This window comes from Methylomonas sp. Kb3 (genome assembly GCF_002834115.1).
Lineage (GTDB): Bacteria > Pseudomonadota > Gammaproteobacteria > Methylococcales > Methylomonadaceae > Methylomonas > Methylomonas defluvii.
Map to the genome: position 1 here is coordinate 1 of NZ_PIZT01000010.1, position 57,671 is coordinate 57,671.

A 57,671-nucleotide genomic window follows, 5' to 3' on the forward strand; every position below is an offset into this window, starting at 1 on the left:
GCATCTGGTTCAACCAATCAATGCGGCTTGCGGGAGCGATAAAATCAACAGCCTGTTAAACCATCGCGTAAAGTCTTTGATACCTTAATCTGCAAGGAGTGGCCGAATATCCAGCGCATTCTGGCTTCGCTGGCACAAAAGGACGTTACTCAAGCGACCATCGTGCGTAAACTCGCCAGTTATAAGCGGCAAAACCAGACCAAGAAGGCACTATGGGAATTGGACAATATTTATCGGTCACTTCATATTCTTGATTCCATCGATGCCCCAATACTCAGGCAGCGCATTCAGAAGGCGCTTAATCGCGGCGAGGCGTATCACCGTATGCGACGAGCGATTTCCTATGTCAATGGCGGTAAATTCCGGGTAAAAACCGAAGCGGAGCAGCAAATCTGGAACGATTGTTCCCGACTTATTGCCAACGCCATCATCCACTACAACACGCTAATCTTGTCGCGGGTGTATGAGCAAAAACTGGCTGCCGGCGACCAGGATGCTATCGAGATCATCAAAGGCACGTCGCCCGTCGCCTGGCAAAATGTGAATCTGATCGGTAAGTTTGAATTTACGGAAGAAAATGCCAAGGTTGACATCGAGGCGTTGGCCGCACGATATAACGACCCTGATTTTTGGCGAAAGTCTGTTGAGGGTTATAGCGATGCTTAATATTAGGTGTTGCTAATTTTTACCTTTTCGAGGGGATGGGCAAAAATAGCCAATAACGGCGGCGGCCGATTTTGCCGGGCGTTTTTGCCGCCAGCGTCGGCATGGCGCGGATAATATAGCTTGTCAAACCGGCTACCGGGCGGTTTGATGGTCTCCGCCGCCGCGATGATGTCATCCAGCGGACAAAGCTGTCTTTGACTAGCCGGCGGCGCTTGGATTCGAATCTGCTCGGCATTCAGCACGTCCTGTAATTCCTCGTAAAACACCAGAATGCCGCCGGTAAAACCCACCACCGCCAATACCGCGCCCACGAACAATCCCAGGTATAAATGCACCCGCAACCAGATTTGCCGCCGGGATTTCAGCCGTCGTAAGCGTGCCGATGTCAAAATTCAACCTTGACCGAACCTAAAAAAGTCCGCGGCATGCCCGGTTGCGAGCCGAAACTGCGGGTTTCCCAGATCGAGGCCGAGTAATAGCGTTTATCAAGCAGGTTATCGACATTAAATTGCAGGCTGATTTTGGACGGTCCGGCGTTGAAGGCGTACCCCAGGGCGGCGTCGACGCGAGCGTATCCGGGCAGTTGAAAGCTGTTGGCGCAGTCGCCCTGGCGCTCGCCGGCCAGATAAACCCCGGCGCCCGTCCACAAGCCTTGCCAGCCGAGGCCGGCGAAATCGTACTTAGACCACAGGCTGGCGGCTTGCTCGGGCACATTGGCGAACTGCTTACCCTGAATGTCCGTGACGTCCTTGGTGAACATCGTCCTGGTAAACGAATAGCTAGCGATCAGGCTCCAGAACTCGGTAATGCGTCCAGATACATCCAATTCGATACCCTGGCTGCGGCCCTCGCCGACCAGCACGTTGAAGCCCTGCGCCGCCAACGCGGCATCGGCGGCTGAGTGGCTGATGTTCTTCTTGGTCAGCTCGTAGTAAGTCAGGCCGGCATTCAACTTGCCGTCCCACCACTCGCCCTTGACGCCGGCTTCCCAACCCTCGGACATTTCCGGGCGGCGTTGACTGCCCGGCACCAGCCGGCTGGTGTTGGCGGCATTCATGGCTTTGACGTAGTTGGTGTAAAGCGAGAGCCAGTTCAATGGCCGGTAGAGCAGACCTACCCGTGGACTGAATTCGCCGTCGTCGGTGACATCCGCGCCGTCGCTACTGCTGTGGGCTTGGTCGTAACGAGTGCCGAACAATAGATGCCAATCCTCGGCGATAGTGACTTGATCCTGAATGTACAAGCCCCACCAAGAGGTACGACTGGTCGATACCGGGCTGGAGGCTTCCGCCGCCAGATTGATGCCGGGCCGGTCGTAGGTAATCGGCTGAAAAATATTGATGGGTGATGGGAAACTGGTGCCGCAGGTGTCGCACAGGAAATAACTGCTGTTGGTGCGGCCGTCGGTCTTATAAAGATCGCCGCCGACGGTCAGGGTATGTTCCAGGCCGAACGTTTTGAAGTTGCCGGTGAGATTGACAATACCTTGGATGCTGTCCTCGTTGTAGTCGTAGTCGCTGTAGAACAGGGAGGCGTCGCCGGTGGCTTCGTCCAGGGTATTGATGAAAGTGCCCGCCGAGAATTGGTGTTCGTAGTTGTAGCCGACCTTGGCGTTCAGTTTCCATTTATCGGAAAAAGCATGGCTAAGGCTCAGGCCACCGTAAAGCAGACTGGAATCGCCATCGTCGGTAGCTCGCTCGCCTATGAAGCGGCTAATTGGCAGGTTAGCCGGTCGATTGCCGACGGCCGGAACGCCGAAGGTGGTGGGGCCGTTGACGTCGTGGTAGCGAAAATCCAGATCGAGTTGGGTGCGGGGCGAAATTTTCCAGGTCAGCGATGGGGCGATGAAACCGCGTTCCTTGTTGACGACGTCGATATAAGAATTGCTGCTTAAGTACTCCATGTTTACCCGGTACAACAAGCTGCCGTCCTTAGTTATCCGGCCTGTGGCGTCGGCCAGGGTGCGGTAGAGATCGAACGAGCCGAATTGTTGTTGCAGAGAATAGTAAGGCTTGTCGAGAGGGCGTTTGCTGACATAATTGATCAACCCGCCGGGTTCTATGCGGCCGTACAATGCGCCGGCCGGACCTTTCAACACCTCCACCCGGTCGATCATCGCGAGGGAATGCGATTGCGCCAAGTCGCGGAGGCCGTCGATATACTGGCGGCTGTCGGTGGCAAAGCCGCGTAAATAAGCGGTGTCGTAAACATATTCTTCACCACGCGAATCAAAATAGCCGCTGACGTTGCGCAAGGCATCGCCGACCCGGATGGCTTGCTGGTCGTCGAGAACCGCTTTGGGAATCACCTGAATCGATAACGGCGTATCCATGATCGGCGTGTCGGTTTTAGTCGCCGAGCTGGCAATGGTCCGGTTATAGAAAGGATTTTGCGGGTCGTCGTCGGCATAGCCGGCTTTACCGGCCACGGTCACCGGCGGTAGAGTGGTGGCTGTTTGCGGTTCGGTAATTGCTTTCTTCTCCAACATTACATTGCCGGGACCGGTAAGCCGGTAACCAATGCCGGTACCTTGCAATAGTTTGTCGAGCGCCTGTTGCGGCGAAAAATGGCCGTTCACCGCACTGGAACGTGCATTTTGGGCAATTTCCGCCGGAAAACCGACTTGCCAATCACTAGCGGCAATGAAGGCGTTCAATGCGTCGGTCAAGGCTTGGGCCGGGATGTTGAAGGTTCGCGTGGCGCCGGGAGTATCGGTTTGGCCGGTCTCGGCGGCATAAACTGGTAGCGGCCGAATAGCCGGCAAAGCCAAAGCGATTGCCATGGCGAGTTTGCGTAATGCGGCGGGTGGGATGGGTGGTAGCCGATACATGAATACTCCTGGTCTGTGAACTGAATAGTCAGTGCAAAAAAGCACATGGCTACCGAGACGTTTCAGAAAACGGAATACACAGTTAGTTAAGCGATATTTTTATCGGCAAGCTTAGCGTCGCCTAATACGCAGGTAATTGAGCTGAGGTTTGAAGCGGCGTGCAGCCGGAGTGGCAAACGGTTGGCGAGGTTTTGGACTTAGCTTTTCAACACCGTCAGATAAGGCGAGATATTGATGGTTTTGGCTCCCGCAATGTCCGCTAGGGTTCGGATCAGGGCTGCGGTATCTTCCAGTTTGTAATTTCCGGTTATCCGGGTGTTTGCCAATTTGGCGTCGGCGATGACGATGGCGCCGGGATGGTAGCGATCCAGTTCCGTTATCACGTCTGCCAAGGTTCGATCTTGAAAGATCAGGCGGCCTTTTAGCCAAGCAAAGGTTTTACCGGTATCTATGTTGCTGATTTCCGCAACGCTGTGGGCATCGATCTCGGTGTGCTGGCCTGCGCTTAATTGTCGGTTTTGGCCTTGTTCGGCGCTACAAATCACTAGGCCGCTTTCGACATTCACTTGGGTAGTATCGCCGGTTTTGACGCTGAAGCGGGTGCCTACCACGCGCACTGTTCCCTGTTCTGTCGTCACAATAAACGGTCGGCTTTTGTCGGCATTCACCTCAAAATACGCTTCGCCGCTTAATAAGGTTACGCCGCGCTGTTGACCGGCGTAATCCAGTTTTATCGCGCTGTCGGTATTAAGCACAAGCGCGGAACCGTCTGCCAGTATTACTCGGCGCTGTTCGCCGGTGGCGGTGGTAATGTCTGCTTGCCAGCGTTGCAACCAATCTGTTGAAGCCAGGAACCAGCCGCTGATTAAGGTAATGCTGGCGGCAGCAGCCCAGCGCCGAATGGTCGATTTACGCTGTGCGGGCGGCCGAAGTGGGATGCTGGCGTATTGGCTTAGGGCGGCGTTCAATGCCGGCGATTGCCAGAGTTGTACTACTTTGTCGTAAGCGGTTTGATGCGTGGGGTCGGCGGCTAACCAGCAGGCAAACTCGGCTTGATCGGTCGCACCGGTTTTATGGTCTTGTAAGCGGGCAAACCAGGCAAGTGCTTGATCTTGGACATTACCCAGCGATGGAACTTCCTGATCAAAACGTAAAGGCATGGCGGTTGGTGGGTTAGGTAATGGGGCGAATTTTATCAGTATTGGTGCTGTGTTCAGGAAAATCAGTATGGCCTAAGGTTACGGCTAGTCTTGCCGGCTGGCTAATAAATGAGTCAGAGCTGCCTGTACATTCTTCTCTACCGCGCTACGCGATATGCCGTAATAGGTGGCGATCCGCTCGTAATTCCAATGGTGAAATTTGTGCAACACCAGAATTTGCCTGCGCCGTTCGGGTAATTGCTCAAGCGCTGCCAGCATCAATGCCAGTTCTTGTTGATCGGACGCTTGCTGCTCGGGCGTCGGGGTATCGTCCGGCAAATTGTCCAGCAGCGATATATCTTCGTCCGTATCGGCCGTTTTTGAGTCGTCGGCGCGTTGGCGAATACGCTCTTTACGCAGATGATCCAGTGCCAGGTTTTTTGCGATTTGGTACAGAAACGGCCGCGGGTAACTGATGTCTTGGATTTCCAGGGCGTGCAGCATTTTTATGTAAGCTTCATGCGCCAAGTCTTCGGCGGTTTGCGGGCAGCCGACGATGCCGAAAATAGTGTGAATCAACGAATCGCGATGGCTCAAAAATAAATCGTCGATGTTGAAGGTGAGGCTGTTCATGGCGAAGACGTGTTTGGCGTGCTTGGAACCCGATAGAGCCGATTTACAGCAATATTTGAACCAATAAACAAGTGTGTTGATTTTGAAAGACAAAATCACATGGCACCCGGCGGCAGGGTATGGCATATGCCGTTTTAATAGGTGAAATGCCTGATTTATTTGCAATCAGAGTGGACGGGAGATGTGTGCTGGAAGTGCCTACAACTACACACTTTTTCTGCGAAAACTGCTAGTCTTATCACCTCGATTAAGCGGGTGGGGCCGAGCTTGGAACAGGATATAACAACAGATCTGCGGGTGTTGGAAAGTCATTTGGACGGTATGCTCAACCGCGTCCAACACAACAGCTTGACCTTGAAGCGATTGCAAAGCTTTGAAATGCGTTTACTGGGGCTTAGTTCGTTGGCGGAGATGATCGAGTTCATTCTCGGTGAAGCCAAGGCCCTGTTCCAGTTGGACGTAATCAGCTTGTGTTTGATCGACCCTAAAAACGAAATCGCCGGTTACCTGGAAGTGGATAATTATAATTATCGGGACCGGGAAGGGCTGTTTTTAGCAAGTAGCGAATGGCAATTGCGGCATAGTTTTGGTCTGTCCGACCAGCCGTTTCTGGGGAGCTATCAAACCACGATTTGCGAGAAGTTTTTCTCCGAATCCAATCAACAAAAACCGGCGTCGGTAGTCATTGCGCCGCTGATTCGCCGGGATCGGTATTTGGGCTCGTTGAATCTGGGCAGTTATCACAACGAGCGTTTCATGCAAGGTATGGCGACCGATTTTGTCGAGCACATCGCCTCGGTCATCAGTATTTGCCTGGAAAACAATCTTAATGTCGAAACCATGCGGCGCACCAGTTTGGTCGATCCCTTGACCGGCGTGAACAATCGGCGGTTTTTGGAGCAGCGTATAGAGGAAGAGCTGGATCGCAGCCAACGCAATCGCGAACCTTTGTCCTGCCTATTTCTGGATATTGATTTTTTCAAGCGCATCAACGACGGTTTTGGACACCAGGCCGGGGATCATGTACTGGCTGTGGTGGCCGGTATCATCAAGAAATTGCTGCGCAATAACGATGTGCTGGCGCGTTACGGCGGGGAAGAGTTTGTGGCCTTGCTGTCGCAATCCGATGAAAGTACGGCCTCGGAAATTGCCGAGCGGATTCGTTTGAGTATTGCTAATTTGCAGGTGGAGTATGGCGACCAAGCCATCCCGGTGACTATTTCGATTGGTGTGGCGACTTACCAGCCTAACCGGGCGCAGAAAAAGCTTGTCGCCGAGATTGCGTTGCAATTGGTGCAAACCGCCGATGCTGCCTTGTACGAAGCCAAACGTAAAGGCAGAAACCGTATTGAGAATGGCGGGCTGGTGTTAGTAACCGAGCCTGCTTAGTGGTAACCGTTGGGATTGTTTTTCTGCCAGCGCCAGGTGTCGGTCATCATTTGTTTTAAATCCCGCTCGGCTTTCCAACCAATTTTTGCTTCGGCCAGGCTGGGATCAGCGTAGCAGGCCGCGACATCGCCGGCTCTGCGTGGTGCGATTTTGTAGGGTACCGCTTGGCCCGTCACCTCAATGAAGGTATTGACCATTTCCAATACGCTGTAGCCGTTGCCGGTTCCTAAATTAACCGCATCGCAAATAGCGGTATCGGCCGATTTACCGAGCAGGTATTGCAAGGCTTTGATATGACCTTGTGCCAGATCAACTACGTGGATGTAATCGCGGACGCCGGTGCCGTCCTTGGTGGGGTAGTCGTTGCCGAACACCGACAGGACCGGTAATTTGCCGATGGCAACTTGCGATAAAAACGGCATCAAATTATTGGGGATGCCGTTGGGATCTTCACCGATCAAACCGCTGCTGTGCGCGCCGATGGGGTTGAAATAGCGCAGTATTGCAAATTGCCAGGGCTGGCTGTTGCCGTTCAGGCTGTCGGCATTGCTGACATCGCGCAGGATCTCCTCGATAAACAGTTTGGTACGGCCGTAAGGATTGGTGGCTTGCAGCGGGAAGCTTTCCAGAATCGGTACGCTATGCGGATCGCCGTAAACCGTCGCCGACGAGCTGAATACCAATCTTTTCACTGCAAACTCGTCCATCGTTTCCAGTAACACTTGGGTGCCGTAGATGTTGTTGCGGTAATAGCTCAGGGGTTGCTGGCAGGATTCGCCGACGGCTTTCAGGCCGGCGAAATGAACCACCGCATCGATTTTATGTGCTTTAAAAATCTCGCGTAGCGCGGCTTGGTCGGTAATGTCGGCTTGATAGAAACCGGGTTTATGTCCGGTAATGGTTTCGATACGTTTCAGCGATTCGATTTTGCTGTTACTCAGGTTATCGACAACGATGACCTCGAAACCGTTATTCAGCAGTTCTACGCAGGTATGGCTGCCGATATAGCCGGCGCCGCCCGTCACTAAGATGGTGTGTTTCATCGTTGTAATTCCTGGTTAGCGCTCTAAGATGTCCAGTCCGGCTTCATCGGATACGACGCGCGGAATAGTGGATTCGGGGTCGCGGCGCAGGCCGGCAAAATCGAACAAGCTGGTATCGGCCATTTGCGACGGCGCGATATTTTGCAAACTGGCGAAAATCGTCTCGATGCGGCCGGGGAATTGTTTATCCCAAGCGTTGAGCATTTGTTTCATCGCCTTGCGCTGCAGGTTTTCTTGCGAGCCGCATAAATTGCAAGGAATGATCGGAAACTGTTTGAAAGCCGCGAAGCGGTTGATGTCTTTTTCCCGGCAATATGCTAACGGACGTATGACGATGTTTTGCTTATCGTCACTCAGCAGCTTCGGCGGCATGGCTTTCAGTTTGCCAGCGTAGAACATGTTCAGAAAAAAGGTTTCGATGATGTCGTCACGGTGATGGCCGAGGGCGATCTTAGTGATCTTATGTTCCTTGGCAAATCCGTACAGCGTGCCGCGGCGTAGCCTTGAACACAGACTACACGTCGTTTGTCCTTCCGGGATGATGCGTTTGACGATGCTGTAAGTGTCGTGCTCGATAATGTGGTAAGGCACGCCTATCGATTGTAGATATTCCGGCAGCACGTGTTCCGGAAAGCCTGGCTGCTTCTGATCCAGATTGACGGCAATAATCTCAAAATTGATTGGCGCGGTTTTCTGCAAGTTCAGCAGAATGTCCAGCATGGTGTAAGAATCTTTGCCGCCGGACAGACACACCATGACCTTATCATCGGGCTCTATCATGTTGAAATCGGCGATGGCTTCGCCAACGCAACGTCTCAGGCGTTTTTGCAGCTTGTTAAACTGGGTACGGGATTTGTGTTCTGGATCGGACATGGGTGCAGGGAAGGGCGGCTGAACCAAAGTTGCAGCCGCGCCAAAGTTAGCCGTTATAGCGTTGGAAAATCAGCGTGGCGTTGGTCCCGCCAAAGCCGAAGCTGTTGGACATAATGGTGTTCAGCGTGACGTTATCCCGATATTCTCTAACGATAGGAATGCCGGCCGCGCCTGGATCGAGTTGGTTGATATTGGCGGAGGCACTCAAGAAGTTTTCTTGCATCATCAGCAAGGAATAAATGGCTTCGTTGACGCCGGCCGCACCCAAGGCATGTCCGGTCAGGGATTTAGTCGAGCTGACCGCCGGCACGTTTTCTGCACCGAACACCTCGCGCATCGCTTCCAATTCTCGGGTGTCACCCACCGGGGTGCTGGTGCCGTGCGCATTGATGTAGTCTATTTTATCGGTGACGGTAGCCATTGCCTGCTGCATGCAGCGCACTGCGCCTTCGCCGGAGGGTTGTACCATGTCGTAGCCGTCAGATGTGGCGCCGTAGCCGACCAGTTCGGCGTAGATTTTGGCGCCGCGGGCTTTGGCGTGTTCCAATTCTTCGATGACTAACACGCCGCCGCCGCCGGAAATGACGAAGCCGTCGCGGGTTTCGTCGTAGGGACGAGAGGCCGTTTCTGGCGTGTCGTTATATTTTGAGGACAAGGCGCCCATCGCGTCGAACATCACCGACATGGTCCAGTGCAGTTCTTCACCGCCGCCGGCGAACACAACGTCTTGTTTGCCTAATTGAATCAATTCCATGGCGTGGCCGATGCAGTGGGCACTGGTGGCGCAAGCGGAGCTGATGGAGTAATTGACGCCTTTGATTTTAAAGGGCGTGGCCAAGCAGGCCGTGTTGGTGCTGGACATGGCGCGCGTCACCATGTAGGGTCCGACCTTTTTTACACCTTTGGAACGCAGAATGTCGGCGGAATCGACCAGATTGGACGTTGACGGCCCGCCGGAGCCCATCACTAAGCCGGTGCGGATATTGGACACTTGCGACTCTTCCAGGCCGGAGTCGGCAATAGCCTGTTCCATAGCCAGGTAGTTGTATGCGGCACCGTCGCCCATAAAGCGTTTAACTTTACGGTCTATCGCTTCATCCAGATCAATATTAACCGGGCCGTGTACATGGCTGCGAAAGCCCATTTCGGCATAGACCGGTGCGTGAACGATACCGGAACGGCCGGCGCGTAAAGAATCAACCACTTCGTCCCGGTTGTTGCCGATGCTGGAAACTATCCCTAAACCTGTTACAACGACGCGCTTCATGATGGTTTCCTTAGAAATCTTGGGTGGAAGTGAATAAACCGACTCGTAAATCGGTCGCCTCGTAGATTTGTTTGCCATCGACTTCCATCGTCGCATCGGCGATGCCCATGACCAATTTGCGTAGAATCACACGCTTCAAGTCGATTTTATAAGTCACTTTTTTGGCTGTCGGCAGCACTTGGCCGGTGAATTTAACTTCGCCGCAACCCAGCGCGCGGCCTTTGCCAGGGCCGCCTAGCCAGCATAAATAAAAACCGACCAATTGCCACATCGCGTCCAAACCTAGACAGCCTGGCATGACCGGGTCGCCTTGAAAGTGGCAATCAAAAAACCATAATTCGGGGGTAATATCCAGCTCGGCGATGATTTCGCCTTTGCCGTATTTGCCGCCTTCATCGGAAATATGGACGATGCGGTCCATCATCAGCATATTGGGAAGCGGTAGCTGCGCGTTGGTCGGACCGTATAATTCACCTCGGCCGGACATTAATAATTCTTCGCGCGTGAAACTGTGCTGCTTCTCCATCTTGATTTTTACCTGGTTGGTGGGTTCAAAAACTGCGGCATTATCTAATAATCGGCTTAAAAAATCAGCTCAATTTTTAGCCGGGCATGACCTCGCGCATTAGATCGTCGATCTTTAAGCTGTCGCGTTGCAGCCGCTGTTGGTAGATCAAGCTATACATTAACACCGATGCAACATACCCCCGAGTCTCCTTGTAAGGGATGTTTTCAATCCAGATGTCGGCCGGCAAAGCTCGGTTTTCCGGTAGCCAGCGCTTCACTTTATTGGCGCCGGCGTTATAGGCGGCCGTGGCTAGTGCGACGTGGCCATTGAATTGGCGCAAGAGTTTTTTGAAATAAAACGCGCCGTATTTGACGTTGAGTTCCGGCTTAAACAGGCTGTAATCGCTATCCCAACTATCGCGCAATTCGGCGGCAATTTGCCGGCCGGTGTTAGGCATAATCTGCATCAAACCTTTAGCGCCAGCCGGCGAGTCGGCAAATTCATCGAACGCACTTTCCTGGCGGATCAATCCCAAAATTAAACCCGGATCCAATTGTTGTGCGGCAGCGTTACTTTGGATGGGCTGGATATATATCAGCGGAAAGCGCAAATTGACGTCGTCCCATTGATTAGCCTTGGCTATAGTGGCAATCGCCAAAGCCGGACAATTGGCTTGTTGGGCCAGTTTTGCAGCGACGGGTAGCTGGCGACTGTCAAGTTTGGCGATTGCGTACCACCATTGGCGTTTGGCTTCCGGTTTTCTGTCGATAGCGAGTAGCTCGGAAAATACCTGGAAATCGGGTCGATTTTGTAAAGTCTCGAGGTCGCTGCTTGATACCGTCAAAGGTCTGTCCACCAGTTCAATGGCTTGCCTTAATCTGCCGGCAGCCAGAAAACCGTAAAAACTGCGATTTTTTGCCAACTGTAGAAACAAGGCATTGGCTGCTGCGCTCTGGCCGGTTTCCGCCAAGCCGCGGGCTTGCCAGTACTGCCATTTTTCCTGAGATTTTTCGTCGTCGTTAAGGCCGGTAATCGCCACAGCGACGTCTTGCCAGTTCTGCATATTCAATGCGGCTCTAACTCGCCATTCCCGGGCCGATTCGTCGCTGTTTTCCAGTTGCGACAAGCGGGCGTAAGCGCGGCTGTCGTGTTTTAAGGCCAAGGCGATAGCGATGCGTTTTTCGATAAAAGCGGCGGTTGCCGGCGTAATGGCGATTTGCGATTTATGACTGTCCCAAGTCGTCATGGCCGTTTCGACATTGGTTTCCAGCCAGCGGTCAATCGCATGGGCAAACAGTTCTCCGGCTTGCTCAGGGTTCTCGCGCCAGCCTGTATCAGCAATAACGGTTTCCGGCTGTCGGTGCAGTTTTAACCAAGTATTGGCCTGCTTGAGTTCCGCGTCGCTGAAAAATCGGGTCAAGTAGCTGGCCAGGCTTTGATTGTCGCGCTTGAGGGCGGCGTGAAATCGTTGGTTGATCAGTTCCTTATTGAAATACGGCGATGATTTATAAGCTTCGAACAGGACATCGCAATTATCCGGTTGCGATTTACCGCTTAACCATAAAGCGCGGGCTTGATTGAAGGCTTCCAAGGCTTGGCCGGTTTGCAATTGAGCCAGGCCAGCGTAGCATTGCAGCTCGGGATCGTCACTGCCTTGATAATTATTCAACAGCACTAGCCACTGCTGCTTTTTACCCAAAGCCAGCAACCACTTTTGCCGCAGCCCGGCCGCGTAACGGCTGGCGGCGTGCTCGTTTAAAAACTGCTTGATGTCGGCGTCGGCGTCCAAATGATTTTTTAACCATTGGTATTGCAGATAAGGATATAGCGGGTAGCCTTTTAGGTTTGAAGCCAGCGCGAAATATTCGGCATCGCGATTCTGGTCAAGTGCTTGCTCGGCACGCAAAAATAGCTGACGTTGGCTGGCCAAAGAGATTTCATCCGCCTGGGCACTGTTCGGTAAAACGCCGGTCAGAGCGGCAAGCAGTAAAAAACACGGGATAACATGCATATCAATTTCCACGACAGCCGAGACTAAACCCTATGCAAGAAGTTTTTGCAAAGTGGGTCGGACCATTATAATCGTTAAACTTCATCGAATTTGTTTCATTACCTTGAAAACCTCACAGCGCGCGGCGCAAGCCGAATATTCCTGGCAGTATATTTACAGCATCGCTAAGCAGCATAAAAAACAACTGATCAACGGGCATTTGGTCGCCATCTTGGCAACGGTTGCCAGCGTACCGGTACCCTTATTGATGCCTTTATTGGTAGACGAGGTTTTGCTGAACCATCCGGGCGTGGTGCTGAATAGCCTCAATCCGTGGCTGCCCGGCGAGTGGCAGCAACCTGCCATTTACATTGCCGTTATTTTGCTGCTGAGCTTGCTGTTGCGCTTGTTTGCCTTGGTGCTAAACATTATGCAGACTCGGCAGTTTTCCAATATTGCCAAGGATGTGATTTTTCGCATTCGCGAAAGTTTGGTGAAACATTTGCAACACATCTCGATGTCCGAGTATGAAAGCCTGGGCAGCGGTACGGTCAGTTCGCACATGGTGACCGACCTCGATACGCTGGATAATTTTATCGGCACCACGATCAGTAAATTATTGGTGGCAGTTCTGACCGTGTTAGGTACCGCTTTAATTCTGCTGTGGATGCACTGGCAATTGGGTTTATTCATTATCTTTTTGAACCCGCTGGTCATTTATCTGGCTCGGGCTGTTGGTTCCAGGGTGAAGGAACTGAAGGCTAACGAAAACAAAGCCTACGCGATATTCCAGCAAGCTTTGAGCGAAACGCTGGAGGCGATTCATCAAATCCGCGCCAGCAACCGCGAGGAGCACTATTGCCGGCAGTTGATCGGCAGCGCACTGGCGGTTAAAAACCACTCGACCATCTATGCCTGGAAAAGCGATGCGACGGTGCGTTTGAGCTTTTTGACCTTTCTATTTGGCTTCGATATTTTCCGCGCCACCGCGATGCTGATGGTGCTGTATTCCAATCTGACCATAGGCGAAATGCTGGCGGTATTCGGTTATCTGTGGTTCATGATGGCGCCGGTGCAGGAGATATTAAGCATTCAGCAGTCTTTTTATGCCGCCAAAGCCGCGTTGGCCCGCGTCAACCAGCTGACCCTGTTGCAGCGCGAACCGTATTATCCGCATTTGCAAAACCCGTTTATCGGGCGTAAAACCGTGTCGGTCAGCGTCAAGAATTTGCATTTTAGTTACAAGGACGAACCGGTACTGAACGGTATTAATCTGACTATACCGGCCGGTGAGAAAATTGCCCTGGTCGGCGCCAGCGGCGGTGGCAAGTCGACGCTGGCGCAAACTTTGATCGGTTTATATCCGCCGGGCGGCGGCATGATTTATTTCGACGGCGTGCCGCTGAACCGGATAGGTTTGGATGTGGTGCGCGAACATGTCGCGACCGTTTTACAGCATCCCGCTTTGCTAAACGATACGATACGCGCCAATCTGACCTTGGGCCGGGAGATTGCCGATGCTGAATTGTGGCGAGCTTTGGAGATTGCGCAAATGAAGTCGACCGTGGAAGAACAGCCGCAGGGTTTGGACACCGTGGTGGGCAGACAGGGTATGCGCTTATCCGGCGGCCAACGGCAACGGCTGGCCATCGCCCGGATGATAGTCAGCCAGCCGGCAGTGGTGATTCTCGACGAAGCCACATCGGCGCTGGACAGCGAAACCGAGTATAAACTGCACCAAGCCTTGAGCACCTTTCTGGAAGGCCGTACTACCATCATCATTGCGCATAGGCTCAGTGCGGTGAAACAGGCCGATCATGTGTATGTCTTTGAACAAGGCCAGATTTGCGAACAAGGCAAACACGATTCCTTGATTCAACAAAACGGCTTGTACGCCAAACTTTACGGTGATTATCAATAGTGTCGGAATTATACGATTTACACAGTCATTCCACCGCGTCCGACGGCGCGTTGTCGCCCACCGAACTGGTGTTGCGTGCTCAACAGCAGGGGGTTACTGCGCTGGCTTTGACCGACCACGATACAACTGCCGGCTTACAAGAAGCGACCGAAGCCGCCGCGCAAGCCGGCATCCGCTTGATTCCCGGCATCGAACTGTCGGCTAGTTTCGAAAGTCATTGTCTGCACATCGTAGGTTTAAATATCGATCCGCAGCATCCGGGATTACTCGAAGGTATTGCCAAGCAACAATCGATCCGCGACCAGCGCGCGCAAAAAATTGCCGAAAAACTGGCGAAGAAGGGCATAGCCGACGCCTATCCCACGTTAAGGCAAATCGCCGGTAACGGCGAAATCACCCGCCTGCATTTTGCCGATTTTCTGGTCAATCAAGGTGTGGTCGAAACTCAGCAGGATGCCTTTGACCGCTATTTGAGCAAGGGTAAGCCGGCTTATGTGCCGACGGTTTGGGCCGGTCTGGCCGATTGTGTCGGCTGGATTCGGGCCGCCGGCGGTGTGGCGGTGTTGGCGCATCCCTTGCGTTACAAACTCAGCAGCAAATGGATTAACAAAGCATTGGTGGCATTCAAGGCGGCAGGCGGGCAGGGCATAGAAGTGGTGACGGGTCGGGCCAGCGTCGATGATATCCGCTTAAGTTATTTGCATGCCAGCAAACATCAATTGCATGCATCGATGGGCTCGGATTTTCATGCGCCGGGCAATCAATGGCTGGAGCTGGGGCGTCTGGCGGCCTTGCCGGACGGCGCGGCGCCGGTTTGGCAGTTATTTTAACCAGGCGTAAACAACCGGGCGAATTCGTCGGCGGGCAAGGGTTGATTCCAATAAAAACCCTGCGCTTTGCGGCAGCCGAGTTGATGCAGTTGCTCGGCTTGCTCCTTGGTTTCCACGCCTTCGGCCAAGGTCAGTAGGCCCAGCGTATCGCCCAATTGCAAGATGGCTTTGACGATAGCGGTGTCTTCGGCTTTGCCTGAGGTTAAATCCCGGATAAATGATTGATCGATTTTTAGTTTGTTCACCGCAAAGCGCTTCAAATAACTCAGTGAGGAATAACCGGTGCCGAAATCGTCGATGGCAAAGCTGACGCCCAAGGCGCGCAACTGGGCAATCGTATTGATGACGGCATTGGTATCGAACATCAGGACCGATTCGGTTAACTCCAGCTCTAAATAATGCGGTTCCAGTCCTGATTCCGCCAATGCGCTTTGCACCGACTCCAATAAGTTGCCGCGCTTGAACTGTAGGGCCGAGATGTTGACGGTAACCAGCAGTTTCATACCGGCGTCATGCCAAAGCTTGTTTTGCTTGCAGGCTTCACGTAACACCCAGTCGCCTATCGGGACGATCATGCCGTTGTCCTCGGCGATAGGAATGAACTTGGCCGGCGGGATCATCGGGCTGTTTTCCGGTTGCCAGCGCAGCAAGGCTTCCGCACCGATCACCGTATTGTTGTGTATGGAATATTGCGGCTGATAATGCAAGCGAAGTTCTTTGCGCTTCAAAGCCATGCGCAGGCCGTTCTCGATATTCATCCGCTCGATAGACGCCAGGTTCATATCGTTGGAAAAGAAGCGGAAGGTATTGCGGCCTTCGTTTTTCGCCGAATACATCGCCGTGTCGGCTTTGTTGAGTAAACCGTGAAAATTCAGGCCGTCATTGGGATACAAACTGACGCCTATGCTGAAGGAGGTGCAAAGCGTGACACCTTCAATGACAAAGGGTTGTGTCAGTTGATCGAGAATTTTCAGCACAATTTGCGTGATTGCGTCGATGTCGGGAATGTCGGTGAGGATAATGATGAATTCATCGCCGCCTTGCCGGCAAACCGTATCCACCTCGCGCACGCATTGCACCAGACGCTCCGCGATGCCTTGCAGTAAGCGGTCGCCGACGTCGTGTCCCATCGTATCGTTAATATTCTTAAAATGATCCAGGTCCAGAAACAGCAAACCGACCAGCGTGTTGTTACGCACGGCATGGGCCATGGCCTGGTCAAAGCGGTCGCGCAACAAGGTGCGATTGGGCAGGTTGGTGAGCGGATCGTGACGTGCCAGATATTCGATTTGGGCTTCGGCGGCCTTGCGCTCGGTAATGTCCGAAAAAATGCCGATGTAATGGCTGATCACGCCGTGGGTGTTGTACATCGCGGAAATACCCAGCCATGCGGGATAGGTCTCGCCGTTCTTGCGGGTATCCCAAATTTCGCCTTGCCAGTAGCCGTTTTCGCGCAAGGCCTGCCAGATACGTTGATAGTGGTTGAGGTCAAGATGACGCGCATCGAGAATGGAGGGCGTTTGCTGTAGCACCTCTTCGGCTCTGTAACCGGTAATCGTCGTGTAGGCCTGATTGCTGGACACGATGCGGGTATCCGGATCGCACAGGAAAATGGCCTCGCCGCTGTTTTCGAACACTTTGGCCAGCAAATTCAGGCGTTCGGCTGCCGTTTTACTGTCGGTGATGTCGGTGTGGGTGCCCAGCATGCGCACCGGCTGATTGTTGGCGTCGCGCTCGACGATACTGCCTATCGATAATATCCATTTCCAGCTATCGTCGGCGCAACGCTGCCGGTATTCCAGGCGATATTCTGCCAGTTCCCCGGCGATGTACTGCCGGTAGGCGTCGGAAACGCGCTGCCGGTCATCGGGATGCAAGCGCATGATCCAGCTGTCGATAGTGGCGTCGAAATCGGCTGGGTTGTAGCCGAGCATGCTGGCATATTCGGCGTTGATGATCATGGCCCCGGTTTGCGGATTGATGTCATAAAAACCTTGTTTGGCTGCCTGCATGGATAGCCGCAAGCGTTCCTCGCTATCGGCAAGGGCTTGCTGCGTGCTGCGCATTTCGGTGATGTCGTGCGCCAGGCCGTTCACCGCAACCACTCGGCCATGGTCGTCGAACATGGGCGACTCATTGAGGCTGAGTACACGCAGGCTGCCATCCTTGCTGCGTACTTCCACTTCGTAGTTCGGTGGTTTGATGCCTGCCAGGCATTGCTCGGTGTAGGTCCTGGCAAGCCGATTGATCGGGTTGTTGGTCGTTATATCGAAGCAGTCGCAATGTAGTTCGTCGGGTTTGTAGCCGAGGATATGCTCCACCGAAGGACCTAGATAAGTAAAAATACGCTCGGTATTGTGAGAATACAGGAAGTATTCGTTACCGATGCTTTCCACCAAATCCCGAAAGCGTTGCTCGCTTTGCTTGAGTAGCGTTTGTTGCTCTATAAGACGTTGTGTAGTGCGGTGCGAGCGCAGCACATAGCTGATGCGATGCGGCAACAGCGGCCATTGGATGGGTTTGCCGATAAAGTCGGTAGCCCCCAGCCGAAAGGCGTCTTCCACCGCTTGCGTATCCTCGATAGCCGTCATCATGACAATCGGCACCGATTTGTCGCTGGCGGCACGCATGCCTTGTAAACAACTGAAACCATCCATCTCCGGCATCATCACGTCCAGCAGAACCAAATCCGGCTCGGCGGCGATAAATTGTTCCAATCCGGTCCGGCCGTTGTCGGTTTCGATCAGTTCGTAGCCGTCGGCTTGCAAGATTTGCCTGACCAGCAGACGGACCATCGGATCGTCGTCGACTAACAGGATGCGTGGCTTGACGGACATGTCAGACTTTGTCGGCTAACAAGCGTTGCGCATTGAATGCACGGACAAATGCGGCAAATTCATTGGCGGGCATGGGCTTGTTGTACAAAAAGCCTTGCACTACCTCGCAACCGCTATCCAGCAGGAAGTTGGCTTGATCTTCATTCTCCACGCCCTCCGCGACCACTTCCAGGGACAGCGCGTCGGCCAAAGCCAATATTGCCGCGGTAATCGCCATGTCGTCTTCATTGTGCGGAAGATCGCGGACAAAGCAATGATCGACTTTCAATTCCGAGATAGGCAGTTTTTTCAAATAAGACAAGGATGAATAACCGGTGCCGAAATCGTCAATACTGATTTTGACGCCCAGGGCTTGTAATTCCCGCAAGGTCACTAAAGCGTCGTCGATATGGTCGAGCAAGATGGTTTCGGTCAGTTCCAGCTTGAGGTAGCGAGGTTCCAAGCCGATGCTGGTCAATACGTCGCGGACGTGATTACCAAAGCCGTATTGTCGGAATTGAGTCGCCGATACGTTCACTGCCATGATCAGCCCTTGGCTCAGTCCTGACTGTTGCCATTCCAAGGTTTGCCGGCTGGCATTTTCCAGCACCCAATCGCTGATTTGGGCAATCAGGCCGGAATCTTCGGCAATGGGAATAAATTGCGACGGGCCGATCAAACCCAGTTCCGGGTGCTGCCAGCGAATCAAGGCTTCGCAGCCGACGACTTGCTGGCGGCGGATATTAATTTTGGCTTGATAGTAAAGCTGCAATTCATGGCGTTCTATGGCGCGGCGCAGGCTGTTTTCCATCGCCAGTTTATGAAACGCGGCAACATTCAGCGATTTACTGAAAAACTGATAATTATTATGGCCGTGTTCGCTGGCATGGTTCATCGCAAACTCGCCGTTTTTGATGAAGCTGTCTTCATCCTGACCGTCGCCCGGATAGACGGCGATACCGATATTGATACCCAGAAACAGTTCGGTGTTCTCCACCGTAAAAGCGTGCTGCATCACCTGAAAAATCCGCTTAGCCACTTTGACGCTATCGCGCGTGTCCTCGATACGATTCAGCAACACGGTAAATTCGTTACCGCCCAGCCGGGAGACCGTCATGTCCGCCAAATCGTAATCGGCGTTGATGGAAATGTAGTCGCAATCCCGCACTTCGGCGAGCAAGCGCTCGGCGAACAATTTCAACACCTGGTCGCCGATTTTGGGGCCCAGGGTTTCGTTGATGCGTTTGAAACGATCAATACTGATAAATAAAGTGGAAATGACCGTACCGTAGCGTGTGCAATAGGCCATTGCTTGCGCCAGAACTTCCTTGAACAGCGTCCGGTTGGGCAGGCCGGTTAGCGGGTCGTAGTAAGATAAAAGCCTTACCCGTTCTTCTATGTGCCGGCGTTCGGTAATATCTTGCAGCGTACCGTGAATATGGCTTACCTGCCCATCGGCGATCACGGGTTTGCCTTGAATATGAATCACTTGGTTGGCGCCATCGCGACGAGTAATCGATAATTCCAGGCGAAAACTGCGTCGGTTTTTGACGCAAAGATCAATGGCTTGTTGCAGTTTGCCGACTTCCGATGGCTGCATGGATTTGTATAAGTCGCGGCATTTATGTTCGAACGATGAGCGATTCGTGCCGAGGATATTAAAGACTTCTTCCGACCATTGCATGTTGTCGTCGGCAATAGACCAGTACCAACTGCCCAGTTGCGCTATTTTTTGCGCTTGGCGCAGTGCCGCTTCGCTTCGGGCCAGTTCTTCTAACGTGGCGACCGAGCGCAGCAAGTAACGTAAGCGGTGCGGTAAGGTCGGCCAATTGAGCGGTTTGGAGATAAAGTCGGTCGCGCCCAATTGAAAGGCGCGATTGACCGATTCCAGGTCGTCCATGCCGGTCAGCATCACGACGGGCAGCAGGCTGTTGCCGGGCATGTTTTTGATGGCTTGTAGGCAGTCGAAGCCGTTAAGGTCCGGCAACATGACATCCAGCAATACCAGGTTGGGCCGTTCGCTGGCTGCTAATGCCAAGCCTTGCTTGCCGCTAGCCGCGCAAATGACATCAAACGCTTCTCTTTGCAGAATTTCTTGCAACATCAGACGCACCATATCGTCGTCGTCAATCGCTAAAATCAGGCTGCGGGCAGGTAATCGTTGCATTATGAGGGTTTGAGTTGCGAAAGCCGCTGGAGAATTTCTTTATATTCTGTTTGCAGGCTTTCGGCAACCCGGCTATCGAATTGCAAAGTGTTGTGCCGCGCTGCATGTTCAAGCGCACGGGCCAGTTCCGACAGGTTTAGTGCGCCGATGTTGGCCGCGGCCGATTTTAGACTATGCGCGGCATGCCGCACTGTTTCCGTATTGCGCTCCAACAGGCCGGAGCGGAGTGTGGCGATATGTTGCTCGGCATTTGTCCTAAACAAGGCCAAGACGTCGTCGACCAGCGCGCTGCCACCAATTTCCCGCAAGGTATTCAGTGCGGCCGGGTCTAGAGTAGCGGCAGTGGCTTTGATCTCGGGAGCGGCTGTATTGAGGGCGGTTGTGGGCAGCGGGGCTGCCAACGCCTGGGTTTTGTCTTGCAAGGTTTTTTGTAAAAACGGTTTACTAAGATAATCATCCATGCCGGCCTGCAAACAGCGTTCGCGATCACCTTCCATAGCGTTGGCGGTGAGGGCGATAATGGGGATTCGAGGCAAATTGCGGCTGCTTTCCCGATTGCGGATGTATTGGGTTGCCGTGTAACCGTCCATGACCGGCATCATGCAATCCATCAGTATGAGATCGACCGGCTCACGGTCGATAATATCCAGCACTTCCCGGCCGTTATTCGCCAGCGACAGGGTGTAGCCCAACTGGCGCAACATGGCGCTGCAAACTTTCTGGTTGACCGGATTGTCTTCGGCCAGCAGGATTCGAATGGCGCCGGCAGCAGAAGCCGGCGCACTGAACGATTGCGGTTTTTGCGACATCAGCCCGAGCAGCGCATCGTGCAGGGTGCGTCTGTGCAGGGGCTTGTGAAGGTACAGATCGCAGGCGCTGCCGCGAATTTTGGCTAATACGTCCTCGTCGTTGCTGGACGTAATGATGACGATGCGGATATTGGCAAATCGCCGGTCTATACGAATCCGTTGGGTTAATTCGACGCCGTTCATGCCCAGCATTTTCATGTCCAGCACGGCAATATCGAAGAACAGGCCCAAGTGTGCCGACTGATCGAGAATTTCCAAGGCGTGAGCGCCATTTTTGGCGACGCGGGTAAACATGCCAAAAACAGTCAAATGATTTTCCAGGATTTTTGCATTGGTGGCATTATCTTCAACCAATAAGACCTGCTTGCCTTGCAGATCGTTGCCCGGCAAGCTTGCAGGCAGGGCTTGGCTAGCTTGGCGGAGCGGGATATGCAGGGTAAATACCGAGCCGCTGTTCGCACGGCTTTGCACTTGGATATTGCCGCCCATCAATTCGCTTAGTTCCTTGCTGATGGCCAATCCCAGACCGGTGCCGCCGTATTTGCGGGTGGTGGAGCCGTCGGCTTGACTAAAAGATTTGAATAGCCTCGCTTGAGTGTCCGGGCCGATGCCGATGCCGGTGTCGCTAATACAAAACTCCAGGCACATGCCATCAGCGGATGGGCAGCGATCCGATTCGGCCACATTCACTTGCATTTTCACCGAGCCGGCTTCGGTAAATTTGATGGCGTTGGATAACAAGTTGGTGAGTATTTGCCGTAAGCGATAAGGATCGCCTCTGACGTCGCGCGGCACCCGCTTATCGACGGTGCACACCAGTTCAATGTTTTTGCTGCTGGCGCGTTCGAAGAACAAGGCAGCGAGTTGGTCGGTAAGATTGATCAAATTAAAATCGATTTCTTCCAATTCCAGCTTGCCCGCTTCGATTTTGGAAAAGTCCAGAATGTCGTTGATTACGGTCAACAGTGAATCGGCGGAACTGAACACGGTTTCGGCGTATTGGCGTTGCGTGGTGTCCAGGTCGGTGCCCAACAGCAATTCGGTCATGCCCAGCACGCCGTTCATGGGGGTGCGGATTTCGTGGCTCATGGTTGCCAGGAATTGCGACTTGGCGATATTGGCGGCTTGGGCATCGACGACGGCCTGACGCAGGTCGGCGGTGCGCAGATCGACTTGTTTTTCCAGGTTGCCACGCTGATTTTCCAGTTCGGCATCGCGTTGTTGTACCCGCTCGATCATCTGGTTGAAGCTTCTTACCAGTTGGCCGATTTCATCTTCGCCTTCACCTTGGGCGCGCACCATGTAGTTGTTGTCCCTGGATACCTGTTTGGCCAGGGACGACAGCCTGATTAGCGGCGCGGCAATCGATTCCGCGAGGCGCCGGCCGAAAAAAACCGCCAGAATAAACGACACCACCATCACCAAAAAAATTTGGCCCAGACTGATAATCACCATACGCCACATGGGCTTTAAGTCGAGCTGCAAGCGTAAGGTGCCGATCACGTCGCCGTTATCGTCGGGTAAGGGGTTTAATATGACTTGGCTCAATATCCGCAAACCCTGGTTGCGTTGTTGTTGTTCCGCATCGCTCAAGGTGGCGGGGAAACTGTCCGGTGCAGCCTTGGCCGGGTAATGGGCGAAAATTTCGCCGTCATTTTTGTAGAGTTGCGCGGAGATGACTTCGGATTTGCCGCGTAAGGTGGCCAGAATCTCGGTGCCGGTTTTGGTGTCGCCAAACAGCAGTGCAGCGTTGGCATTAAAGCCGATCATTTTGCCGAGCGAACGCACCTCCATTGACAGTTCGCGCCGCTCCTGCCAGATATGCGTCATGCTGGTAATTAACAAGGTAAACAGCAGAGCCAATGCCAAAGTGATGGCTTGCAAGCGTTGCAGCTTGTAGGTCATCGGCAGATTGGCCAGTTTGTCGCGAATCATGGGTGGCGTCGAGATGTCATCTGCATGCGGGTTTATTTACCGGCCAAAATGTTTTTAGCCAGTTTCAGCAGCTGGGCGCTGATGCGCGTGTTGCCGGCGTTGGCGGTTTCCAAGTTAATTTCGAAGCTGAGCCGGTTGCCGTCCTGGATCAAACCTATGGTGCCGCCCTGGTTGATAAACCCGGCTTTGTCGCTGACGCTGACTACCGGCGAGCCTTTTAATTCGCGGGCGTAATCGCCCGGATTATCGGCGGTATCGATAAAGATCAGATGGCAGGATTTTATATCTTTGGCTGATATATTGCGGACGATATCCAAGGGCTTGCCGTTCACCGTTTTGCCTTCCAACATCAATAAATGGTCGCCGAAATCGGTATGACTGCTCAGGCACAAGGTATAACGATTCGGTGCGGTTGCAGGCTCGGGCCATTCGATAAACTTAAAGAAATTGTATAAAAATGCCACTTTTACCGCTGCTTCGCTGGCCGCTTCGGCGTGGCATAGATGGCCGCTAAACAGCAAAGGCAGCAACAGCATTTTGCTGACTAGCGTGATGGCTGTGAATCTTGGTTTTTCCGGGGCGCACAGGTACGACGCATCGCAACTGCGATTTCGGCACAATCTTGCATAGCGATGGCGCAAGATTCGACTCATGTTCGACACCGGTTCTTCGCTGTATGCATAGTGTCCGGCCGCTTAGAAGTCCCAGCGCAAGGTGCCGTATACCTCGCGTTGCACGGCAGTGGCGGTGGAAAACATATCCGAGCCGTATTCGAAATGACTGCTGTTCAGCAAATTCCGGCCCACCAACGCCAGTTCCACGCCCGCGCCCAAGTCCCATCCCAAACGCGCATCCAGGTCTTGATAGGCTCTGGATTGCGCGCCGTTAAGGCCGGTTGCATCCGAATAACGCCAGTTCAGATCCAGCTTGAGTTGCGGGGAGAATTGGTACATAGACCAGAGCATGGCTTTATGGGCCGGGTAGCTGTCTCCGGAGATCAGCGTGGTGTTGGCAGGTGCCAGCGGAGACAGGCGGAAGCGTTCTTCTTCGTGGCTATAAGTGGCGCGCAGTTTCCAATTTTCAGTCGCTTGCCAATCGACACTGATTTCCCCGCCGTAGACTTGTACATGGCCGTAGTTGTTGTAATCCAGCGTCTGCAACATATAGCCGGCGAAGCGTTGGGTATTGGGGGTCAAGCTGGCGTAATCGTCGTAGCTGTAATGATACAAGGCTACATCAGTACTGAGTTGGCGACTCAGTTGGCCGCGCCAGCCCAGTTCGAAGCCGAGCATTTTTTCGGCGGTCAAGTCGGGGTTGCCGGTTAGGTTGCGCAGCACAGGCACAGTATTGCCACGTATCGTGTATGGCTGGGGTTGCAAGCCGTAGGAAATATTTTGCTCGACCCAATTGGGCGTGCGCACCGAGCGGGATACCGAGCCCCAAAACGAATGTTGGTCGTCGGGCGTCCACAGCAAGCGTGCGTTGGGTTGCACTTCGAATTGCGTGACCGGGTTGTGCTCCAGCTTGCTGCCCAAGGTCAAATGCCAACGATCAGGCACCAAGGTAATATCGTCCTGCCCAAACAGGCTGTAGATACGGTCGGTGCGATTGTTGGCGCTCATGGAGATTTGCGCGCTGTCCTCAAAATTATTCAGATTGAAACGCACGCCGCTGCCCCACACCAACATGTGGCTATCGTTCAGCTTGTAGTTATGCTGAAAATCGACATCGATATTGTCGATTTGATATTCCGAATTCAAGTAAGGCGATTTCCGGCTGTGCCTGTCCCAATACATGCGTAACACGGTATTCGAGTCCGAGCTTTGATGTTGTTCCCAGCGTGCTTGGATGTAATGGCCGGAGAACAATTGGTCCGTCGGTAATTCCCGAGAAAAGGGCGGCGCCAGCACCGGCGTCTGTTGGGATGTTAATGATGGGAAGTATTGCAGTGCGCCATTGCTCTCGCCGAGGAATGCATCGCCTTGCAAACTGAGTTTGTTGGTAAAGTCGATGGCTTTGTCGTAACGAAAACCGATTTTGCTCATCTCGCCTTCATCGCCGGCCTTAGCGCTGCTGCCCAGGGTTTTTGAGTCGCCGTAGTTAGTGTGGCGGCCGTAGACTTTTAGATAGGCGTCGCCGCCCAAATCGGCGCCATAGCGCAGACCGCCGCCGTAGCGTTGGCTGCCGACATGACTGGATAGCAAACCGCCTTGCGTGTCTTTGGCTGATTTAGTGATGATGTTGATGACGCCGTTGACCGCATTGGCGCCCCACAAGCTGGCGCCGGGGCCGCGGATGACCTCGATGCGTTCGATGTCTTCCATCATCACATCTTGTTGATCCCACCACACCCCGGAAAACAGCGGGTTATACACGCTGCGGCCGTCCACTAACACCAACAATTTATTGACAAACTGACTGCTGAAGCCGCGCATCGATACGGCCCATTTGTTGCCGTCCACTTTAGCCACGTGCATGCCCGGCACCACCCGCAAGGCTTCCGGGATGGTTGTAGCCCCGGTTCGGCGGATTTCTTCGTTGCTCAATACAAACAGGGCGGCGGGAACGTGTTTAATGTCTGTGGGTACCTTCATTACCGAGGTCACATCGAGATTCATCAATTGCTCGACGCTGAGGCCGGTCAAATCCGGTAAATTATCGCGTTCAGGCTCTTGATTGGCGGCGTGCGAGGTGGATTGTCCCAAACACAAAAGCGCTCCCAGGCCGATAGCCCAAGATTTTCGTCGATGAAACGCCTTTTTCATATGATCGGCCCTTTTTTAAAACGTCAACTGTAGTTTCAAACGAAATTCCCTGCCGTTCATCTGTAACAGGTCGAAGCGGTCGCTGTTGATCAGCATTTCATAGTGGCTGTCGAACAGGTTATAAACCCCAAAGGATACATCCAGGCCACGCATCAATCGATCCGTGCTCACATTCAGATTGACCAGATTGTAGGCATCGGCTTTGCCGCTCTGAAATGTCTTGCGGTCGCCGATGTAAATATTTTCGATGCCGAGCCGGACAAAATCGTCGAACAAAGGCTCAGCATAGTGTAATTTGAAAATATTTTGCGGCGAACCGTAAGCCCACACTCCTTGTCTGGCTTCGTTGGTAAACAAGCTGTAGGTGTAAGATGCCTTGAACATTCTGCCGCTGTCCCAGCGTTTTTCCGCTTCCCATTCCGCACCGTAGGCGTGGTATTTTCCAACATTGTCCAGCAGCGCCGTATCGGGGTTGGCTTTTAATAACTCGGTGATGTCGTTGTAAAACAAGGAAACCAGCAGTTTCAGCCCGGCATGGGAATGCCATTCGGCAATCGCTTCGTAGCTTCTGATTTGCTCTTCTCTAAGCTCGGGGCTGACGCCGTAATAGTAGTTGTTGTAATCCAGGTTCCAGGCATGCGGAGCGCGAAATGTCGAGCTGTACAGCAGCTTGAAGGTGGTACTCTCCAAAGGGTTCCATATCAAGCCCAGACGCGGATTGAGTTGCAGGCGTTTGAGCATGTGGGTCTGATCCAGGCGCAGGCCGGCGCTGAAAACCAGATTGTCCAGTAACTGGATGTCGTCTTGAGCGTAGAGTTCGACGCGGTGGCCGCTGAGGTCGCTATCCTGATAAATCTGATAAGGGTCGGTAACATAGCCGAATTGGCGCTGGGTTTGGTCGTATTGATATTCCAAGCCGAAAAGTAGTCTATGTCCGTCGAATACGCTAGTCGTGAGTTGTGCTTCGCCGCCCCACCAGCGGCCGCTGGTTTGGTCGTGATAAACGTAATTACCGAAGTCATTAAACGGGTCCTCGGCCATGTAATCGTAGCCCTGATAAAAACCCTTAGCCATGAACGAGGTCTTCGCGTTCAAGGCTTTTTCATATTTCAGATTGGTGAAAAATTGTCTGTCGTAAGTATGCGAGGTGGGATCGTTGAAAACGGCACCGAAAGCCGCGGTCGGCACCCGCTTGTAACGATCAACAAAACCGCCGCTAAGGGTGAATTCTTCGAATTGCATGCGCCCGAACAAGCGGTCCGCGCGTTCGGTATCCAAGTTATGCGCGATACCGTTGTTGGTACTTGGGTCGTCGAAAGCCGGGAAATATAAATCTTCCACGCCCTGGGTATCGAAATGCGATGCCGACACCAGCACATCGGCGCCATTATCGAATTGCTTGCCGACACTGACGCGGCCTTTGTAGGTGTCAAAACTACCTACTTCACCGGCTATTTGCGCCCCGTTCAAGGCTTTGCCTTTTTTGGTGACCACGTTGATCAAGCCCAAAAACGCATTGGCGCCGTAAATGGTGGAGCCGGAACCGGGAATAAATTCGATACGTTCCACCAAGTCCATGTCCAGCATGAATTCCTGGCCGATATTGCCGGAGTCGAAGATGTTTTCGTTCATGCGCTGGCCGTCGATCATGAACAGCACTCGGGAATTGTAGTCGCCGGACTGAATAAAGCCGCGCACGCCGACAAAGCTATAGTTGCGATCATTGCTGGTGAACAAACCGCGCATGCTGTTCAGCGCGTCCGCCAGCGTGCGCCAGCCGAAAGTGCGTATGTCGTTTGCCGTTAAAATCGAAACCGAGCTGGGGGCTTGACTGGCTTTTTGACCCAGCCTGGAAGCGCTGATGATTTCCACATTCAGCAATTGCTCAATGGACAGTTCAGTTAAATCTTCCGATGCCTTGCCGGCCGCTTGCGCGGTAGCCAAAGGCATCAACAGCATACCTAGGACGATCAGCGCGCGCATTGAAAGTCTTGTCTAGTGGGGAGCGGGGACATGGATAATGATAAGACTCGGCTTAGTGCGCACAAACTGTCGATTAACGCGATATATAAAAACGATTATTTTACAATAGATTATTGTCGTTCAAGCTAGTTAGATTTTAATTCTGGTGTTTTTAGGCAGGGATTGGTTGGAGATGCTGGAAAAGGCCGACGTATCGTTTTGAGATAGTCTGATTGGTTTTGTTTGGGTGAACGCCATCGTTCTCCCGGGGTCGCATGGCAACGACAACCCTATTAGCTGAGGTCAGATCACCCTTTCGGCGCGTGTAATTTCGATGTTGGTAGCCGTGTCGCTGTTGACGAGGATGCCGGTGAGGTCGTTACTAATGCTTTTCGGAAAACAGGTGTTTCCTCCTACTTACGTTAAGGCCTTGCAAGGCAAGGCCTGGAATTTCTTGGCATGACAGCAATATTGCTATCAAGCCGGACAACCTTCCATTTTGTATATGAAGTAACCTTGGCGATTGATCGTGTCAATCACATTAGCCGGTGCTTGTTGAGTATGGCAAAACCGACATTCTTTGCTGGAGACTACCGCATCGCTTTCACCAATTGAAGATAGCCACTGTTTGGCATACTGAATGGCTTGCTCACTGTCCTTGCTGGCGGTAAATACATCAAAGTGCATGACGTGGTTGTCGTGTGCTTTTACATAGGTATCGTAAACGTGGATTTCCATCAAAAACTCCCGGATGAATAAAGTAAAAATTGCTCGATGCCATTAACAAAATGGCCAGATAAAAAACGTCCAATGCGGTTTTTCGGTTCGGCGTTGGTCAGGCATTCCCTGAATGTTTGGTGTTCGGAATTCTTTGACAACGTCATGAGAAAGATGCCGAGATGACGGATTTACATCCGTCATCGGCAGAGATCCGCAAAAAACGTTCCCCTTGGGGTGAAAACGCTTCAACGGATTCGGTAAAATTCTATAACAATATCGAATCGATATAAAAAAGGTTTTTCAATATCCCGATTTCAGGCATGCATTCATACCATCGCGAATGCAGTAACTGTCCATGCTCGCTGATGATATGCCTCAATATCGCCAATAATTGCGGAACTGGATGTACCTATACATGCGGCGCGTATGGTCGTCGAATGACTAGCGGCTTTACTGGAACTGGAACTGAAACCGCAGCGCGACTTGAAACCGACTAATTGACGTAAAACAGCTGTTCGATAGCTAACGATGTTGGGTTTTTAAGACAGTTCTGGATCCCTATCCGTCCAAATTAAATCGAACCGGCTCGTCATAAATCTCCGATATTTTACGTGGCGGAGCGTCATAGTGCGCCGCACTTCGATACCGGCCGTTTAGTAATCGGGTACGCCGATTAGCAGCTAACGCGAGGAAATTGGCTTTGACGACCTGGAACGACAGTTTAGGATGCGGCATTTGCGGGTATCGTCGCTGGGGACGTGTTCAATTTTGTTAAATTGCATAAGCCCATATCGTCGGCCAAGCGATTGTAGCCGCTGAGCAACGCCTTGATCGATGCGCTGACGATGTTGGCGTCCATGCCGACGCCATAGGTCGTGGTCCCGGTCGCTGCCGCCAGTTCGACAAAGGCGCAGGCCTGGGCATCGCCGCCGCTGCCGACCGAGCGTTCTTCGTAACTGCGTACCGATACTGCGCCGCCGAGGCCATGCAAAGCCTGGACGGCGGCGGCTATCGGGCCGTTACCGACGCCGGTTAATGTGTGCGGTTCGCCGTCCGATTCGATTTGCAGTTGTATGCCTTGACCTTGCGCGTGCTCGAATAAATGATGGTCCCGGTAACGCAAAGGCTTTGCCGAATCCAGATAGGTCCGGGCAAACAATTGCCACAACGCTTCCGAACCGATTTCGCCGCCGTGGCGGTCGGCGTGTTGTTGAACCACCCGCGAGAACTCGATCTGCAAACGGCGCGGCAGCACCACGCCGTAATGGCTTTCCAGCAAGTGGGCGATGCCACCCTTGCCGGATTGGCTGTTGATGCGGATCACCGCGTCGTAACCGCGGCCGACGTCGGCTGGATCAAACGGCAGGTACGGCACGTTCCAGACGCTATCGGGTTGCCGGGCGGCAAAGCCTTTCTTGATGGCGTCCTGGTGTGAGCCGGAAAACGCGGTGAACACCAACTCGCCGGCATAGGGTTGGCGCGGCGGCACGCTCAAGCCGGTGCACGCCTCGAAATCGCCCACCACCTTCTGGATGTCTGAAAAATCCAAGCCCGGCGCCACACCCTGGGTGTACAGATTCAAGGCCAGCGTCACCAAGTCCACGTTGCCGGTGCGTTCGCCGTTGCCGAACAAGCAACCCTCGACGCGCTCGGCGCCGGCCATCAACGCCAGTTCGGCGGCGGCTACCGCGGTGCCGCGGTCGTTGTGCGGATGCACGCTGAGGATGACGCTGTCGCGGCGGGCGATATGGCGGTGCATCCATTCGATCTGGTCGGCGTAGACGTTCGGCGTCGCCGTTTCCACCGACGACGGTAAATTCAGAATGATCTTGTTCTCAGGCGTTGCGTCCCAGGCGGCGATGACCGCATCGCAAAACTCGACGGCGAAATCCGGCTCGGTGGCGGTGAAGGTTTCCAGGCTGTATTGCAAGCGCCAATGGGTGTGCGGCTGGTCGGCGGTCAATTGTTTGACCAAGCGCACCGCATCGACGGCCATCGCCAACACCTCGGCCCGGCTCATGCCCAACACCAGTTCGCGAAACGGTTGGGAGGTGGCGTTGACGATATGGACGATGGCCGAGCGCGCGCCGTGCAAGGCTTCTACGGTTTTGCGCAACAACGGTTCGCGGGCGTGGCTGAGCACTTCGATGGTTACGTCGTCGGGGATCAACGCCTGGTCTATCAAGCGGCGCACGAAGTCGAAATCGGTTTGCGAGGCCGACGGAAACGCCACTTCGATTTCCTTGAAACCGATGCCGCACAAGGTGCGAAACAGGCGCAGCTTGCGTTCGGCGTTCATCGGCTCGAACAAGGCTTGGTTGCCGTCGCGCAAGTCGGTGCTCATCCAGATCGGCGCTTGGCTGATCGTGCGATTGGGCCATTGGCGGTCGGCAAGCGCTATCGGCGGAAACGGGCGGTATTTGTGGGAAGGGTCGGTCAACATGGCTTTTAACTCCTCAAAACGGTAGCCGATAGGATAGGCTAAACTCTCCGCCACTCGATTGCGTTTATGCGATTTAAAAGGCTGAATGTTGATAGAATATTGCTGTAAATATCGATAATGTTTTATTTTATTGTTTTGTTAAATGAATAGCGGGCATTTTATGGAACTGGATCGATACGACCGGCAAATCTTGAACATCCTGCAAACCGACGGCCGCATCAGCAACCAGGAATTGGCCGACCGCATCGGCCTGTCGCCGTCGCCGTGTTTGCGGCGGGTGAGGGCGTTGGAGGAGGGCGGGCTGATCGTCGGCTACCGGGCGCTGCTGGATGCCAAAGCCTTGGGACTGACGCTGATGGCCTTGATCCATATTTCGATGGACCAACACACGCCGGAACGCTTCAGCACTTTCGAAGCGGCGGTCGCCGGCATTCCGGAAGTCCTGGAATGCCTGCTGATCACCGGCCAAACCGCCGATTATCAGCTCAAGGTTGTGGTCAAGGACTTGGATGCCTACCAGGAACTGCTGCTGAAGCGCATCACCGGCATTGCCGGCGTCAGCGGGGTGCATACCAGCTTTGTGTTGCGGCGGGTGGTGGATAAGACGGCGTTTTCGGTTGGGGAGGGGCTTTGACTATTCAGAACGGGTAGGCCGCTTCGTATAAACTGCGCCTAAACACGGCGACTGACAGCGGACCAGCCGTCTACACTTCGATAACTTTCAAGCAATTTTCCTACCGTTAGGCTTTCGCATGGTACCAACCTCAATCAGCGGCAACAAAAAGTATTCGCCCCGGCCGTTACGCCCGTGGGTGGTAGGGGCGCAAGTAGCAGCCGAAATTATGAATCCGGCCGTATTTAACATGGTTACACCGTTAGGACTGAGCCTGTCGAAGCCTGATTTGGCGCGTCCTTCGACAACTCCAGGGCGAATGGTAATAGCCAGGCGTTTTAAGAATGAAAGCTAAGGTCTGGGCCGCGTTGTTGGCCGTTTATCTGGTGTGGGGATCAACTTATTTGATGATCCGCTTTGTCGTCGAGACGCTGCCGCCATTTTTGTCGGCCGGATTGCGTTTCCTGGTGTCCGGCGCTATTTTGCTGGCCTGGCGGCGTCTGGCCGGCGATGCCGCACCGACTTTTCGGCAGTGGCGTTCGGCCGCTGTTGTCGGTATTTTGTTATTGCTCGGCGGCAACGGCTTGGTTTGTTGGGCAGAACAAACCGTCCCATCCGGCGTCGCCGCGCTGATCATCGGCGCGGTGCCGATGTTTCTGGTAATGGCCGACGCACTCAGACCTAACGGCACCAGACCGACGCTGCGCGTACTGGTCGGATTGGTCATCGGCTTCATGGGGATTTATTTGTTGGTCGGTCCGACGGCGTTTTCAGACGGTATCCCGGTAAATCTGTCCGGTGTGGCGGCGCTATTGCTCGCCAGTTTGCTTTGGGCCTTAGGTTCAATCTACAGCAAAACTGCGGATTTGCCGAAGACGGCACTGATGACAACCGGCGCGGAAATGCTGACCGGCGGCTTTGCCTTGTTGCTGGTCAGTGCGCTAAGCGAACAATGGGATGTTTTCAACCTGGCTCAGGTATCGGTTAACTCCTGGTTGGCCTTGGCGTATCTGATCGTGTTTGGCTCGATGATCGGTTTCGCCTCCTACGCCTGGTTGCTGCAAAACGCGCCGATCCCGTTGGTAGCCACCTACGCCTACGTCAATCCGCTGGTGGCGGTGTTTTTAGGCAGCTGGTTCGCGAACGAACCGCTCACGCCGCGCGTTCTGAGTGCGGCGGCGATCATCATCGGGGCTATCGTATTCATGAACAGCGCGCGCGGCTCACGGGCCAAGCCGGCAGCGGCGCGAGGAGCGAGCAAATGACGGATCTCACTTTTTAAGTCCTGGAGCGGAAGCAAACGCCGAAATGCATCCAGGCTGTTTTCCGATAAATCAATAGTATTCCGGGCACGCTTGGGTTTTGCTTTATGACGGTTTGGATTTGGCTAAGCTTGCAAGTAATCCAAGCAGGTCGATGATTTTTAGAAATGGCCCCGCCTCTTTGTATGGCATGCGAAAATCAACGTCATTATTAAGCCGTGCCAAGCGATCTATTATTGCTTGCCATTACTTTTCCCTGACATTCCACACCTAGCTTTGCCATGAAAATACTGGCTTTATCCGGCAGCTTACGGGCTGTGTCCATCAATTCCGCCGTGCTGAGGGTCGTAAAACAGTTGGCACCGGCTTCGATTGAAGTCGGTCTGTTTTCCGGGCTTGGCGACTTGCCCTTATACAATCCGGATTTGGAAAACGCGCCGCCGGCCGTTGCCCTGCAATTACGCAACGAAGTGGCCTCGGCGGATGCCTTGCTGATCGCCAGCCCGGAATATGCCCACGGCGTCACCGGCACCATCAAAAATGCGCTGGATTGGTTGGTGGCATTCGAGGGCTTTGTGGACAAACCGGTGGTGGTATTGAATGCATCGCCACGCGCCCATCACGCCGATGCCGCGCTCCGGGAAACCTTGGTCACCATGTCGGCCACGCTGATCGAAGTCGCCTCGATCGCCTTGCCGCTGCCGAGCGCCAACATTGGCGGAGCGGAGCTGTTGGCGATGCCGGAAATCGTTTCACTACTGACCGGCGTATTAACCAAAATCCAACGCAGGGTAAAGCTGTTACCGGATATGAAGTCCTTCCTGGGCTGCAGTGTTTATATCGACAGCCAACATCCGGCTATCGTCGCTCAAGCCGCCAAGTTGGCGGAGGGCTGCGCCGATGAGGAAGCCATCGCCAAACGCTGTTTCGAGTTCGTGCGCGACGAAATCAAACATAGTTGGGACTACCGGCTGAACCCAGTGACCTGCAAAGCCTCAGAGGTGTTGATCCACGGCACCGGCTACTGTTACGCCAAAAGCCATTTGCTGGCGGCACTGCTGCGCGCCAACGGCATCCCGGCCGCGCTGTGTTACCAACGCTTGACGCTAGACGGCGACCAGCCGCCTTATTGCCTGCACGGTTTGAACGCGGTTTACCTGCCGCAACACGGTTGGTACCGGATCGATGCGCGCGGCAATAAGCCCGGTGTGAACGCGGACTTTTGCCCGCCGCTGGAGAAATTGGCGTTTCCGATTGTGAATTCCTTTGAACAAGACTTGCCCGACATCCATGCGGAACCTCTAACGGCCGTCATTAAAGCCTTAACCGAACACCAAACCGTCGAGCAGGTTTATCAAAACTTGCCGGACGTTGCCGCTACCGAGCAATGACGACAAACTCGCCGTTGATCATCCGTACCGCCTTAGCGACCGATGCCGAATGCGTCAGCCAACTGATTGGCAGTGTTGCCAACCGTTGTACGATTTCCCCAACGGGCGACGGTGCCGAGTTATTTTATTCGAGCATCAGCCCGCAAGCGATTGGCAGCTACATCGCCGACGCTAATTTCCTTTATCTCGTCGGTTTGCTAAACGGTAAGCTGGCCGGTGTGGTTGCAGTTCGCGATGCCCGGCATCTGTTTCATTTGTTTGTGGCGCCTGACTGCCAATACCAAGGTATCGGCACGGCATTGGCGTTGCGCGCCATCAACTTATCGTTGGCCGCATGCCCGTCGGAGACCTTCACGGTGAATGCCTCGCTGCCCTCTGTGCCGTTTTATGTTCGGTTGGGCTTTCAGCCGCTGGGGCCTAAGATAGAGGACAAAGGCGTGGCATTTGTGCCCATGCAATTGCCAAGCTCAGCGCTAAACGCCGCATCGTGGCGATGATAGCCATTTCTCTACCGGATGGCCCGTCCTGCCGCGGACTGCTGTAATATTTCACGATTTGCCGGCGGTTTTGTCCTTGGCTTTCTCCGCCGGTTTTGCTTGGGCTTCCACGACACTTACCGTTTCGCCTTCCACTAACAGATCGGAGGGGCTGGCGACCAAAGTATCGCTGGCGGAGATGCCTTCCAAGATTTCCAGTTCGCGGCCAAAGTCTCGGCCCAGTTTTACCGGGCGAAACGCCACACGACGTTCCGCATCGACCACTACCACATGCGGGCCAGCTTGATCGATCACCAACACATTAGCCGGCACCACCAAGGGACTGGATATGGCGGCGGCGTTGATCGAGATCTCCACGTAGGAGCCGGGCAGTAACTTGCCGTCTTTGTTGGGCAGGATAATGTCCACCTGCCGGGAACGATTGACCGGGTCTAGCGCGCCGGCGACATGATCAACATGGGCGTTCACCGGTTTACTTTGCGAATCGAGGACTTTTACCGAGACTTCCTGGCCGGCCTTGATGTCGTCCGCATAGACTTGCGGCACCCAAACCGTCAACCGCAACGGTTCGGTTTGGGTTAACGCGAATAACTCCTGGCTGCCGGCGACGATCAAGCTGCCGACATCAACCGCTCGCCGAGTAATCACGCCGGAAAACGGCGCGACGATGCGCCGATAGCCTTCGATATTTTCCAAGCGTTTGACATTGGCTTGCGCGGCTGAGAAGTCGGCTTCGGCTTGTAGGAAAGCGCTGCGTTTTTCGTCAAATTCCTGTTGGGTGCCGCTGTCGGTGCCGTTCAACTGCGTCCAGCGTTGCAGGGTGGTGCGGGTCAGCTCCAGCCGGGCTTTGACCTGGGACAGCGCGGCGCGCGCTTGCGCCAGTTCTTGCTCTAGCTCGGGTACGTCGATGACCGCCAGCAGATCGCCTTTTTTAACCTGATCGCCTATGGTTTTGTGCCAGGCGCTTAAGTAGCCGTTGCTGCGCGCATAGAGTTGGGTTTCCGTGTTGCCGCGTAAACTGGCGGGTAATACCAGTTTGCGGGTCGCCTCGCCAGGCCTTGAATGCGCGGCGATGACGCTGCGCTGTTGGCTGGCCGCCGTTTGCGCCTGCAAAGTTTCCGCTTGTTGCAGGTTCTGTGTCAGGCGCCAGGCACCGGCCAGCAGGAGCAATAACAATAGCCCCAAACCCAGCCGTTTTACTACCAGCAGGGTGCGGTGCGAATGGTCGGTGGACGGTCGCGCAAAGGGTGATGAAGGGATGCTATTCATAGGATTTTAGGGAGTTACAAAGCTTGTGCGATGCGAAAGGCGGTGCGCCAGCCAGCGGTGGGTGCCGGCAAACACCAACGGTACGAACAGTAAAGTAGACACGGTGGCAAAGGCCAGGCCGCCTATCACCGCGCGGCCCAGCGGTGCGTTTTGTTCGGCGCCTTCGCCCCAGCCGACGGCCATCGGCAACATGCCGACGATCATCGCAAAGGCAGTCATCAACACCGGTCTCAGCCGGGTAGCCGCTGCTTCCAGCGCGGCCGTTACCGGCGGTACACCTTCTGCCAGACGGGTGCGAGCAAACGACACCAATAAAATGCTATTGGCGGTGACCACGCCCATGGCCATGATGCTGCCGGTCAAAGCCGGGATGCTCAGGGTGGTGCCGGTCAAAAACAAGGTCCAGGCGATGCCGGCCAGCGCGGCGGGCAGGGCGCTAACGATAATCAGCGGGTCCAGCCAGGATTGAAAATTGACTACCAGCAACAGATACAGCATTACGATAGCTACGGCCAAGCCGGCGCCCAAGCCGGTAAACGAACTTTTCAGGGTTTCGATCTGGCCGCGCACGCTCAAATCGACGCCGCGCGGCAAATGGCTGCGGCTGTCGGCAACCAGCGTTTCGATTTCCCGACTCACCGAACCCAAATCGCGCCCTTCCACGCTGGCGTAAATATCGAACACGTTATTGGCGTTGTAATGCGTCACCGCGACGGGTAACACGGTGCGTTTCAATTTGACTAGATTGCCCAGCAATTGCGGTTGGCCGTTACCGCCGCCCACCGGCGTGCGCATCAAGGCATCCAGATTATCCAAATCCAACGGATTACCCATCACGCCGATATTCACCGAGTTACCGTTAGCCGGATTCAGCCAGAACGACGGCGCGGTCTGCATGCTGCCGCTCAGGGTCAGCAACAGGTTTTGCGCCAGATCGCGGGCGGATAAACCCAGTTGCTGCAATTGCTGGCGATTCATTTCCAAATCCAATGCCGGCCGGTTCATGCGCTGGTAAATATGTGCATCGACGATGCCGGGGATTTGCCGCAAGCGATTTTGCAAGGCGATCACCTGCGGCATCACCTCGTCCGGCTTGCCGCCGATGAACTGGATGTCGATAGGCGCCGGTACACCGAACTTCAGGGTCTGGCTAACCTGGTCGGCAGGCTGGAAGAAAAACTCCAGACCGGGGAATTGTTTGGGTAATTCCGCGCGCAGGCGCTTGATATAGTCGGCACCGGGCGCATGATCGCCGGGACGCAGTGAAATCATGATCTCGGTGTCGGCGGTTTCCACGGTGCCGGAATTGCCGAACAAGGTGTTACGGGTGCTGTAGGGGCCGCCGATGATGTCCAACAAATCGGCGATCTCTTCGGCGGGAATAATGCCGCGAATGACTTTTTCCACCGCATCGATGTGTTGCGGCATTTCCTCGATGCGGGTGCCGGACGGCGCCCGGACGTGCAGACGAATCTGCCCGGCGTCCACCGCCGGAAACAAATCTTCTCCCAATAGCGGCACCAAACCCAGCGATGCCAGGCAAAAGCCTAAAATCGCCGAGCTGTAACGCAAACGGTGTTTCAGCAAATGGCTGGCCAGGATCAGATAGTGGCCGCGAAACTGTTCGAAGCCGCGCTCGAAGGCGTGATGCAGGCGTTGAAAACCTCTTGCCAGTGCGTTGGTCGGCGGCGCATCGGTATGGCCGTGATGGCCGGACATGACATACATCACCAGCGTCGGCACCAAGGTCCGCGATAACACATAAGAGGCCAACATCGCGAACACCACCGCTTCCGCCATCGGCACAAACAGGCTACGGGCCACGCCGGACAGGAAAAACATCGGTACGAACACGATGCAGATGCAAAGCGTGGAGACCAGCGCCGGCATCGCGATTTCCGCGGCTCCGTCCAGGATGGCTTGATGGGGGTTCTTGCCCAGCAGCATTTGCCGCTCGATGTTTTCGATTTCCACGGTGGCGTCGTCCACCAAAATCCCCACCGCCAAGGCCAGGCCACCCATCGTCATTAGATTGATGGTTTCGCCGACAAGATACAAGGCAATTAGCGAGCACATGATAGACAACGGTATCGATACCGCGATGATGCAGGTGGTGCGCCAGTTGCCCAGAAACAGCAAGATCATTGCGGCGGTTAAGCCGGCGGCGATCAATGCTTCGTGCAGCACGTTGCCGATGGCGGCTTTCACGAACAGCGATTGGTCGAACATTAGCCGCATGTTGATGCCATCCGGCATCAGGTCGAGCATTTTCGGAATGGTTTGGCGGACGTGTTCAACCACTTCCAGCGTCGAGGTACGGCCCACCTTGAAGATTGAGGTCAGGATGCCGCGTTCGCCGTTTTGCCGGGCAATGGTCGTGACCGGTGCCGCGCCGTCGCGCACCGTTGCCACGTCGCGAACGAGCGTGGTCACTCCGTTCACGGTGCGGACCGGCAGGTCGGCTAGCCGCGGTATCGCCGCCACTGCGCCATTCAGGCTGACGTCGTATTCGTTACTGCCAATTTTTACCGTGCCGGTGGGCAGGATCAGGTTTTGCGCGGCAAGGGTATCGTTTAAGTCGGCGGGCGACAGGCCGCGCGCCAACAGGGCCGGGGCGTCGACATCCAGCGTAATCTGCCGGCTTTTCGCGCCGAACGGATTCGTCATCGCCACGCCGGGTTTGGATTGCAATGCGGTTCTGGCGATATTATTCACCAGATCGTTGACATCGGTTTCCGGGACAACGCTACTGGAAATGCCCAACTGCACCAGCGGCAGATCGGCGGCCGAATACTGAATGACTTGCGGCGGTGCCACATTGGTCGGCAGCGAGCGGTAAACCGAGTTGCTGCTGGACATCACCTGGGCGATGGCAGTACGGATGTCGGTGCCTGGATGGAAAAATACTTTAACGACGGCCGCACCGCCGTAAGACAAAGATTCACTGTGTTCAATGCCGTCGATCAAGGCCATGGAGCGCTCGACCGTGGTGGTTAAGCGGTCGGCAATTTCCTTGGCGGTCATGCCGTTGTATTGCCACAGCATCGCTACCACCGGAATATCGATGGTTGGGAAAATATCGGTGGGCATTTTCCGCAGCACGTAGGGGGTAGACAATAGAATCAACAGCGCCGCCACGATAAAGGTATAGGGGCGGCGTAAAGCAATATTAACGATCCACATGGATTTCTCGGGAGATCCGATTGGTTAGCGAGGTCTGGCCGGTTTTAAAACTAGCGTTTATCCGGCAAAGGCAATTTAGTGCTTGTCTTAAGCAAGTGCTATACCAAGCAATCTCCACCGGTTTTTCCAAGCATAGTGTCCTGCAGGCGCTTGAACTTAGGTGAGAATCAGCAGCATAATTTTTGCCGGTAAATGTTCCAAGCTGTTGGTATGCAAACAGGCGGGGATCAAAAGCTGCTGCTCTGGCAGCAGAATGCTGGTCTAAGCGTCTTTAGCCTGAGAGCTGTCGCCTGGCATATCAAGCCTTGGTGCGCTCAGCTTTACCTATCAACTCGTCGGATAATTGTTCCTGATAGATTTGGGTCATCGCCTTGGCCTCCTCGGCTTCTTCGCTTTCCTTCACGGCTGTACGAAATCCCTTGATCGCATCGCCCAGATCGGCGCCGACATTTTTCAGGCGCTTGGTGCCGAATACCAAGACCACAATCGCTAAAACTACTAATAGGTGGGGAATGCTCAAGCCCATGTTTTGCTCCAAAGTTAAAAGTTGCGGATGTTAGATTAAGTCGCTTAATGAGTTTGACTTAGTCTTTTCAAGGCGGTCTTCAGCAAGATAAGGGCCAATCTGCCGAGTGAGCACTGGAATACGCCTAAGTGCCGCTGTGTTCCAGGCATATCAACAACACTGGTTTTAGTTACCGATCATGGAAGCAGGCGGGTCAACGGCAAGCAACCAAAAAAATGCTGATTTACCAGCATGAAGTCAGCAAATGCTGCTGGTATACGAACAGGCTGCAACATAGTGGGCATGTTTAAGCAGTGATTTTGGCTGACCGGGCGTGTTGAAAAAGCCCAAGTTCATTGGATTAGCGCGAAAAAACGCAATGCCCGGCCAGTAAAATGCAGGCCTATGAAAATATGTTGAAATATCAACACTAAATCAGCAGATTATGTTGCTGTGGCAACATTTGGGTTTCGCAAAAACCTGTAATCCTTTATGATGTGCTGAAAACACGAAGTGGCATGAACCATGCTTAGAACCTGGTATCTCGCTGTTATTTTCCGAGCATTTTGTCTCCATAACATCCACTTCTGCTGACCGGATCGCCGGAAGCCAGTGTGTCCCCAAAGGACTGCTGGCTTTTTTTTGGCCTGTGCTCGGCGCTGGTGCCGGTGTGTAGGTTGACTTTCGGCACGGGTAGGGCTGATTTTTGTTTGGCGTTGGCGTATCGGCAGTTGATTTGCGCTGCCGCTGACGAATTACTATTTTTGACATCTCAGGAAAAGAGTTTTCATGGAACAATTTTTGAGTGGCGGCATCGTTGCTCGCAGTAAAGGGGAAACCGTATGACATTATTGGCATTTGACGAATTGCAATTGCGACAGCTGTCGCACACGGTGCGGGCCACGGCGATGGTGTTCGAGGATCCGGTTTCGCGAAAACTGTTGGAGCACATCGAGCGAATCGCGCCTAGCGATGCGACAGTGCTGATCATCGGTGAGACCGGCACCGGCAAGGAATTGGTGGCCAGACATGTGCATGCACTGAGCAAGCGCGCCAAAGGACCGTTCGGGGCTCTAAATTGCGCAACACTCAGTGAAAACCTGATCGAAAGCGAATTGTTCGGCCACGAAAAAGGTGCTTTCACCGGCGCTTTAAATACCAAAGAAGGTTGGTTCGAAACCGCCAATAAAGGCAGTTTGTTTTTGGATGAAGTCGGCGATTTACCGCTGGGCTTGCAAGCGAAATTATTGCGGGTATTGCAGGAAAGGGAAGTGGTCAAGGTGGGCTCGCGCACGCCGTCGCCGGTGGATGTCCGAGTCATCGCCGCTACCAACGTCAATTTGGAAGAAGCGGTGGCGGCGTCGCATTTTCGTGCCGATCTGTATTACCGTTTTAATGTGGCGGCGATTCACCTGGCACCTTTGCGGGAGCGTCCGGGCGACATTTTGCCTTTGGCCAGGCACTTTCTGAAAGTCTACGGCGACCGCCTGGGCTACGGCGAAATCAAATTATCGCCATCCACCGAGTTGGCCTTGTTAAATTACGATTGGCCCGGCAATATTCGTGAGTTGGAAAATGCCGTGCATAGAGCATTGTTGGTCTGCCCCGGCAATCGCTTGCGTCCGGAGGACTTTAAGTTATCCGGTGTGCGAGCTTCGCAGACCGGACCGACAGTTTCCACTTCGTCGCTGGAGAGTTCGCTACTACGTTTGTGCGAACAAGCGCCGCCTAAGTTATTCGATATTATCGAAGAAACCGTGATTCGTACGGCGTTCGAGTTTTGCGAAGAAAACCAGGTGCAAACCGCGCGCTTGCTGGATATAAGCCGCAATGTCCTACGGCACAAACTAGGCTTGTATGGCATGTTGGCCAATGGTCAGAGAAAATTGGCCGTCGCCTACGAAGAAAGCGAAGAGTAATCTCTGGCAGCTCGCTGACGGCGAGCTGTCTGCTATTTTGCAGGGGCCGGGGTAGACGTAGCCGGGCCGATGCCGACAATCTGCAGAATCGTGTCTTCGTCTTTGGCACCGTCATAATGGATTTCGTTGCCGTAGTGGGTGACGAAGCTGCCCGCCGGCACTGCTTGTAAATGCGCCGGATCATAATCCGTGCCGGTGCCTACCCACCATGTTCCTGAAATCACCGTTATGAAACGGTCGTTCGGGTGCGAATGCGGCTTGCTATTGTGATGGGCCTTCCACTTGTTCAGCACCACATACAGGCCTGGCTTGCTGGGATCGCCTACCAATACCGCGCTCTCCGAGCCGCTGGGGTTTGCCACCCAATTAATCTGCTCGGGCAGTTTGATGTTGATGGCTTTGGGGTCGAGTTCCAAAGCTGCCGCCGAGCTATACGCGCAGCATAGCGCGACCGTCAAGATCGGTAGCGATAACGTTGGTCGAATAGGTTTACCTAACATTTTAGTCTCCAAATTATAGGTTGTTAGCGCCATGGGTTTCGGGGTATCCGGTTGTGGAGTGTCCGTTCCGTTAAACTTAATGGTAGTAACCCGTCTACCAAACATCACGACCGGATACCCCGAAACCCATGGTTTTAAAATTGCATACCGCGTGCCTGGGTTTATTACCAAGTTGCTTTAGGGTTTGTTGTTGGCTATCGGTAGTCGAAATTTGCTCAAATCAGGCGCACTGACCGGATTCTCACTATGCGGTGTGCCAGCCGGTACCCAATCGTAAGGTACCGGTTGGCCGCGATATACCGAGTTGTTGGCGGTGGCCCGGCCGGTCAAAGCATCCTTACCGGTACGAAAATACGGATTGATATATTCCCAGACTATGTCGCCGTCGGTTGTCACTTGAAATAAGCGTCCACTCTGGCCCTCGTCTATAAAAGTATTCCCGTTAGGCAAGCGGCGGGCAGCGCTGATATGGGTGCTACGAAACGACCAACTGGGGCCGCCGGAACTCTCGCCCGTGTATTGCCAGACAATTTCTTTCTTGATCGGATCTATCTCCAATACGCGCGAACCGCCGGTACGTGGCACGGGCGCCGGCGGATAACCGGCGATGCCTTGATTGTCGAACACTAATAAATTCCCGGCGCCGGGCAAGCCTTCCGGGATGATATGCGCATCGTGCTGGGCGCTGATTTGATCGACCGGGCGCGGCACCTTGCGGGCTTGTTGTTCTTCAATGGACGCGGCTGGGTAGTGCGGCCCCAGGTTCCAGACCACTTTGCCGGTCTTTCTATCAATAATGATGATGAAATTGGCGTTACGCGCGTCGATCAACAAATTATCCGGATGAAAGCGCTTATCGCCGGCCGTATACCAATGATTTGGGCCGACTACTTTCAGATTGTTGACATGCAGATAGTCGGTGATCTCGGCGTTGCGGACCAGTTTGAGTTCTGCCGGCGTAAAGCCGAATTCATTAAGATGTTCCGAGGCAATCCATTTCCAGACCACTTCGCCTGCCGGATTGACTTCATAAATCACATCGTCCAAAACCTGCGCTTGCTTAAACCCCTTAACCGGATGCACCAGGTTAGCTAACACCACCGTATTGCCGTTGGGCAATCTGGCCCAGTCATGATGTTGTTGCGCCGCGCCGCCGGGGGCTTTGTCGCCAAAACGCCACACGGTTTTGCCATCCCAATCCAGCTCGGCAATGGTTTTGGTGATTTTCTTGCTAACTTGGCCGGGTACCAGGTCTGTGCCTTTGCCTTCGGTGGTTTCCTGTGTCACAAACACATGTCCCAGTTTGCCGCCAGTCAATGCCGGGTTGATTAAAGTGCTGTGGCTGGCGGCATCCGGCCATTCGTGCACGGCGTTTCCGTTTAAATCGATCAAATGCGCGATGTTGTCGCCGCCGCTGAACAAAACAAATGAGTTGTAGGCTTTGCTGGGATCGTAGCGCGTGGTGCCAGTGGGAAAAACGCTCGGTCCCGATAATGCCGAGACGCTGAGGGCCGTGCCTAAGGCTATCAATGTGGCTTGTTGCCAAGTCTGGTGTTTACGCGATGCCCGGTTTTTTTTGCGTCCATGCGGGCTTACAGAGGGTCTGATTTGTGTCACTTTTTATTCCTTTATATAGGGGTGTTTGCTATTGCTTTTGGTGTTAAGCAATGATCAAGCCAATATGTTGTTTTATCCGGGTTGGTCACCAAAAATCTGGTCGCAAATAGTCACAAACTCTAAAAGGGTCGGTATTTCAAGGCTTTGTCATTAGCACGCCAGTGCTCACGCGCGGTATTTTTCCGGTAAGCCTTAGGGTAAACGGCAGAGGGGCTCGATGGATTTGGCCAAACTTGTTGAGCCAAGTGCAGGCCATCAGCAAAAAGTATTTGCAATTCAGCAGATGTCACTCAGACCAGCAGCAATGCTCGTTCAGCCTAACAGCAAAGGCCGTTCATGTCGCCAGCAGTAATTGTTTGAGTTTCAGCAGCGTTTGATAAAAACAGCGCGTGAATTGGCTGTTAATATTTCCGGTTGATCACGAGTAATTAATTTAAATGTTCATATAAAACAGTATTTTATAAATATATTTTCCGGGATTATTTCCCTTCAATGCGCATTTAATATTGCTGGCATGCCTATTGCAAAAACGATGTTAAAGCCGGATATGGTTTTAGACGGCACAGTATTAGCGTTAGTTTTTATCGATTTTTTTAACATTCGTTTAGGTGACACAGTGAGCGATAAATTAACAAGTGCTTTTTCAATAAGCGCTACTCGACAGGATGGGGTTCCTCAAGCAATCAGTGCGCGACGTAGATTATCGACCTGCGTCGCAATGGCTATCGCCGGTGTGTCCATGGCGTCTGCAGTCGATGTGGAAGCCGCACCGAAAAAAAACAGCAAAACCAAAACCGTCAACAGCAAAGTGGTCAGCGATTTGGAAGCGGAAAATCAAGCTTTGCGTCAGCAGCTTGCCGCCGCCAAACAACGAGAATTGGAGTTTATCAAGAAAGGCGCAGCGGGCACCGCAGCTGCCGGAACTACTAATGCCGGTGCACCAATCGCGGAAACAGTTGCCGCGCCGAACGAAGCGCAGGCAACCGAGTTAGCCCGGAACGATGACGATCAAAAAGCGGATTTGGGCGAAGTGGTAGTAAAGGCCAAACCCAAATTGGCGAAATTACACGAAGTCGCGCAATCGGTATCGGTGGTATCCGGCACCGAACTTAATCGGGAACTGTCCAGGGACTTGGGCGACATCACCCGCCGCGCGTCCAACGTGCAATTCAATCAAAACAACACGCGCGGCGCCTCGCTATCGGTGCGCGGTTTGGGGAAAAGAAGGTTTTACGGAAACCCAGGATCCCAGCGTCGGCGTGACGGTGGACGGTGTACCGTATGCCTTGACGCAGTTGGCTAACTTCAGTTTTTACGACGTGGAAGCGGTGGAAGTCACGCGCGGGCCGCGCGGTACCGAGGGCGGCTTGGCCGCAAGCTCGGGTAAAGTGAACGTCACCTCCAAATTGCCGACATTCGCGCCGACAGCGGAATTGTCCGCCGCTTATGGGCAACGGGAGTCCTTGATATTGCAAGGTGCTTTGGGCGGGACGGTGATCGATAATTTTCTGGCCTGGCCTGGCGTGGATCATTCATCGTCGATAAGGCGCGGGGTTTTTATGAAAACGAATACGACAGAAACTACACACTATATAACCGCGATCGCCTGAGCGGGCGCGCGCAGTTGCTGTTTACCCCAACCTCAAACTTAACGGCACGCTTTATCGCCGACTTCGAGCCGAAGCAACCACAGGTACAAAACGGTTTGACCTTCTATCATGATCAGCCTTTTCGGTTTGCCGACGGTAGTCTCACGGATAGAAACGGCACATCCGCCTACTCCAAACTCAATGGCTATTTCAGTCATAGCAACCAATTTGCGCTGACCGATACCACCAGTCCGGGGGCGATCAGCGCCGTCGGTTCAAGAGCGGCGGCCGGCCAGTACTTTGCCAACAGAGGGTTTACCTATAACGATTATATCGGCGGCGAACAACGCGGCACCGTCTGGTTCGATCAAAACAAAGGCCAAACCGTCAATAACCAGGGCGCAGCGGCGTTAATCGACTGGGAAGTCGGCAATCATGTGTTGAGCTCCAGAACCGGGGTGCGCGAATATCGCTTTGATGCGCACAACGACGAAGGTACGCCGTTTGACATCAGCGTCGATGGCGGCGGCGGGGTTAAATACAATCAATGGACGCAGGAATTTAAAATCGTCAACAAACCGGGCGGCTTTTTGGATTACAAGGCCGGCGTGATCGGTTTGTGGACCAAGGATAATGTGGACTCGAAAGCCGGCTGGGGCGCCGACGCCGGGGCCTGGTTTGCCACCAACGGCCAGTACAATGCTTTATATAGAAACGCCGGCACCAATCGCGGCGCCGGCGAGGCTATCCTGAAAGACCTGTTGCAGGATGCGCGCACCTTCGAGTCTACCGAGATTCGTACCCAATCCGGTGCCATATACGGCGAATCGGATTTGCACTTTACCGACAATTTCACCCTTACCGCCGGGGTACGCGCCACGCATGAAGACCGTACGTCGCGCAACTTTAAGAACATTGCCAGAAATGGCGTTGGTGGCGCCTTTAATCCAGTGGCGGTGCGTGATGTGGCCACCGGCGGTTTTAATTCCGATACGGCGCAGTCGTTTACCGTCGATCAGGATGGCGACGGGGTGATCGACAAAAATCCCGATGGGTCCAATAAAACAGTGACCAACACCTTCTACGGATCGACAAGCAATTACGGAAAACTCAACGCTGCGCAAACCGGCGTGGTAGCCGGCGATACTGTGGTGAACAGCGCCGAGCAAACCGCGCTGGCCGACTCCTTGGCGGCTCGATACTTTGGCGGCTCCAGCTATTCGGCGTTGACCGCCGCGCAAAAAACCATGGTCGCCAATGCCAAAACCTTGCGTGCCTCGCAAATCGGCCGTTTGAATCAAACCGTCGAGGATAACTACCGGGATGTACTGTATACCGCGCAATTGACGCCCAGCTACAAAATCAATGAAGACCTGACGACGTATTTGTCCTGGCAATACGGCGAGAAATCGGGATCGATTGCGCCGGTCAACGGTCTGCCGTTCACCGTCAAACCGGAAGAAACTCATGCCCTAGAGCTCGGTTTTAAATCCTTTTGGCTGGATAAGTCGGTGGTGCTTAATGTCGATGCGTTTGTCATGGATATTAAGAACTACCAGCAAGCGGTTCAGGTGGTGGACCAATTCCAAACCGAAGTCAACCTGGCGCCCGGTGGTTCCGGCCTGACAGCCTACGCCACGACGCAAGGCAACGTCGGTCGGGTGCGGGTGCACGGCGTGGAGTTGGACAGCGTGATCAACACCATTCCCGATTTGTCGATCCGTTTCAACGGCGCCTATAACGTTGCCGAATATCTGGATTACAAAAATGCACCTAAACCCGATGAGCTGGGTTATCTGACCGGGGATTACGTCGATATGACCGGCCAGTATCTACCCGGTGCTTCCAAATGGAACTTTAACGTCGGTGCCGAATATTCCAAGCCGATTTTCGAGAGCAAATACATAGCGCACACCAGCTTTAATACCAACTACCAAACCGAGTTCAATAATAGCGATACCTTATCGGCCTACGGTTGGGTAGGGGATAGAGCCAGAACGGACGCGGCGATCGGTATCGGTACCCGCGACAAGCACTGGGACTTGAGCCTGATCGGTAAAAACATCTTCAACGATAGAAATCACGAAATTGGCTGGAATTCCTATGCGCCGGATCCTTATCCGCGTTGGTTCGGTATTCAGCTAAGCGGGAAAATTTAAGATGGTAGGTTGACCAAAAAACACGCTTGACACCAGTTCGTAACCTGGAAATGAAACTGTTGATTGGCGGGCAGTTAGTCAGCAAAGGCTGATGACCTTTCAACAGTTTTTCAGCTGGCGGCGTTCTCATGATGTTAGCAAGATAGATAAATTGGGTCTTAAAGTTAGTTATTAAATTCAATTGTTTAAATCTCATTAATGGATGGCTAGGCGGATGTTTATCATCCTGTGGCATGGTCGTTGCGTAGAGCGTTACAGAAAGTTCGAATGGCGGACGCCGTCTTGGCGTTGGCTCGAATTGGTTTTTGTAACATTCGCATAGGTGAGATCGTGAAGGAAAATTTAATTGGGAGTCTGTCGGCAGACAGCATTGAATCGGTGAAAGTGCCGCTGCACATTAGCAATCGGCGCGGTTTGTCGGTATGTGTGGCAATGGCTATAGCGGGTGGTTCAATGCTGATTGCTAGCGATGCGACCGCCCAAACGGCGCCGGTGAAAAAAAGCGCGAAAAAGGCCGGCAATAAAGCGGTTGCCGATACCAAAGTGAACGATTTACAAGCGCAGGTTGAACGCTTGAGCCGGGAATTGGAAGCCTCAAAACGGCGTGAGCAGGATTTACTTAAAAGAAGTGTGGCGGCCGCGCCGGCGCCAGGTATTACCGATCCGGCTGCGCAAACCAGTCAGGAGCCGGACAATGTCGTAGCCGCCGCTGAGCCGGAGCCGGAAGAGAAAGCCGACGAGCCGCAAAACCTGTCGGAAGTGGTCGTAACGTCTCGGCGTAAGGAAGAGAAGTTGCAGGAAGTGCCGATTCCGGTGGCGGTAATCAATCGGGAAACGCTGGAGCGGGATAACGTGGTGTCGGTACAAGATTTTTCCCGGCGTGCGCCTAACTTGGGTGTGACCTCGGCCAATGCCCGGCAAACCAGTATTGCTTTGCGGGGTTTGGGCAAAAACAGCGGTAACGAATCCATGGAGCCCAGTGTTGGCGTGATGGTGGATAACGTCTGGCGGGCGTGGGCGGGGGCGGCGTGGGCCAACTTTGCCGATTTGGATCAAGTGGAAGTGTTGCGCGGTCCGCAAGGTACGCTGCAAGGTAAAAACAGCAACCTGGGTTTGCTGAACATTACCACTAAAGCGCCTTCATTCAAGAACAGTTATTACGTGGATGGCTTTGCCGGGGATAGGGATACCCTGCAAGGCAAATTCGGCGCTACCGGTACCATCTTGCCGGGTTTGTTGGCGTATCGCGCTTCCGGGTTTATCGATAAGCGCGACGGCTTTGTGAAAAATGTGGATGTGCATCGCAGTGAGGGGGATTTAGGTGAAACCAATGCGTTGGGCGGGCGTTTGCAGTTTCTGTTTACGCCGAGCGAAGATTTGAGCGCGCGGTTGATTGTCGATAAAACTGCCTCGACTCAAACCATGAGCGTGCAACCCCTCATCGCCGATCCTACGCGCTTTGACGATGGCACTCTGCGAACCACTACCTTCAGCAGCCGGTTAGCCAGGGATTGGTTCAATACCCTGCGAACCAATGGTCAACCGGTGACCGTGATTGGTGATCCTAGAGCGATGGCGAACAACGAAAGGCGCCAATCGCGCGGTGATGGTTCGGGTGTGTCGGCGGAAATAAACTGGGATGTGGCGGGACATCGGTTGACCTCGATTTCCGCTTATCGGGATGCGTTGTTTGAACCTAATCATGATGGCGAGTCAAGTACCGCAGACGTTGAACGGATTTCCGGTTGGACGGTTAAAAATGAGCAATGGTCGCAGGAGCTCAGATTGGCGTCTAAAGACCCTGGACCCATCGATTACCAGTTCGGGGTGTTTGCGATGCGTGCTATCGCCAATACCTTTAATCAACGCCTTTTTGGGGTGGATGCCGGCGCGTTCCATGCCAGCAATAGCCAGTACGCGCTGTTGAATGCCAGCCCAGCGTCCCGGCAATTATTGGCGGCGTCCATGCGCGATACCATGTTGACGCAAAACGTGGTGCCTGCCACCGATAGCTATGCCGGCTACGGTCAGATCAACTGGCATGTCACCGATGATGCGACCTTGACCTTAGGCTTGCGCAATACCTTTGAACGTCGGGAAAACACCGGTTATAGCCGGAATTTGGGCGGTGTGGATTTAGATGCTTTGGGTGCCTCCGTGGGTGCCAATGCCGCGCAGATTGCTGCGGCCAAGGCTATTCGCAGTAACCGTCTGGGTCCGGAATGGGATGCTCCGCGGCAAGGTTTCGATCAGAATTCGCAAAACTGGTTGATTAACCCCAGTTACAAAGTGAATAAAGATTTGATGGTCTACGGTTCGGTGGCCGGCGGTCAAAAATCCGGGGCTGCGCAGTTCAACTTTAACACTGGGGCTACGGAAAACGTCAAACCGGAAGATGTGATGGACTACGAATTTGGTTTCAAGAGCACTTTGCTGGATCGCAAGCTGGTATTCAACGTCAACTTGTATCAAACCGACATTCAAAGTTATCAATCGCAGTTGGTGGCGCCCGATCCATTACGGGCCGGTCAATTCTTGACGCAACTGGGCAATATAGGCGGTATTCAATTACGCGGTATCGAGTTGGAAACCAATTGGGATATTACCCAAGGGTTGAATGTGTTCCTGAACGGTTCGTATAACAAAGCCATTTACACCGACTTTGCCAACGCGCCGTGCCCACCGGAAGCGAATAACAGCGGATATTGCGATCAAACCGGCAAAACCATCCCGAACGCACCGGCGTTTACTGCCAACTACGGGATAGATTACCGGGCGCCTTTAACCTTTGGTTACGGTAACGACTACGGTTTGCAGTGGCATGCGTATTTGATCGACAGCTTTAAATCCGCAGCCAACTACAACGCCAGTTTGTCGCGCTATGGCAAGCAGGACGCCTATCACGTCACCGATGGCGGGATTGGATTGGGTACTAAAAATGGCAAGTACAACCTGGACTTGGTCGGTAGAAACATCTTTGACACCATCTACTTTACCAATGCCAGTAACTTTTCCGGTACCGGCGCGGCGAGTGCTTCATTCGGCGATGCGCGTTACTACGGTGTGCACTTTAGAGCCAAATTCTAATTTGTATACTCGCCGGGCGGCCAGAATGCCGTCCGGCAAACCGATTTATCGAAACATTTGCAAAGGAAATACTTATGTTATCTAAACACTTATATTTACTTGGTTTTGGCGCGTTGATTTACGGGGCGGCCGCTCATGCCGACGACCCGGTTACGCCGGCTATTCCCGGCGTCTCCGCCGGTGGCGTGGTAGCCGAGCTAATCAAGGATGGTTTTAACGGTACGGAAGGGCCGATAGCTTACAGCGATGGCAGTTTATTGTTCACGGAAACCCAAGCCAACAAAATTATACGCATCGGCTTGGACGGTAAAGTATCGACATTTCTGGAAAGCTCCAATGGCGCTAACGGTTTGGCTTTGACGCCGGATGGCGACATCGTCGCGGTACAAACCGTAAAAACCAAAGTGGGCGTAGTTTATCCGGCCAACAAGAAAAATACCTTGGCCGAAAATTATCAAGGCACCGCATTTCAACGTCCCAACGATTTAGTGCGCGCCAGCAATGGCGGTATCTACTTTACCGATAGCGGCACCCGGCCTAGCAAGGAAAATCCCAATCCGCCACCGTCGCATCCCGGCGTGTTTTACATTTCGCCTGGCGGAGATCTTAAACAGCTGGCAACGGACATCGAGCGTCCCAACGGTATTCAATTGAGCAAAGACGAAAAGGTGTTGTACGTCGCCAATACCCAAGGCGAACATATTCTGGCTTACGACATTGCCGCGGACGGTTCGATCCAGAATCGCCGCAATTTTGCCAAACTGGACGGTTGGAAAAAAGGCGAGGACGGTACGTGGTCCAGCGGCGCCGATGGGCTTGCATTGGATAACGACGGCAGATTGTATGTCGCTTCCAATTCCGGCGTGGAAATCATCGGTGCCAAAGGTGAGTTATTGGGTGTGATTCCATTACCCAAAAAGCCGCAAAATCTGGCCTTTGCGGGTATCGATAAGAAAACCCTTTATGTCGTCGGTCGCGGCGCGGCCTACAAAATTCCGTTACTGACTACTGGTATTAGCAGCCGGCCGAAATAGCGCTGTTTGGGTGAAGTACGCAATCGCTTCAACCGGGTTCTTAACATAGCGTCGCCATAGCCAATTTAAGGTCCCACCGCAACCATTCATCAAGCTCTCGTGGTGATAACCTCTAACGGGCAAGGATTGATCCTTAGCCCGTTTTTTTTGTCCGGCGTTTTTGCCGGGCTTCAAGTTTCGCAGATCGGGAGGGTACAAAGTTCCTGCCTGGCCTATCCGCACACTACTTTTCTAAATACCAAACAACGTTAAATGGTTGGCGCGGTGCTAGCCCAGCAACAGCCCGTGTTGCGACCCTGCTGAATTTCCATCAGTTGCTTGGGCTGTGCTTGAATGTTCAGGGATTTATCAAGTGTTATCGAGAGTAGTTTGAAATAAATATCACGTGTTAAATCAATGATTAACAAGCTAGTGATGGTTTTTTATGGCGGATATATTTCGAGTGGCATGCTAGTTGCCTTTTACCAAATGAGGAACCTTATTCAAGCGCGATAAACCGTGCAGTTAGCAACTAATAACAGGAAGACATAGCAATGAAAAACACGACCACAGCGGCTCTTTTGGCTCTGATCTTGGCGGCTCCGGTAGCGTTTGCCGCCGACGCGGACGCCGGTAAAAAAACCGAGGCGCCGGCCGCGCGGCCTTATACCTATAAAACCCCAAAATTGAATCGCGCCGAAATCGATGCCTTGCTCGCCAAGCCTGAGCAAGTGTTGTTTATCGATGTGCGCCGTCCGGATGAAATCAGCAAGATCGGTACGTTTCCGGTGTATTTGAACGTGCAAATCGATCAGCTGGATAAGGTTTTGCCGTTTATTCCCAAGGAACGCTCGATAGTCACCGTTTCCAATCACGCCGGCCGGGCCGGCAAATCCGCCGACTTGCTGGCCGAAAAGGGTTTCAAGGTGGTTGGTGCGATAGGTTCGCAGAACTATGAAGAAGAGGGCGGCAAGATTACCAAAATTGTCCCGCCCGCGCCTAAGCCCGAAGAACATGCCAAAGATCAAGAGCACGACAAAGGTCATAAGCACAAAGGTTAATTTCCGGATTGAAGCCGGGTGATGCCCGGTTTCGTTCCATCAAGCTGATATTTTGGAGGAATTCAATGAAAATCAAACTATATTGCGCGGTGGTCTGGGGGTTGGCGCTCGCGCTCTCCGATGCCGCTCAAGCAGCCGACGAAAAACCGGCCACCGAAGCGGCTTCGCCTGCCGGATCATCCAAGTCCAAACTCTGGTCGTATCAACCGGTTAAGGCGCCGGCTGTTCCCGATGTGCAACAGAAGGATTGGGTGAGAACCCCTATCGACGCTTTTGTGCTGGCACCTTTGGAAGCGAAAGGTATCAAGCCTTCACAGGATACCGACCGGGCGTCGTTCATCCGCCGGGCTACGCTGGATGTGTGGGGTGTCATTCCCACTCCGGAAGAAGTCGATGCGTTTGTTAATGATAAATCGCCTGATGCCTACGAAAAATTGGCGGACCGTTTGTTGGCTTCGCCGAAATACGGCGAGCGTCAAGGCCGTAAATGGCTGGATTTGGCGCGTTACGCCGACAGTACTGGTTTTCAAAACGATAACGACCGCTTGAACATGTGGCGTTACCGCGATTACGTGATCAATTCATTTAATCAGGACAAACCGTACAGCAAATTCATTCAAGAACAATTAGCGGGCGACGAATTGTGGCCGGGCGACGAACAAGCCTTGGTTGCCACCGGTTTTATGGCGCAATTCCCGGATAACAGCAACTCCCGCGACTTGGTGCAACGCAAATACCAAATTACCACCGATATTACCGATACCGTGGGCAAGGTGGTGCTGGGGCAAACCGTGGAATGCGCGCGTTGCCATAACCACAAATTCGACAAGATCAGCCAGAAAGATTATTTCTCGCTACAGTCGTTCTTTGCCAACATCGCACCGGTAGACAACATCCCCGCTAAAAAAGGCGAGGTTGAAAAAGCCTATGAACAACAGTACGCCAAATGGGAAGAGGCGACTAAAGATATTCGCGCCAAGAAAAAAGCCATTATCGATACGCATAGGGAAGAGGCGCTTAAATATCACAAGGAACGTTATTTGACTGACTCGCGGGAAGCGATCTTCAAACCCAAGGAGCAATGGAACGCGCGCGACCGTTGGGTAAACCATCGTTTGGCCAATGTGACCGACGAAGGTAGCTTGGAATCTTATTTCCGGGAAAAAGGTGAAAGTACCGATGCTAAAACTCGCGATCCAAAAATCGCCGAGCAATGGGCCGAGTTGGAAAAACTGGATAAAGAACTTAAAAAATTCAACGATCTGAAACCTACCACGTCTTCCAATACCATTTCGGCGATGACCGAACTGGGCCATCCGGATGCGCCGCCTAGTTATGTGTTTGCGGTAGGCGATCACGAAAAGCCATTGGAAGAAGTGCAGCCGGCGTTTCCGGAAGCGATTACCGACGAAAAACCGGACATCAAACCGTTGCCGTTTTCATCCGGCCGCCGGTCAGCGCTGGCGAAATGGATTACCAGTCCGACCAATCCTTTGACCGCTCGGGTGTATACCAACCGGATTTGGGATCAGTATTTCGGTAAAGGTATCGTTACCACCGTCAGCGATTTCGGTAAAGCCGGCCAAAAACCGACGCACCCCGAGTTGTTGGATTACCTGGCGTCCAAATTCGTCAACGACGGCTGGAGCGTGAAAAAACTGCACCGCGAAATCCTGCTATCCAGCGTTTATCGCCAATCGTCTGATTATCGCGAAGATGTGGCCAAAGCCGACGCCGAAAACCAGTTGCTGGCAGTGTTTCCGCGCCAACGTCTGGAAGCCGAGCAGGTCAGGGATTCCTTATTAGCCGCAGCCGGTAAGTTGGAAGAAAAAGTGGGCGGTCCTAGCGTGTATCCGCCGCTGCCGAAAGCGATTAACACTGCCAGCGGCAATTTCCAAGGCGATCCGGCCTGGAAAACCTCGAAGGATGTGCATGATCAGAACCGTCGCAGTTTGTACATCTTTACTCGGCGCAGTATTCCTTATCCGATCCTGGACTCCTTCAACATGGCGTCGCCGCAGGAAGCGCACAGCAAACGCGAGGTTACCACCACGCCGTTGCAAGCGCTGACCCTGTACAACAGCGAACTGATATTCGACTGGTCTAAATCCTTGGCTGGCCGGGTGATCAATGAGGCGGGTGAAGATGAGGAAGATCGGATCAGCAGACTGTATCAAATCTTGTTTGCGCGGCAACCGAAGGATGATGAAAAAGAGTCGCTGCAGGCCTTCTTGAATGAACAGGAAGCCATCATTCGCGCCAAGGCCGCGGATGGCAAGTTTGAAGTGAACGTGCCGGCGGGCGTCAAGGACAAGCCGCTGGGTGACCCTGTTAGAGCTGCTGCATTCGTGGATTTAGTGCACGTCGTAGCCAACTCCAACGAGTTTATCTACCGGTTTTAATACACCTAACGACTTGGTCTAAGTGGGCGTCTGCCAAATCGGCTGGCGCTTCACTTAAACCAAAATGGTTGCCGACACAAAATTATATTCAAGAGGTTTAGATAATGAACAACAAATCACGTCGCGATTTTTTAGTAAAAACCGGCTATGGCTTGGGCGGCTTGGCCGTCAGCGGTTTCCTGCCGGGCGGTGGCGTCATTGCCAGCGCCTTTGCCGATGACCCCGCCTTGCAAGCCTTGGCGGGTGCCAACCCTTTAGCGCCGAAAGCGCCGCATTTTGCGCCTAAAGCCAAAACCGTCATCTGGCTGCATATGTCCGGTGCGCCCAGCACGCTGGATTTGTACGACTACAAACCGCAATTGGTCAAACAAGCCGGGACCGGTATTCCGGCGTCGTTTTTGCAAGGTATCAAAACCAGTACCCAAGGCGGCATCACCAAATTGATCGCCACCAAACGCGACTGGAAACAGCATGGTCAAAGCGGCGCCTGGTTTTCCGATTGGTTGCCTAACCTAGCGGAACATGCCGACGATTTAGCCTTTATTAAATCCAGTGTGACCGTTGGCGCCACCCACGATATTTCTATCATGAAGTTGAACACCGGCGGTTTAAACCCCGGCCGGCCAACATTGGGCGCCTGGGTGCAATATGCCTTGGGTTCGGCAAACCCGAATCTACCTGCCTACGTGGTGTTATATAACGACAAACGCGAACCTCGCGGCGGTGTGACCAACTGGGAGTCCGGGTTTTTGCCGGCGGTGTATCAAGGTACGCCGTTCCGTCCCGGCAATTCGCCGATCCTGCATTTGAATAACCCAGAATATCTGGCTAACGCGGAAAAACGCCATGCGTTGGATCTGTTGAAACAGATCAACCAAACACATGCGTCTAACTATCCGACCGATAGTGAGCTGCAAGCTCGCACCGAATCTTATGAGCTGGCTTACCGCATGCAGGAAACCGCACCGGAAGCGGTTGACTTTAGCAAGGAATCCGAAGCCACTAAAGCGCTGTATGGTTTGAACGACGAAATCACCCGCCCATACGGCGAGTTGTTATTGCGTGCCAGACGCTTGACCGAGCGCGGTGTGCGCTTCGTGCAAGTCGTATCCGGCCCGACCGACATCAAAGGCGATAGCCGCGATTGGGACGCGCACCAAAACATCGAAGACAACCACAGTAAACATTCAAAAATTATCGACAAACCGATCGCCGGCTTGTTGAAAGATTTGAAAGCCAAAGGTTTGTTGGATGAAACCTTGGTGGTGTGGACCTCCGAGTTTGGCCGCACGCCATGGAGCGAATCCGGCGACGGTCGAGACCACAATCCTTGGGGCTACACCCAATGGATGGCGGGCGGCGGCGTCAAAGCCGGCTACACCCATGGTGGCACCGACGAGCTGGGCGTACAAGCTATCAAAGGTACCGAAGTGGATACCTATGACTTGCATGCGACGGTGCTGAACCAGTTGGGTCTGGATCACTTGAAGCTGATTTACAAGTATCAAGGCCGTTCGGAACGTCCAACCGTGGTGTACGGCAAAGTGATCAAGGAATTGATTGCCTAAGGTCGGGCTTTAGAGTCTTACCCGAAGGCGTGGCGCTTTCGGGTAAGCGATTCGCCGAGCCGGCTATTAGCCTGGTGTAACGCGAATTTGAATCAATGTGGACATCTCTGAAATTCCTTCTTTATCAAACAGGGCGTTAGGACGACGCTGTCAGGTGAGCGTTTATCCCGGCAAGGAGGCTGGGGCCAATGGACGGCAGACCGGATATCTCCCGGTAATACGCGCAGCCGGGCCTTTGTGGGGGCCTTGGGTGACAGTGTTTCGTCTGAGTCCTGTTTGGAGAAGAGGGAATTTTAGAGATGTTCCGAGAACATTATTTAATGCGGCGGGTAATGCCGCGACAGGGTTAACGATATGCGAAAGACGATTTATCTTTTCGGAATTGGCTTGGTTCTTAGCAGCAGCGCGGTGATTGCCGAAAGCGAATTCGATTTCGAAGAGTTAATGAATGACGTGGAAACCAAAATTCAGGAAGTGCAAAACAATATTGCCGCCAAGGACGCCAACACCGCGGTAACCCAAGCCAAGCAATTACAGGACGAATTCAAACTGGTCGAAGGATTTTTTGCCAAGCGTGGCAATGCCGACGATGCCACGCATAACGCCAAGGAATATCAGGACAAGGCGGCGAATATTCAGAATGCGCTGACGGCCGGCGATTTCGATACCGCTGCCGTTGCCGCCAACGACTTTTCCAAACAATGCCGCGGCGCCTGCCACGACAAATACAAACCCCTCTAATTGAAGCATTATGAAAAACTTATTTTTGAAAAGCCTCCTGCCTGCCGTATTTGCTTTGCCGGTGTTGGCCGCGCTCCCGGAAGGCCATCCAGCTCCGGATTTTCAAGCGCAAGCTTCCTTGGCCGGCAAGGCTTTTAATTACACGCTGGAAGAGGCTTTGAAAAAAGGTCCGGTAGTGGTGTATTTCTATCCATCCGCTTATACCGGCGGCTGTAATGTGCAGGCGCATAGTTTTGCGGTCAATCACGAAAAATTCGCCGCCGCCGGCGCCAGTATCGTCGGTGTATCACTGGACAGCATCGAACGCCTGAACGACTTTTCCGCCGTCCCCAATTACTGCGCCAGCAAGTTTCCGGTGGCATCGGATGCCGACGGCAAAATCTCCGGCAATTACGATATTGCCGTGAAAGCCGCCGCGCCGGGTAAAACCGATAGCCGGGGCGTGGAAATCAACCACGGCTTTGCCGAGCGCACGACCTTCGTGATCACGCCGAACGGCAAAATCGCCGCGACCTTGGGCGGCTTGAAGCCGGAAGAAAATGTCGCCAAAGCACTGGAAATCGTGGAAAAGCTCGCCGCTGAGCGACCG

The 57,671-nt window shown here is 53.5% G+C and carries 41 protein-coding genes and 1 pseudogene (1 of these 42 running past the window's edge); 20 read left to right on the top strand and 22 right to left on the bottom strand.

Annotated features, from left to right (window positions below):
* Positions 1-54: 54 nt before the first annotated feature.
* Positions 55-666, top strand: a pseudogene (locus tag CWO84_RS07385) (Tn3 family transposase); the annotation flags it as partial.
* Positions 667-668: 2 nt separating this feature from the next.
* On the opposite strand, the gene CWO84_RS07390 reads toward CWO84_RS07385, so the two are convergent.
* From CWO84_RS07390 to CWO84_RS07405, 4 genes are all read right to left on the bottom strand, one after another.
* Positions 669-1,055: a PepSY-associated TM helix domain-containing protein gene (locus CWO84_RS07390; RefSeq protein ID WP_101052202.1), complete on the bottom strand. Its 387-nt coding sequence runs from the start codon at positions 1,053-1,055 to the stop codon at positions 669-671.
* A complete protein-coding gene (locus tag CWO84_RS07395) occupies positions 1,052-3,496 on the bottom strand; it encodes a TonB-dependent receptor (RefSeq protein ID WP_101052203.1) in 2,445 nt (814 codons plus the stop codon). The genes CWO84_RS07390 and CWO84_RS07395 overlap by 4 nt, the downstream gene beginning before the upstream one ends.
* A 197-nt stretch (positions 3,497-3,693) precedes the next feature.
* Positions 3,694-4,656: a FecR family protein gene (locus CWO84_RS07400; protein ID WP_101052204.1), complete on the bottom strand. Its 963-nt coding sequence runs from the start codon at positions 4,654-4,656 to the stop codon at positions 3,694-3,696.
* Positions 4,657-4,740: 84 nt separating this feature from the next.
* Entirely contained in the window at positions 4,741-5,268 is a 528-nt protein-coding gene (locus CWO84_RS07405) for a sigma-70 family RNA polymerase sigma factor (protein ID WP_101052349.1), read from the bottom strand.
* 267 nt (positions 5,269-5,535) lie between these two features.
* On the opposite strand from CWO84_RS07405, the gene CWO84_RS07410 reads away from it, so the two are divergent.
* Complete coding sequence (locus CWO84_RS07410; RefSeq protein WP_165786284.1) at positions 5,536-6,657, top strand: sensor domain-containing diguanylate cyclase; 1,122 nt, start codon at positions 5,536-5,538, stop codon at positions 6,655-6,657.
* Here CWO84_RS07410 and galE read toward each other — a convergent pair.
* The 5 genes from galE to CWO84_RS07435 all read right to left on the bottom strand — a co-directional run bounded on the left by galE (position 6,654) and on the right by CWO84_RS07435 (position 12,359).
* Positions 6,654-7,700, bottom strand: coding sequence for a UDP-glucose 4-epimerase GalE (galE, locus tag CWO84_RS07415; RefSeq protein WP_033156423.1), 1,047 nt, complete (start codon positions 7,698-7,700; stop codon positions 6,654-6,656). The two genes, CWO84_RS07410 and galE, sit on opposite strands and share 4 nt — an antisense overlap.
* A gap of 15 nt (positions 7,701-7,715) precedes the next feature.
* The gene (ttcA, locus tag CWO84_RS07420) at positions 7,716-8,573 is read right to left on the bottom strand and encodes a tRNA 2-thiocytidine(32) synthetase TtcA (RefSeq protein ID WP_033156422.1); all 858 of its coding nucleotides are present in this window, start codon (positions 8,571-8,573) and stop codon (positions 7,716-7,718) included.
* Between the two features lie 46 nt (positions 8,574-8,619).
* On the bottom strand, positions 8,620-9,840 hold the full coding sequence (fabB, locus tag CWO84_RS07425; RefSeq protein WP_033156421.1) for a beta-ketoacyl-ACP synthase I: 1,221 nt from the start codon (positions 9,838-9,840) through the stop codon (positions 8,620-8,622).
* A 10-nt stretch (positions 9,841-9,850) separates the two neighbouring features.
* A complete protein-coding gene (gene fabA / locus CWO84_RS07430; protein ID WP_033156420.1) occupies positions 9,851-10,366 on the bottom strand; it encodes a 3-hydroxyacyl-[acyl-carrier-protein] dehydratase FabA in 516 nt (171 codons plus the stop codon).
* 76 nt (positions 10,367-10,442) lie between these two features.
* A complete protein-coding gene (locus CWO84_RS07435; protein WP_101052206.1) occupies positions 10,443-12,359 on the bottom strand; it encodes a transglycosylase SLT domain-containing protein in 1,917 nt (638 codons plus the stop codon).
* Between the two features lie 103 nt (positions 12,360-12,462).
* On the opposite strand from CWO84_RS07435, the gene CWO84_RS07440 reads away from it, so the two are divergent.
* Both CWO84_RS07440 and CWO84_RS07445 read left to right on the top strand, forming a co-directional pair.
* On the top strand, positions 12,463-14,259 hold the full coding sequence (locus CWO84_RS07440) for an ABC transporter ATP-binding protein (protein WP_101052350.1): 1,797 nt from the start codon (positions 12,463-12,465) through the stop codon (positions 14,257-14,259).
* Entirely contained in the window at positions 14,259-15,089 is an 831-nt protein-coding gene (locus CWO84_RS07445) for a PHP domain-containing protein (RefSeq protein ID WP_101052207.1), read from the top strand. The genes CWO84_RS07440 and CWO84_RS07445 overlap by 1 nt, the downstream gene beginning before the upstream one ends.
* Here the strand turns inward: CWO84_RS07445 and CWO84_RS07450 are convergent.
* The 8 genes from CWO84_RS07450 to leuA all read right to left on the bottom strand — a co-directional run bounded on the left by CWO84_RS07450 (position 15,086) and on the right by leuA (position 30,706).
* Positions 15,086-17,926: an EAL domain-containing protein gene (locus CWO84_RS07450; protein ID WP_101052208.1), complete on the bottom strand. Its 2,841-nt coding sequence runs from the start codon at positions 17,924-17,926 to the stop codon at positions 15,086-15,088. The two genes, CWO84_RS07445 and CWO84_RS07450, sit on opposite strands and share 4 nt — an antisense overlap.
* 1 nt (position 17,927) lies before the next feature.
* Positions 17,928-20,072 carry an EAL domain-containing protein gene (locus tag CWO84_RS07455; RefSeq protein WP_033156416.1) on the bottom strand — a complete coding sequence of 715 codons (2,145 nt, stop codon included), beginning with the start codon at positions 20,070-20,072 and terminating at the stop codon, positions 17,928-17,930.
* On the bottom strand, positions 20,072-22,816 hold the full coding sequence (locus CWO84_RS07460; protein WP_101052209.1) for a response regulator: 2,745 nt from the start codon (positions 22,814-22,816) through the stop codon (positions 20,072-20,074). Before CWO84_RS07460 ends, CWO84_RS07455 begins: the two co-directional genes overlap by 1 nt.
* Before the next feature lie 32 nt (positions 22,817-22,848).
* Positions 22,849-23,469, bottom strand: a complete 621-nt coding sequence (locus CWO84_RS07465; RefSeq protein ID WP_240617994.1) for a YfiR family protein — start codon at positions 23,467-23,469, stop codon at positions 22,849-22,851.
* Between the two features lie 42 nt (positions 23,470-23,511).
* On the bottom strand, positions 23,512-25,581 hold the full coding sequence (locus CWO84_RS07470; RefSeq protein WP_101052211.1) for a TonB-dependent receptor: 2,070 nt from the start codon (positions 25,579-25,581) through the stop codon (positions 23,512-23,514).
* Positions 25,582-25,596: 15 nt separating this feature from the next.
* Positions 25,597-27,564, bottom strand: a complete 1,968-nt coding sequence (locus CWO84_RS07475) for a TonB-dependent receptor (protein WP_101052212.1) — start codon at positions 27,562-27,564, stop codon at positions 25,597-25,599.
* 456 nt (positions 27,565-28,020) lie between these two features.
* Positions 28,021-28,281, bottom strand: coding sequence for a DUF2024 family protein (locus tag CWO84_RS07480; RefSeq protein ID WP_033156411.1), 261 nt, complete (start codon positions 28,279-28,281; stop codon positions 28,021-28,023).
* Between the two features lie 703 nt (positions 28,282-28,984).
* The gene (gene leuA, locus CWO84_RS07485; RefSeq protein ID WP_165786285.1) at positions 28,985-30,706 is read right to left on the bottom strand and encodes a 2-isopropylmalate synthase; all 1,722 of its coding nucleotides are present in this window, start codon (positions 30,704-30,706) and stop codon (positions 28,985-28,987) included.
* A 160-nt stretch (positions 30,707-30,866) separates the two neighbouring features.
* Between leuA and CWO84_RS07490 the strand changes: the two genes are divergently transcribed.
* The 4 genes from CWO84_RS07490 to CWO84_RS07510 all read left to right on the top strand — a co-directional run bounded on the left by CWO84_RS07490 (position 30,867) and on the right by CWO84_RS07510 (position 34,469).
* Positions 30,867-31,340, top strand: coding sequence for an Lrp/AsnC family transcriptional regulator (locus CWO84_RS07490; protein ID WP_101052213.1), 474 nt, complete (start codon positions 30,867-30,869; stop codon positions 31,338-31,340).
* 323 nt (positions 31,341-31,663) lie between these two features.
* Positions 31,664-32,584 (top strand): EamA family transporter, encoded by a 921-nt coding sequence (locus tag CWO84_RS07500; protein ID WP_101052215.1) that lies wholly within the window; start codon positions 31,664-31,666, stop codon positions 32,582-32,584.
* 278 nt (positions 32,585-32,862) lie between these two features.
* Complete coding sequence (locus CWO84_RS07505; protein WP_084153262.1) at positions 32,863-33,972, top strand: NAD(P)H-dependent oxidoreductase; 1,110 nt, start codon at positions 32,863-32,865, stop codon at positions 33,970-33,972.
* Positions 33,969-34,469 carry a GNAT family N-acetyltransferase gene (locus CWO84_RS07510; protein ID WP_101052216.1) on the top strand — a complete coding sequence of 167 codons (501 nt, stop codon included), beginning with the start codon at positions 33,969-33,971 and terminating at the stop codon, positions 34,467-34,469. The genes CWO84_RS07505 and CWO84_RS07510 overlap by 4 nt, the downstream gene beginning before the upstream one ends.
* A gap of 51 nt (positions 34,470-34,520) precedes the next feature.
* On the opposite strand, the gene CWO84_RS07515 is transcribed toward CWO84_RS07510, so the two are convergent.
* From CWO84_RS07515 to tatA, 3 genes are all read right to left on the bottom strand, one after another.
* A complete protein-coding gene (locus CWO84_RS07515; protein WP_101052217.1) occupies positions 34,521-35,738 on the bottom strand; it encodes an efflux RND transporter periplasmic adaptor subunit in 1,218 nt (405 codons plus the stop codon).
* Positions 35,739-35,744: 6 nt separating this feature from the next.
* Complete coding sequence (locus CWO84_RS07520; protein WP_101052218.1) at positions 35,745-38,921, bottom strand: efflux RND transporter permease subunit; 3,177 nt, start codon at positions 38,919-38,921, stop codon at positions 35,745-35,747.
* A gap of 298 nt (positions 38,922-39,219) precedes the next feature.
* Complete coding sequence (gene tatA, locus CWO84_RS07525) at positions 39,220-39,447, bottom strand: twin-arginine translocase TatA/TatE family subunit (protein WP_101052219.1); 228 nt, start codon at positions 39,445-39,447, stop codon at positions 39,220-39,222.
* 821 nt (positions 39,448-40,268) lie between these two features.
* On the opposite strand from tatA, the gene CWO84_RS07530 reads away from it, so the two are divergent.
* On the top strand, positions 40,269-41,345 hold the full coding sequence (locus tag CWO84_RS07530; protein ID WP_101052220.1) for a sigma-54 dependent transcriptional regulator: 1,077 nt from the start codon (positions 40,269-40,271) through the stop codon (positions 41,343-41,345).
* Positions 41,346-41,377: 32 nt separating this feature from the next.
* Here CWO84_RS07530 and CWO84_RS07535 read toward each other — a convergent pair whose 3' ends face one another.
* Positions 41,378-41,845 carry a cupin domain-containing protein gene (locus CWO84_RS07535; protein ID WP_101052221.1) on the bottom strand — a complete coding sequence of 156 codons (468 nt, stop codon included), beginning with the start codon at positions 41,843-41,845 and terminating at the stop codon, positions 41,378-41,380.
* 177 nt (positions 41,846-42,022) lie between these two features.
* On the bottom strand, positions 42,023-43,462 hold the full coding sequence (locus CWO84_RS07540) for an aryl-sulfate sulfotransferase (protein ID WP_205800355.1): 1,440 nt from the start codon (positions 43,460-43,462) through the stop codon (positions 42,023-42,025).
* A 217-nt stretch (positions 43,463-43,679) separates the two neighbouring features.
* Here CWO84_RS07540 and CWO84_RS25155 point away from each other — a divergent pair, with 217 nt between their 5' ends.
* The 11 genes from CWO84_RS25155 to CWO84_RS07590 all read left to right on the top strand — a co-directional run.
* Positions 43,680-43,814 carry a hypothetical protein gene (locus CWO84_RS25155; RefSeq protein ID WP_276308150.1) on the top strand — a complete coding sequence of 45 codons (135 nt, stop codon included), beginning with the start codon at positions 43,680-43,682 and terminating at the stop codon, positions 43,812-43,814.
* A gap of 366 nt (positions 43,815-44,180) precedes the next feature.
* Positions 44,181-44,765 carry a Plug domain-containing protein gene (locus CWO84_RS07545; RefSeq protein WP_205800356.1) on the top strand — a complete coding sequence of 195 codons (585 nt, stop codon included), beginning with the start codon at positions 44,181-44,183 and terminating at the stop codon, positions 44,763-44,765.
* Positions 44,728-45,072, top strand: a complete 345-nt coding sequence (locus CWO84_RS07550; protein ID WP_101052223.1) for a hypothetical protein — start codon at positions 44,728-44,730, stop codon at positions 45,070-45,072. The genes CWO84_RS07545 and CWO84_RS07550 overlap by 38 nt, the downstream gene beginning before the upstream one ends.
* A gap of 14 nt (positions 45,073-45,086) precedes the next feature.
* Positions 45,087-47,210 carry a TonB-dependent receptor gene (locus tag CWO84_RS07555; RefSeq protein WP_165786287.1) on the top strand — a complete coding sequence of 708 codons (2,124 nt, stop codon included), beginning with the start codon at positions 45,087-45,089 and terminating at the stop codon, positions 47,208-47,210.
* 330 nt (positions 47,211-47,540) lie between these two features.
* Positions 47,541-50,297 (top strand): TonB-dependent receptor, encoded by a 2,757-nt coding sequence (locus tag CWO84_RS07560; protein ID WP_240617995.1) that lies wholly within the window; start codon positions 47,541-47,543, stop codon positions 50,295-50,297.
* Between the two features lie 74 nt (positions 50,298-50,371).
* Complete coding sequence (locus CWO84_RS07565; protein WP_033156403.1) at positions 50,372-51,331, top strand: SMP-30/gluconolactonase/LRE family protein; 960 nt, start codon at positions 50,372-50,374, stop codon at positions 51,329-51,331.
* A 533-nt stretch (positions 51,332-51,864) separates the two neighbouring features.
* Positions 51,865-52,371 (top strand): rhodanese-like domain-containing protein, encoded by a 507-nt coding sequence (locus CWO84_RS07570; protein WP_101052225.1) that lies wholly within the window; start codon positions 51,865-51,867, stop codon positions 52,369-52,371.
* Between the two features lie 65 nt (positions 52,372-52,436).
* Complete coding sequence (locus tag CWO84_RS07575; RefSeq protein WP_101052226.1) at positions 52,437-54,773, top strand: DUF1549 and DUF1553 domain-containing protein; 2,337 nt, start codon at positions 52,437-52,439, stop codon at positions 54,771-54,773.
* A 104-nt stretch (positions 54,774-54,877) separates the two neighbouring features.
* Positions 54,878-56,341 (top strand): DUF1501 domain-containing protein, encoded by a 1,464-nt coding sequence (locus CWO84_RS07580; protein ID WP_101052227.1) that lies wholly within the window; start codon positions 54,878-54,880, stop codon positions 56,339-56,341.
* Between the two features lie 354 nt (positions 56,342-56,695).
* On the top strand, positions 56,696-57,082 hold the full coding sequence (locus tag CWO84_RS07585; protein ID WP_033156401.1) for a hypothetical protein: 387 nt from the start codon (positions 56,696-56,698) through the stop codon (positions 57,080-57,082).
* Between the two features lie 10 nt (positions 57,083-57,092).
* On the top strand, positions 57,093-57,671 hold the 5' portion of the coding sequence (locus CWO84_RS07590; protein ID WP_101052228.1) for a peroxiredoxin. Its footprint extends 12 nt past the window's final position; only the first 579 of its 591 coding nucleotides appear in the window; it begins with the start codon at positions 57,093-57,095; its stop codon lies off the right edge, out of view.

Excerpts from the sequence above, each read along its gene's own strand:
- CWO84_RS07395 (WP_101052203.1), bottom strand. The coding sequence starts at position 3,496 with ATGTATCGGCTACCACCCATCCCACCCGCCGCATTACGCAAACTCGCC.
- CWO84_RS07400 (WP_101052204.1), bottom strand. The coding sequence starts at position 4,656 with ATGCCTTTACGTTTTGATCAGGAAGTTCCATCGCTGGGTAATGTCCAA.
- CWO84_RS07405 (WP_101052349.1), bottom strand. The coding sequence starts at position 5,268 with ATGAACAGCCTCACCTTCAACATCGACGATTTATTTTTGAGCCATCGC.
- galE (WP_033156423.1), bottom strand. The coding sequence starts at position 7,700 with ATGAAACACACCATCTTAGTGACGGGCGGCGCCGGCTATATCGGCAGC.
- ttcA (WP_033156422.1), bottom strand. The coding sequence starts at position 8,573 with ATGTCCGATCCAGAACACAAATCCCGTACCCAGTTTAACAAGCTGCAA.
- fabB (WP_033156421.1), bottom strand. The coding sequence starts at position 9,840 with ATGAAGCGCGTCGTTGTAACAGGTTTAGGGATAGTTTCCAGCATCGGC.
- fabA (WP_033156420.1), bottom strand. The coding sequence starts at position 10,366 with ATGGAGAAGCAGCACAGTTTCACGCGCGAAGAATTATTAATGTCCGGC.
- CWO84_RS07435 (WP_101052206.1), bottom strand. The coding sequence starts at position 12,359 with ATGCATGTTATCCCGTGTTTTTTACTGCTTGCCGCTCTGACCGGCGTT.
- CWO84_RS07450 (WP_101052208.1), bottom strand. The coding sequence starts at position 17,926 with ATGTCCGTCAAGCCACGCATCCTGTTAGTCGACGACGATCCGATGGTC.
- CWO84_RS07455 (WP_033156416.1), bottom strand. The coding sequence starts at position 20,072 with ATGCAACGATTACCTGCCCGCAGCCTGATTTTAGCGATTGACGACGAC.
- CWO84_RS07460 (WP_101052209.1), bottom strand. The coding sequence starts at position 22,816 with ATGATTCGCGACAAACTGGCCAATCTGCCGATGACCTACAAGCTGCAA.
- CWO84_RS07465 (WP_240617994.1), bottom strand. The coding sequence starts at position 23,469 with ATGAGTCGAATCTTGCGCCATCGCTATGCAAGATTGTGCCGAAATCGC.
- CWO84_RS07470 (WP_101052211.1), bottom strand. The coding sequence starts at position 25,581 with ATGAAAAAGGCGTTTCATCGACGAAAATCTTGGGCTATCGGCCTGGGA.
- CWO84_RS07475 (WP_101052212.1), bottom strand. The coding sequence starts at position 27,564 with ATGCGCGCGCTGATCGTCCTAGGTATGCTGTTGATGCCTTTGGCTACC.
- CWO84_RS07480 (WP_033156411.1), bottom strand. The coding sequence starts at position 28,281 with ATGGAAATCCACGTTTACGATACCTATGTAAAAGCACACGACAACCAC.
- leuA (WP_165786285.1), bottom strand. The coding sequence starts at position 30,706 with ATGTTGACCGACCCTTCCCACAAATACCGCCCGTTTCCGCCGATAGCG.
- CWO84_RS07490 (WP_101052213.1), top strand. The coding sequence starts at position 30,867 with ATGGAACTGGATCGATACGACCGGCAAATCTTGAACATCCTGCAAACC.
- CWO84_RS07500 (WP_101052215.1), top strand. The coding sequence starts at position 31,664 with ATGAAAGCTAAGGTCTGGGCCGCGTTGTTGGCCGTTTATCTGGTGTGG.
- CWO84_RS07505 (WP_084153262.1), top strand. The coding sequence starts at position 32,863 with ATGAAAATACTGGCTTTATCCGGCAGCTTACGGGCTGTGTCCATCAAT.
- CWO84_RS07510 (WP_101052216.1), top strand. The coding sequence starts at position 33,969 with ATGACGACAAACTCGCCGTTGATCATCCGTACCGCCTTAGCGACCGAT.
- CWO84_RS07515 (WP_101052217.1), bottom strand. The coding sequence starts at position 35,738 with ATGAATAGCATCCCTTCATCACCCTTTGCGCGACCGTCCACCGACCAT.
- CWO84_RS07520 (WP_101052218.1), bottom strand. The coding sequence starts at position 38,921 with ATGTGGATCGTTAATATTGCTTTACGCCGCCCCTATACCTTTATCGTG.
- tatA (WP_101052219.1), bottom strand. The coding sequence starts at position 39,447 with ATGGGCTTGAGCATTCCCCACCTATTAGTAGTTTTAGCGATTGTGGTC.
- CWO84_RS07530 (WP_101052220.1), top strand. The coding sequence starts at position 40,269 with ATGACATTATTGGCATTTGACGAATTGCAATTGCGACAGCTGTCGCAC.
- CWO84_RS07535 (WP_101052221.1), bottom strand. The coding sequence starts at position 41,845 with ATGTTAGGTAAACCTATTCGACCAACGTTATCGCTACCGATCTTGACG.
- CWO84_RS25155 (WP_276308150.1), top strand. The coding sequence starts at position 43,680 with ATGGATTTGGCCAAACTTGTTGAGCCAAGTGCAGGCCATCAGCAAAAA.
- CWO84_RS07545 (WP_205800356.1), top strand. The coding sequence starts at position 44,181 with ATGGCTATCGCCGGTGTGTCCATGGCGTCTGCAGTCGATGTGGAAGCC.
- CWO84_RS07565 (WP_033156403.1), top strand. The coding sequence starts at position 50,372 with ATGTTATCTAAACACTTATATTTACTTGGTTTTGGCGCGTTGATTTAC.
- CWO84_RS07570 (WP_101052225.1), top strand. The coding sequence starts at position 51,865 with ATGAAAAACACGACCACAGCGGCTCTTTTGGCTCTGATCTTGGCGGCT.
- CWO84_RS07575 (WP_101052226.1), top strand. The coding sequence starts at position 52,437 with ATGAAAATCAAACTATATTGCGCGGTGGTCTGGGGGTTGGCGCTCGCG.
- CWO84_RS07580 (WP_101052227.1), top strand. The coding sequence starts at position 54,878 with ATGAACAACAAATCACGTCGCGATTTTTTAGTAAAAACCGGCTATGGC.
- CWO84_RS07585 (WP_033156401.1), top strand. The coding sequence starts at position 56,696 with ATGCGAAAGACGATTTATCTTTTCGGAATTGGCTTGGTTCTTAGCAGC.